We start from the raw sequence: 41351 nt of genomic DNA, 5'->3' as shown, positions 1-41351 counted from the left end.
CACGGCCATGGCCAGACCGTCAGAGACAGGGATCAGCGCGACCGAGGACGAACACAGGAACGCGATCGCGAACTAGATTGCGCCGACCAGCGCCAAGCCAACACCCGCCATTGCCCGCGCGGAACTCACTGCCGGAGAGGCCGAAGCCTAGTTCCACCACCGCTGGCGACGGCGAGCGGACGGCGAGGGTATAGCTGTGGCGGGACATGATCGCTCCCCATCCTCCCGAGCTGTCGATCCTGCGGCAATGCGCCTTGCTCGGGCTCAGCCGCTTGGCGTTTTACAGCCCGAGCAGATCCGAGCCGCCGTTGAACCTAGCCTTGATGAAGCTTGTCGACGCGCGGTTCATGGAGACGCCGTTCTACGGCAGCCGTCATATGGCGCGGCATCTGCGCAACCAAGGATATTGCCTCTGGCGCAAGCGGGTCAGAAGGCTCATGGCCAGGATGGATCTGCGGGCTGTTTATCAAAAGCCCAGGACCTCGCGGCCACATCCGTCTAAACGTAAATATCGGTATTTGTTTCTGGATTTACCAGGCGCGCGGCCCGATCACGTCTGGTGTGTCGAAATTACCTACATCTTGATGCAGCGCGGGTTCCGTTACCTGCTCGCCATTATGGATCGGGCGACGCGCCGGGTTCTGTCGTGGCGTCTGTCGAATGCCATGGATGTGGAGTTCTGTATCGAGGCCTTGGAGGAAACCGCCACGGCATGGAAAGCCCGGGATATTCACCACGGACTAAAGCCGTCCGTTCACAAGCCCACGCTTCACGGAGATCCTCGCAGACGCAACTTTGAAGATATCGGCGGACGGGCGAGGCAGATGGATGGATAACGTGATGATCGCGCGGCTTTTGCGGTCGCTGAACTACGAATGCCTCTATCTGAACGTGTATGAGGCCGGCACCCCAGCTCGCAGCGGCACTGGGAAGTGGATGATCTCCTAGAGCACCAAGAGCCCCCATTCGACGCTCGATGCCCCCCAAAAGCCCATCAAGGTCTCGATTTGAAGGCGGCAGCATGACCTATAGGCAACCTCAGCGCCGCCGAAAAACTGTCCGGGAAATGGGGACCATCTCAGCGCCACCACCGCTTTATCATGCCCATTACGCGCCCGATAATAGGGTTCGAAGCCTTTTGCTCAGCCGCCGCCACTTGCGCTGGCGTGGGACCGCGCACATCCTCCCTAAAGGGCAGATAGCGTGATGAGCCCTACGCATTCCAGATCATCGCGGCGCTCGCAGGATAAGCATATCCAAGCGAGGGGCGTTTCGAGCCAAGCCGTATTTCTTGCGACACAACCATAGGTTCTGACATATCCGCTCCCCTTATGGATCGTTTCAGCCGCACGATGGCCCAGAGATACCGACGGGGGCGGTTACAGCATCAAGGCCCCAGCACAGCTTCTTTCAACGTTTCCGAATATAGACAACGTATATCCATGGCGCGATGGCGATCGCGACAGTCACGAGCATAACAGTGGCGGCTGCGGACGCGAATGCGATATTCGAACGCAGGAACAGGAAGTCCATGATAAATTTCGCAGGAACATCGGTCGCCATTCCCGGGCCACCATTCGTGAGTGCCACGACCAGATCGTAGGACTTCACTACACCCAAGCCGAGAAGGACAACTGCCGTAACGACAATGGGACGGAGTGTGGGCAGAACGATGGAAACGTAACCACGCCAGATCGGAATCCCGTCGACTTTGATCGCTTTCCACAAATCAGGATCCACGCCACGCAATCCCGCAAGCATAAGCGCCATAACAAGCCCTGCCGATTGCCAAACTGCTGCGAGCACGACCGCATAAATCGCCTTGTCCGGATCAACCACCCAATCAAAGCGGAAAGACGTCCAGCCAAGGTCGTTCAGAGTCTTCTGGATACCAAGGGTAGGATCCATCATCCAACGCCAGACGACACCTGTAACGATAAAAGATAAAGAATAGGGATAGAGATAGATGGTCCGGATCGTGCCTTCCAATGCAATCTTGCGGTCCAGTGCGATCGCCATCAAGGTGCCCAAAACAAGACTGGCGACTACGAAAAGCACGCCAAAAACCAGCATATTATCAACCGAGTTCATCCAGCGCGAGGTATGGAAGAGACGCTCGTATTGCTTGCCTCCCGCGAAGACCATTTCTGGCACAAGTTTTGACGGTGTGAAGGAAATGCCGACGGTCCAGATCATCGTGCCGACATAGGCGGCCAGCACGATGATCCAGGTGGGCCAAAGAGCCATGGCGGCCCTGCTTGGGCGAAAAATGGGGGTTATCATTCGAGCCGCCATGGAACTCTCCTTATTCTGCCGTCATTTCGATCGCATCGGTGAGCGATGCCGCAAAGTCCTCGGCGCTCATCGAAGGCGTATTCCAATATTCCGAAACGGCATCCTGAATGGCCCCGACGCGGTCAGCGCTCGCGCTGATCTCGGGTCCTGCAACCTGCATGGACGGATCCTGCATGGCTTTATATCCTTTCGAGGCACAAGCATCGAGCGAGCTTCCATCCGCGTCGAGCCGTGCCGGGATACCACCCTTCACTTTGTTAAATGCGACCTGAACCTCGGGGGACATCATGGTTTTGACCAGCAAATCATCAACGGCTTTCTTGTCCTGTCTCTTGGCAGCAGGAAGCACGAAGACATCGCTGCTGATGACAAAGTGGTCTTTTCCACCAAGGCCGAGAAGACATTCGTAATCCTTCCCTGCCTCGAGGCCAGCTGCGGTAAACTCGCCCTTGGCCCAATCGCCCATGAACTGCATCGCAGCCTTGCCCTGAATGACCATGGCCGTCGCATCATTCCATTTGCGGCCGGGCGATCCTGCGTCGATATAATTGGTGAGGCGTTTGAAGTCCTGGGCAAAAGCCTTGAATTCAGGTGAGTTGATCTTGTCGGTATCGCCATCGACAAAGATCGCATTGTAAAGGTCGAGATCGCCACGGAACATCATGACCTGATAGAACAGCTCGAGCGTTTGCCACGCTTCACCGCCATGCGCGATGGGTGTAACACCTGCGGCTTTGAGGGTGTCGAGCATCGGGAAGAAGCCGGACCAATCCTCGGGCATCGTCACCCCCGCATCAGCCATGACCTTTTTATTGACCCAGAGCCAGTTCTCGCCATGGTTATCGACCGGCATTGCATAGACCTTGCCATCATAGGACACGGCTTTCAGTAGCGCAGGCGGCAGAGCTTTGTCCCAATGACCGGTTTCGGCATAGCTGCTCAGGTCAGTCAGATAGCCTTTCTGGGCAAGATCGGCAAATTGGGTGCCTGCGTTGAACTGCAGAGCATCCGGAGGATTACCGCCGATGATCGAACTGGTCGCCGCTGCGAGCGCACTCTCGAAATCGGGCACGGCGTTATCGACCCATTCACCGCCATTGGCGTTGAAATCTTTGACCATCACCTGCAATGCTGACGCCTCGGAGCCGCTAGTCCACCAATGCATGACCTGTGCCTTGACCGGATCGGCATGAGCGGGGGTAACAAGGCAGAACGCGCTCAACGCGATACCGGAGGTAAGCCCCGAAAGTGACCGTGACATGTTCTTCTTTTTCATCATGTTGTTCCCTGTTGATGTATTTTGGTATTTTGGCAATCCGGCCATATGGCCGGACCGGTTTTTATGCGTCGGCCGAGTGGAGGGGCACTCTGCTGCCATCGTTCTGGGCAGATTGGACCGCCGCGAGAATAAAGCGCATGCCTTCAAGACCTTCGACGATGCCTGGAAGGTCCGGAGAAGGCGTTCCTGTCTCGAAGGCAAGGATCTTGTCTGCCGCCTCGCGATAGAGCGTGGCGAACGCCTCGAGATATCCTTCAGGATGGCCGCCCGGTATGCGGGTCGCCGCCGTAGCGGCCTCGCCGATCCCGTGCCCACCGCGGATAAATGTCTGGGCAGGCCCATCCAGCGGTCTGAAGGACAGACGGTCTGGCTCTTCCTGTAGCCATTCGATGCCGGCCTTTTCACCATAGACCCTCAGCCGGAGCCCGTTCGCATGTCCACTGGCGACCTGACTTGCCCAAAGCATCCCGCGCGCTCCACCTTCGAAACGCAACATGATCTGCGCGTCATCATCGAGGCTTCGTCCGGACACAAATGAACTGAGCTCCGCACGAAGGCTCTCGGGACGCAGCCCCGTCACGAACCGCATCAGATGGTATGCATGCGTGCCGATATCCCCGATCGCCCCGCCGAGACCGGCGCGCGCCACGTCAGTCCGCCATTCCGCACCTTTCACGCCCTGCCGCTCGACATTGCGAGCAAGCCAGTCCTGCGCATATTCAACCTGAACCACGCGCAGCGGACCTAAGGCATTCTGGGTCACCAGCTCCTGTGCATGCCGCACCATAGGATAGCCCGAATAGTTATGGGTCAGGACAAACAGACGCCCCGCCCGTTCCAGAACCTCGTATAGGGCTTGCGCATCTTCGTAGGTGCTGGCCAAGGGCTTATCGCAGATCACATGGATACCTGCTTCGAGAAACGCGCAAGCTACCGGTACATGCAGGTGGTTCGGCGTAACAATCGACACGACCTCCACACCATCGGGACGGGCAGCTTCCTTTCGGGCCATATCACGATAATCGCTGTAGCTGCGTTCGGGAGCGATGCCACATTCCACGGCGGAGGCCGCCGCGCGGGCGGGGTCCGATGAGAGCGCACCTGCGACGAGATCGAAGCGGTGGTCAAGGCGCGCGGCCATGCGATGGACACCACCGATAAATCCACCCGCGCCGCCCCCTACCATACCCAGTCGGATCCGGCGGCTCATGAAGAAAGCCCCAATAGTCGCCGGTTGGCTGCGGCATCGATTCCTGCGGCCGCAAAGTCATCAAAGGCGCGGTCTGTAACGCGGATGATATGATCCGCGATAAAGCGCGCGCCTTCCGCGGCGCCATCCATGGGATGTTTCAGGGCGCATTCCCATTCAAGCACGGCCCAACCGTCGAAGCCATATTGTGCAAGGCGCGAGAAGACGGCTTTGAAGTCGACCTGACCATCTCCGGTCGAGCGGAAGCGGCCCGCTCTCTCGACCCAAGGCGCGTAGCCCGAATAGACACCCTGACTGGCGGACGATACAAACTCGGCATCCTTGACGTGGAACATTCCGATACGCTCGTGATAGCGGTCTATGAACCCTAGATAATCAAGCTGCTGCAAGACGAAATGGGAGGGGTCGTAAAGGATCTTGGCACGTTGATGCCCACCCACACGGTCGAGGAACATCTCGAACGTATAACCATCAAAAAGATCCTCTCCGGGATGGATCTCGTAACACAGATCCACTCCCGCAGCATCGAACGCATCGAGGATCGGGCGCCAGCGCGAGGCGAGTTCGTCAAAGGCTTCCTCGATCAGTCCCGCAGGACGCTGCGGCCATGGATAGAGATAGGGCCAAGCCAACGAACCAGAAAATGTCGCATGAGCGTCTAGTCCCAACCGACGGCTGGCCTGTGCTGCCAGCATCAGGCTCTCGACAGCCCATGCCTGCCGTGCGGCGGGGTTGCCACGCTTTGCCGCAGGAGCAAAACCATCATAAAGCGTGTCATAGGCAGGATGCACTGCCACAAGCTGGCCCTGAATATGGGTCGAGAGCTCGGTGATTTCCAAGCCATGATCCGACAACAGCCCTTTCACATCATCACAATAGCTGTCCGAGCTGGCCGCAAGGGCCAGATCGAAGATTGCCGGATCTCCGGTCGGGACCTGCAGACCCTTGAATCCAAGGCCAGACGCCCATTGCGCCAGACCGGTAAGGCTGTCGAACGGCGGCTCGGCGCCGATAAACTGCGCCAAAAACAGGCCCGGTCCTTTCATCGTGCGTGGGGTCACGGGAGCACCTCCACGGATTGCGCTGCACGGAAGGTTATGGCCTCCTCGGGTGTAAAGGCTGCGGGCCGCTTGGGACGGCTATTGATATAGAGGGAGCGTCCTTCAATGGCTGCCGTCTCGATGGCGAGCATAACCTCAAGCACATGCCGTCCGAATTCGGTATCACAGCGATGTGCGCGTCCTTCAGAAATCGCGCGGGCCATTTCCGCAAGCCCTAGTCCGCGATAGCAGGAGAATGGAAACTCGCCCAGCCACAGACGGTTATTGGCCCCGAAAGCGCGGGTCGATGTATCTATCTCGGTGAAGCCCCCTACAAGATCGCCCTGCGCGATGATTCCGCCAAAATCATTGGGATCGCAAATCCGGAGCGTGCCTTTGGTGCCGTGCAACTCGATCGGGCGTAGATCGGTATTTGCGACATCCCAGCTTGCGAGGAAGGTAATCTCGGCGCCGCTCTCGAAGCTCAGGAGGGCATTGAGCGTGGTGAAGGTCTCGACAGGAATGCTCTGCCCCTTGAGAGGGCCGTCGGCCGTGACCAGACGTGTGCGCCGGCCGATCCGTCCACTGGCCTGAACCCGCGTGACCGGCCCGAGCATATTGACGAGTGACGCAATGTAATAGGGGCCCATGTCGAGAACAGGACCACCGCCTTTGCGGTAGAAGAAGTCTGGCGAAGGGTGCCAGTCTTCCATCCCATGCGACAGGACGGTGGCAAGACCGGTGACCACCTCACCGATTGTACCCGCATCAACGAGAGCCCGCGCTTGTTGCTGCGCGGGGCCGAGGAACGTGTCCGGCGCAGTACCAATCCGCAGGCCACGCGCAGCGGCTGCGGCCTCCATCGCATCGACCTCGGCTAGGCTAAGCGCCAGAGGCTTTTCGGTATAGACATGTTTGCCCGCATCGAGGATGCGCAAGGAGGTCTCGGCATGCACAGCAGGAATGGTCAGATTGAGAATGACATCGAGGTCATCACGCGCCAGAAGTGCGTCGACCTCCATCGCCTTGATACCGTATGCCGCAGCTTTGGACCGCGCCGCCTCGGGGCGCAGGTCTGCGCAAGCGATGTAGTCGATGTCTTGCAAGAGCGGTCCATTTGTAAAATAGGTATCAGAGATATTTCCACATCCGATTACCCCGACGCGCAGAGGCTTAGTATTCTCTCTCACACTGCAACTCCGTCGAGTTGGCGAACGGCTGCAGAGCTTTGGGTCGCGAAATCGAGCCAGTCTTTCGGTTCGTCATGTTCGAGAATTGCAAGACTTGCGCCAGTTTTGGGAAGCATGGCCCACACAGCAGGCCAGTCGACGATGCCTTGGCCGACATTGGTCCAGCCATCCTGATCGAGGTTCTGGCCTTCGGGCGCGATATCCTTGACGTGGACGGCAATGATGCGCTCGGCATAACGCTCGATCCACATGAGCGGGTCCCCCCCCGCGCGCACGACCCATGCAACATCGAGTTCCAGCGCGCAGCCTGCCTCGTTCATGATGACTTCGATCGGCATCGTGCCACAGGGCAAAGGCTCGAATTCGAACTCGTGGTTATGCCATGCAAAGATAAAGCCTCCCGCGCGCATCTGGTCGCCAACCGCAAGAAGGCGCGCTGCAAGGGCTTGCCACCCTGCCAGGTCGACCGGGCGGTCTTCGGGCTCGAGCCAAGGCGCGATAATGGTTTTCATCCCCAATCGACGGGCGATCTCGATGGCACGGGCAGGTTCTGCTTCGAGCATCTCGAGGTCGAAATGCCCGCTAAGTGCTGTCATGTTGTGCTGAGCTAGAATGGAATGCAGCCCGTCCAGATCTGCATAAAGCTCGCCAAAAGGCTCGACATTGGTGATCCCCATAGCTGCCAGTTCGGCAAGCTGGGTGTCGAGTGAGTCAGACGCGCGGGCGGTATAGAGCTGGAACGAAAGAAGCGGAGAAGTCATGATTTTTCCTGACGGATGGAAGTAGGTTACAGGCGCTGGCCTGATTGGGTATCGAAGAGGGAGGCACGTACCAGATCGGGCTGGAGGAAGACCTGTGTGCCGAGAGCAGGCAAGTGTTGGCCTTGTGCGCTGCCCAAACGAAGCGAGAGCTGGGTGCCGTTGGCGGTCGTGGCCCAGATGATGGTCTCCGAGCCAAGTGGCTCGATCAATGTGACCTCTGCCTCTAATGATCCGGCGGTGCCTTCTGGACAGAGCACGAAATCTTCGGGGCGTAGGCCTAATGTTGCGGGGCCGGTAAAGGCGAGAGGCGCGCTCGAGATCCGATCAAGATCAAAACTCATGCCAGCCGTCGTGAAATGAGGTCCCTGCGGTCCGGAGGAGATCTCGCCTTCAATAAAGTTCATCTTGGGAGTTCCGAGGAACCCGGCAACAAAGAGATTTGCAGGGCGGGTATAGACCTCGGCTGGAGGTGCCAGTTGCTGGATCTTGCCGTCCTTCATCACCGCGATGCGGTCTGCAAGCGTCATGGCCTCGACCTGGTCATGAGTGACATAGATCATCGTATTGCCAAGCGACTGGTGAAGGCGCTTGATCTCGATGCGCAGATCTGCACGCAGTTGCGCGTCGAGATTAGATAGCGGCTCATCAAAAAGGAAAACATCCGCCTTACGGACTAGAGCACGCCCGATGGCTACCCTCTGACGCTGTCCGCCGGACAGATCGGCGGGACGACGTTTCAGGAGGTGTTCGATTTGTAGGAATTTGGCAGTGTGGTTCACGCGTTCGGCGATCTCTGCCTTGGCCATGCCACGGATCTTTAAGCCGAAGCCCATATTCTGCGCGACGGTCATCCGCGGATAGAGCGCATAGGACTGGAAGACCATGCCGATACCGCGATCTTTCGGCTCGGCGCGCGTGACATCCTGACCGGAGATCATGATCTTGCCTGCGGTTACCGTGTTCAGCCCCGCTATCGCATTCAACAGCGTAGATTTCCCGCAGCCAGAAGAGCCAAGGAGCACGAGAAACTCACCCTCGGCGATGTCGAGATTAAGCCCGTCGAGTACGTGCATCGTACCATAGGTCACGCGCAAGTCGCGGATCGAAACAGAAGTAGTCTGAGCGTCGAGCATGATTATCCTTTCACGGCGCCGGCTGCGATGCCGCGGACGAACCAGCGGCCGGACAAGAGATAGATTGCAAGGGGAACGAGGGCCGTCAGGATCGTCGCGGCCATGTGGACGTTATAGGGATGCTCACCCATGCGTGTATTGACGAGACCAATCAGCTGGACCGTCATCGGCTGGTTGTCCTGACCGGCAAAGATGAGACCGAAAAGATAATCGTTCCAGATGCCCGTCGCTTGCAGAATGACCGTCACGACGAGGATCGGCACTGACATGGGGAGAATGATGCGCCCGAAAATCTGCCAGAATCCAGCGCCGTCGATCTTGGCGGCATCGAGCAGCACATCCGGCACTCCCGAATAGAAGTTCCGGAAAATCAAGGTCGTCACCGGCATGCCGAAGATCACATGCACCAAGACAACACCGAAGAGCGATTTCCCGAGGCCCAATGAGGCAAAAGACATGGCGAGAGGATAGATGAACAGCTGGTAGGGAATGAAGGCGCCGATCAGCATGATAGCGAAGAGTACTTCTGCTCCGCGGATACGCCAGAATGCCAGCGCATAGCCATTAATTGCCCCTAGCAACACGGAAAAGAAGACACTCGGGACCGTAATAATGACCGAGTTCCAGAATCCAGTACGCAACCCCTCGCAACGAAGCCCCGAACAGGCGTGATTCCATGCCTGATCCCATGCAGCGAAGCTCGGGTGCTGGGGGAGCGCAAAGATAGAGCTATTGCGGACCTCAGCCATATCTTTCAGCGAGGTCACACCCATCACATAAAGAGGAAGAAGAAAAAAGAGCGCGCTGAGGAGAACAAAGATCCACAGCCCCCATCTGCCGGTGTTCGATGCCTGCTCCATTAGACTCGACCATGGTTCATGAAAACGTTTTCATTGTATGTTGGGTGATATGATCTGCTCAGAGGCATTTTACTCGTCTTTACCTGTCGGGATAAGTGGTCTTTTATAATATTATTAAAACGTTTGCATCGCACGTTTTTAAAGTCAATATAGTTTTCAAGCTAGATTTCAGGAGGAAAGAATTATGGTATCGGCGGTCCGACCAAGGGGCATTGTGACTATCGCCGATGTGGCAAAACTTGCTGGAGTTTCAAATGGAACCGTGTCGCGTTTCAATCATGAACCCGAGCGTGTGAGCCCCGCCACACGCGACAAAATACAGGCGGCCATAGAAACATTAGGATATTCCCCCAATATTCTCGCCCGCAATTTCCGGACCGGTAGCACAGGCGTGATTCTAGTCCTGACATCCGGGATTGGCGATCCGTTTTATGGCGACGTTATCAGCGGCATCGGACGTGTCGCCCGGTCCAAGGGCTACACGGTACGAATTGAGGAACTCTACGATGGAACACCGTTGAGCAGCAACGATCTAAGCAGTTTCATCTCGTCGCGCCAAGCGGATGGGATCGTCGTACTCGGGAGCCCCTGGCCCTTCCGTCATTCTGAGCGTGACGCCGGAGACGCAAGCTATGCGATCGTGGTTTGCGGCGAAACATCCGACCCCGAACTTGCCCGCTATCCGCGTTTTCAGATCGACGGCCGTTCGGCTGCGCATGAAATGACCCGCTACTTGATCGGGCAAGGACATTACCAAATCGGATTTCTGGGGGTTGCGGGAGCGACAGTGCCTCTTGTGGAACGCGAGAACGGCTATAAGCTGGCCATGAAAGAGGCGAATATAGAATTGTCGCCTGATTGGATCGCCGACGCTGGCGTAACAATCGAAGAGGCACGTCGCGCTACGACTGCACTTTTGCACACGCAGAAGAAACCGACGGCAATCATCTGCGCAACCGATGACATCGCGCTAGCTGCGATGGCGGAAATCCACGCCCAAGGGCTGGTCGTCCCGCGCGACATCTGCGTAACAGGTTTTGATGACACCCGATATGCCGCGATTGCCAATCCGCCTCTGACCACAGTCGCGCAACCACGCGAGCAGATCGGGGAAAACGCGGTTTATAAACTCATCGATATGATGAACAACAAACCTGCACCTCTTCGAGAGGAACAACGACAGTATATCCTACCGCATCGTATTATATTACGAGGGTCTTCTCAGGTTTTGGCCGGCAAGACCTAAAGGACTGCGCCTTTCAACGCTCGGCCCACGCTACACTGACTTTCAAACCGGACCACTCGAGCAGGGCAGATCAGCTCCGCAGGTCCTATCAGCCACCGCTATAGGCGCGTGTCTGACAGGATGTATGTGCACATGCTCACAAATAAAGGGGTTACAGCAAAGCTTTCATTGCGATAGGCCGCGCAAGTTGGCAATTTTGCGAACAATAAACACTGGAATAAGAAATAAAATGTCGGACATATCATCAGCCAATGGCTTCGCCGACGCGAATACCTCTGCCACCAACTCGGCGGGCAAGGTGTTGCTGGCCAGCCTGATCGGGACCACGATCGAATTCTTTGACTTCTACGTCTATGCGACCGCCGCCGTGCTGGTCTTCCCCACGCTGTTCTTCCCCAACAGCGATGGTATGACCGCCCTTCTGGCCTCTTTCGCGACCTTCTCCATCGCCTTCTTCGCGCGTCCCCTGGGCGCCATCGTCTTCGGCCATTTCGGTGACCGTATCGGGCGCAAGGCCACACTGGTCGCGGCGCTGCTGACGATGGGCATCTCGACCGTCATTATCGGTCTCCTGCCCACCTATGCGCAGATCGGCGTCGTCGCGCCACTCCTGCTGGCACTCTGCCGGTTCGGTCAGGGCTTCGGTCTGGGCGGCGAATGGGGCGGTGCCGTGCTGATGGCCACCGAGAACGCACCGGAAGGCAAGAAGAACTGGTATGGTATGTTCCCGCAACTGGGCGCACCCGTCGGGCTCTTCCTGTCCTCGGGCCTCTTCTGGGTGCTTTTGCAGTTCATGCCCAAGGAGCAGCTGCTGAGCTGGGGCTGGCGTATCCCCTTCATCGCCTCCATCGCGCTGGTGGTCATCGGCCTGTGGGTGCGTCTGTCGATCACCGAAACGCCTGCCTTCCAGAAGGCTATCGAGAAGAACGAGCGCGTGGCCGTGCCGGTATTCGAGCTGTTTGCCAAACACAAACTCTCGATCTTCCTGGGCACCTTCGTGGCTATGGTGACCTTCGTGCTGTTCTATATCGGAACCGCTTACCTTCTGTCCTACAATGTCAAGGTGCTCGAGATCCCGTTCACCGACGCGCTGGTGATCCAGCTCTGGGGCGCGGTGATCTTCGGTCTGACCATTCCCTGCGCGGGCCTGCTGGCCGAGCGGTTCGGCCGCCGCGAGGTGCTGATCGTGACGACCCTGCTGATCGCCGCCTTCTCCTTCCTCGTGCCCGTGCTGATGGTGGCCAATGAGGGAGCGATCCTGCTGTTCGTGACGCTGTCGATGATCCTGATGGGCCTGACCTACGGGCTGATCGGCACGGCTCTGGCCGCGCCCTTCCCGACCCGTGTGCGCTATACCGGCTCCTCGGTGACCTTCAACTTCGCCGGTATCGTGGGTGCCTCGCTGGCCCCCTATGCCGCGACCTGGCTGCAGTCGAATTACGGGCTGGCCTATGTGGGCTACTACATGGCCGCCGCTGCCGTGATCACGCTGGCCTGTATCTTCGCCATCGGCCGCGAGAAGATCTGAGGCAGGCCGCATCGCTGTCCGAACTGCCCCGGCCACTGGCCGGGGTTTTTCGTGGCGCCCTGCCGCCGAATTAGGCAGGACAGCTCTGGCCCCAACAAATCCGCCCCTTCCTCCTAGACATCGCAAAACGGGCCTGCGCATGTGGCAGGAAAGCAATCACAAGGCCCTCTCCCATGTCCATGACCTCCCTATGGTATGCCACAGCCCCCGCAGGCCCCGCCCTGCCGCAGCTGGAGGAGAGCCTGAAAACGGATGTGCTGGTGATCGGTGCAGGCTTCCAGGGTCTCTCGACCGCGCTGCATCTGGCCGAGGCCGGCACCTCCGTCGTGCTGCTCGAGGCGCATGAGCCGGGCGAGGGCGGCTCGGGGCGCAACGGGGGGCAGGTGATCCCCGGGCTCAAGGACGACCCCGACACGCTCGACCGCCTCTTTGGCGAGGACACCACCGAATTTGCCGGCTCGACGGCCACGGTTCTCTTCGATCTGGTGGAGCGCCTCGGGCTCGACTGCGATGCCGAGCGCACGGGCTGGATCCAGACCGGTGACAAACATGTGCTGATACCCGCGCTCAGACAGCGCATGTCCGAATGGAAGGCGCGCGGCGCCGATGTGGACTGGCTCGATGCGGGCGAGATGGCCGCCTATACCGGTAGCACGCGGTTCAAGGGCGGCTGGCTCGACCGCCGCGCAGGCCAGATCCATCCGCTGAAACTGGTGCGCGCGCTGACCGCTGCCGCATTGGCTGCGGGGGTGAAGATCTATGCCCGCTCGCCGGTCACCGGCCTCACGCGCAAGGGCCACTGGGTGGCCAGCCTGCCCAATGGCAGCACCGTCACCGCAGACCGCGTGCTGACGGCCACCAACCGCTATACCACGCCCGAGCTGGACCCCGATCTGATGCGCGCCACCCTGCCCGCCAATAGTTTCCAGATCGCGACCCGTCCGCTCAGTGCCGAGGAACTGACCCGCATTCTGCCCCATCGCACCCCCGTCTCGGAAAACCGCCGCGTGGGCACCTATTTCCGGATCGGGCCGCAGAACCGGCTGATGCTGGGCGGGCGCGGGGATTTTGCCGATCCACAGGGCCCCGCGCGATTTGCCATGATCCAGCGCGAGGTCGAATGGCTCTATGGCAAGGGATTGGAGATGGAGCATTACTGGTTCGGCGCCGTCGCCATGACACGCGACCACCGGATGCGGATCTTTTCGCCCGAGACCGGCCTTCTGGCCGCCACTGGATTCAACGGGCGCGGGGTCGCGCTCTCGACGGCCTTGGGCAAACGGATTGCCGAGCATTTCCTGACCGGTCGCACCCTGCCGATGCCGGTGCAGAAGACGGTCACGAGAATGCCTCTCTACGGGCTGCACCGCGTCTATGGCACGCTGGCAATCGACTATTACCGCCTGCGCGACAGGCTCGACCGCTAAGCGCGAACGAATCGCGCCCTTACGAAAAGACTGCCAGAAACCACCCTATAATCCCCAAAACAGAAACAATGCCAAAGTCTTGCCGCATATTTTCTGGTTAACCCGACATAATCTTGCCCGATTGTGATCATAGGAGCTTTGTTAACGACGTTAGGCTAGTTGTATGACAGGGCCTGACGTCCCAGAGCGTCACAACCAGGGGTGGGAGGGAAATGCTCGAATTCGAAAATGTCAGCAAGTCCTTCTGGACGGGCAAGCAGCGCAAGGTCATCCTTGATCGCGCGAGCTTCCGTGTGGAGCTGGGCAACTCGCTCGGCATCCTCGCCCCCAACGGCACCGGCAAGACCACCATCATCAACATGATGGCAGGGCTCGAGAAACCCGATGAGGGCGCGATCCGGCGCAGCTGCCGTGTATCCTTTCCGCTGGGCTTCATGGGCGGGGTCGTCGGCAAACATACCGCCCGCGAGAATGCGCGCTTCATCGCCCAACTCTACGGGCTGGACCCCGATTACGTCGAAGCCTTCTGCCGTTGGCTCTGCGGGATCGCCGAATATTTCGATATGCCCGTCGGCACCTTCAGCGCAGGGATGAAATCCCGTTTCACCTTCTCGCTGCTCCTCGCGCTCGAATTCGACATCTATCTGATCGACGAGGGCATGCCCTCCACAACCGATGTGGTCTTCAACCGCAAGGCAGGCACCATCCTGCGCGACAGGTTGCAGAACTCCACCGTCATTGTCGTCTCGCATCAGGCCGAGACATTGGAAAAATTCTGCCGGACTGCGGCCGTTCTGCGCGATGGCCAGCTCTATATGTTCGACACTCTGGAAGAAGCGAAGCGGATGTATGACTACACAACCTAGGACCACCAAATACCGCATCCGCCGCCACGAGATCCAGAGCGGCGCCAAGGCCCGTTCCGCGCCACTGCGGGAGGAGCCTGAACGGAACATGCCCGCCCAGAGCCCCGCACAGGCGCCCGCAGCGGACACGGTATCCGGGACGGTGACTGCCACACAGCGCCCCCCCACCGCGACCCAAGCCCCGCCTGCGGAGCCGCCCGCCACAAAGACCGATCCCGCCAGAGCCGACACCGCACGGAACAGCGCTCCCCGGCGCAATGCGGCCCTTGGCATGATGGGCCAGCCGCCAAAGACAGGCCCCGCACCGGATCCGGACGATCCGGCGGCGATCTTCGAGCAGCATGATGATGGTTTCGGAGATATGAAATTCGCCGATGCCGCCCGCATGCAGGCCGAAGCCAATGCCGATCAGGTTCTCGACAAGGGCGAGAAGACGCTCGACGAGGAAATAGAGGCCATCCGTCGCGAAAGTCTGACCGGCCGCCAGCTGCGCCTTGCCCGCCGCATGGCCCAGAAACACGGGATCGAGGCCACCTCCGATTTCGAGGCGGTGCTATTGCTGCGCCGCAAGGGCATCGACCCGCTCGACCGTTCCAACATCCTGTCGCTGGTCAAACCCGACAAACAGGAGAACCTTCCGGCGGTTGCGGGCAAACGCAGCCTCGCCAGAACCAGCACGATGGCCGTGGCAACCGCCCCGCATTTGCCCGCCGAAGCAATGACCGAAGAACATCGCGCCAGCGAGATCCTCGCCATCCAGCGCGATATTGCCCGCCGCAGGCGGCGCAAGCTGATGCTGCTGGCGACCCGTCTGGCGTTTTTCGTTTTCCTGCCGACGCTCATTGCGGCCTATTACTATTTCGCCATGGCGACGCCCACCTATTCGACCAAGAGCGAATTCGTCATCCAGAAGGCCGACAGTTCGGCCGCAGGCTCCATGAGCAGCCTCTTCTCGGGCACGCAACTCGCCACCAATCAGGATAGTGTGACGGTGCAGAGCTTCCTGCAATCGATGGAAGCGATGAAGCGGCTCGATGACGAAGAAGGTTTCAAGAAACACTTCCAGCAATCCTTCATCGATCCGCTGCAACGGCTGCCCACGCCCGCCACCGACAAAGAAGCCTACGCGCTTTACAAGAAGGTCGTGAAAATCGGCTATGATCCATCGGAAGGCGTGATCAAGATGGAGGTGATCGCCGCCGATCCCGAAACCTCGACCCGCTTTGCCAAGGCCCTGATCTCCTATGCCGAGGAACAGGTGGACCAGCTGACCTCGCGCCTGCGCGGCGACCAGATGCAGGGAGCCCGCGACAGCTATGACGACGCAGAGGCCAAGGTCCGCGACGCCCAGCAGAAAGTGCTGGAGCTCCAGCAGAAACAAGGGGTTCTGGACCCCGCCTCCGAAGGTAGCCTCGTGATGAGCCAGGTCTCCGCCTTCGAGACTCAGCTCCAGCAGAAACGGCTCGAACTGGGCCAGCTTCAGGACAACCCGAGCCCCAACGCGGCTCGTGTCGCAGGTGTGCAGGGCGATATCAGACGTCTCGAGACGCTGATTGCCAGCCTGCGCAAGCAGCTGACCCAGAATACTGCGACCACCAATTCCATCGCGGCCGTCTCGGGGGATCTGCGCATCGCCGAGGCCGATCTGGCCACCCGTCAGGGCCTTCTGGCACAGGCCGCCCAGCAGATGGAGACCGCCCGCCTCGAAGCCAACAAACAGGTCCGCTATCTGGAAATGGGGGTGCGCCCGATCACCCCGGATGCGCCCACCTATCCGCGCGCTTTCGAGGATACGCTGGTGGCCTTCCTGATCTTTGCCGGCATCTACCTGATGCTGTCGCTCACCGCCTCGGTGCTGCGCGAACAGGTCTCGAGCTAGAGACGGCCCAGCACGATGGCAGATCCCGAGCCCCGAAGCCTCGCCACAGGCTTCGGGGCTTGCCATATCCGGCCCTGCGCAATAGGGATTCCGTCAAAACCGTCTGCTGCATCTGCATGAAGGACCTGCCATGACCCCCTATGACCGCGCCCATGCCGCAATGAGCGCCCAGCCCGAAAATGATGCGCTGCGCTTGGCCGTCTATGACCGGCTCGCCGATGCGGAACTGTTCCTGCTGCTGGAAGAAGAGGCCGACGGTCAGGACATCCGCCCTCAGGTCTTCGAGACCGAGGATGGGGCTTTCGTACTGGCCTTCGATACCGAGGAGCGCATGGCCGAATTCTCCGCAAACCCCGTGCCCTATGCCGCCCTTCCGGGCCGGATCATCGCACAAAATCTGGTGGGCGAGGAGATCGGCCTCGGCATCAATCTGGGCGTCGCCGACTCGGCCATGCTCTTGCCGCCCGAAGCCCTCGACTGGCTGAGCGAGACCCTCACCCATAGCCCCGCGCAGGCCACCGGCCGTCCGGTCAGCTTCGACGCCCCCGCCCTGCCCCCCGCGATCCTGGGGCTCCTGCTTCCGGCATTCGAGGCTAAATTCGACCAGCTGATGGGCGTGGCCACCCGCGCGCTTCTGGGCGGCGTCACCTATGAGGACGGCCATAAGGGCCATGTCCTGGCCCTGCTCGGCACCCCCGAATCCGCCCGTCCCGCTATTGCAAAGGCCATGGGCGAGGCGCTGACCTTCTCGGGCCTCGACGCGGGCGAGCTGGATGTCACCTTCCTTGATGAAGAAAGCGAGGCCGCCCAGCGGCTCCTGGCCAAGGCGCTGGTCCTGCATCTGCCCGAGCACGAAGAGGCCCCCGCCGCAGAGCCCGAGCCCCGGAAAGGCCCCGGCATGGATCCGGCAAAGCCCCCGATCCTGCGCTAGATCCCGCTTCCAGCGTCGCTAAATATCCCGGGGTGAATTGGGGCCGCAGGCCCCAAGAGGGGCAGCGCCCCTCACACAACCCCGCGGGCCAGCGCATCCTCGACCGCCAGCCGCGCCATCTCCATCACCGCCTCGCGCGAGCTGGCCGCCGCGATGAACCGCCCGTTATGGCAGAATTTCGCGCCCTTTACACCCGAGGCCTCCTCCAGCGCCGCACCATTCAGCCCCGCCCAGTCGGCCGGCAGATCGGCGCGGTTCTCGAACCCCTCATCGAACTTGCGGATAGTGCCCAGGGTCCAGTCCTCGGGCCCGCGCGGCGTCACCACGAACCACAGCTGGTCGGCGCCCGCCTTCACCACTGCCGGACGGAACGGCATGCCCATCGGCAGTTCGAGGATCCGGCCCTCGCCGGCCGCTGCTATCGCCTCCGCCACCATGCCAGCGGCGCGCAGTTTCGCCGCCGAGCGGTTGACCCGCGCCTCGAGGAAGGTCCGCGCAATACCGACAGCCTGCCAGAAGGCATTGATCTCGCCCTCGGGGTCGCGGTCGTCAAACACCGGACGCAGCGTCTCGATCAGCCCCGGCAGGGTCATCGCTTGCAGCGCCCCCGCCTCGGAGACGGACAGCTTGCCGTTATCCACCAGATCTACCGGCGTCACGAAGCTGCGGTCCACGCTGGCATGCACCTCGTCCAGATGCTCTTCGGCAATTCCGAACCCACGCAGATAGTCACGCCCGAACTGCGCCCAGATGAGCCCGAAGGAACTCAACGGCGCGCCATCCTCGCGCAGGGGCGCCTCGCGCTGATGGTGATCATAGATATTGCGGGCCGCATCGAAATCACCGCCCACATCATAGATCACCCGACCCTCGGCAGGGGTGATCCAGCCCGCATCGCGGGTGCGCACCAGCTCGGCCTGCGGGAAAAGCCGCGTCAGGATAACGGTGGAAAATACCTCATCGGCATGGAAACCGCCGGAATGGGTGACAAGATGGGTGATCATGGGCGGCCTCCAGAAATAACTCTTGGCCGCAAATAGTCAGGGCCTGCGCCAAAACGCAAGCCCAACAAAGTCACCAACCCAGACGGTCGCGGATCTCGTAATACCACGAGCCCAGCACCGAATAGGGCACGCGGAACGTCCGCCCGCCGGGGAACGGAATCCAGGGCAGTTTGGCAAACACGTCAAAGCGGCTTGCATCGCCATTGATCGCCTCGGCCAGAATGCGCCCGAATGTATGTGATCCGGTCACGCCATGCCCCGAATAACCATGCGCGTAATAGGTCGCATTCCCCAGACGCCCCATCTGCGGCACGCGCGAGAAGGAGAGCGCGAAATTGCCCGACCACGCATAATCGATCTTCACATCCGACAGCTGCGGGAAGACCTTCATCATATTGCCCCAGAGCTTGGCCTTGATATCCTTGGGGTCGGTTCCGCCATAGACGGTGCCCCCGCCGAAGAGCAGCCGGTTATCGGCCGACATCCGATAGTAATCAAGAATGTAGCGCACATCCTCGATACAGGTATCGGCCGGCATCAAGGCCCGCGCACGGTCCTCGCCCAAGGGCTCTGTCGCCATCACCTGCGTGGACACCGGCATCACGCGGTTTTCCAGATCGGGCACCACATGGCCCAAGTAGGCATTGCCGCAGAGCACCAGAATCCGGCAGGTGATCTGCCCCTTTTCGGTCCTGATCACCGGACGCGCCGCGTTGGTATCTACCGAGACCACCGGCGACATCTCGTAAATCGTGCCGCCATTGGCCTCGATGGCAGCAGCCTCGCCCAGACACAGGTTCAGCGGATGCATATGCCCGCCCGTCGGGTCGATCATGCCACCGACATAAAGATCGGTCGCGGCATGCTCGCGGATCTCGGATTTGGTCAGCATCCGCTGATCATTGAGCCCGTAGCTTTCCCAGAGCTGTTTCTTTTCCTCCAGCTCGCGCATATGCATGTCGTTGAAAGCGGCAAACACGTTGCCATCCTTCAGATCGCATTGGATGCCATAGGTCGAGACGCGCTCGCGGATGATCTTGCCGCCCTCGGTCACCAGCCCCGCCACAAACCGCGCAGTGTCCTGACCATAGGATTTGCCGATCTTCTGCAGGCTCGCGTTCAGCCCGTTGACGATCTGCCCGCCATTGCGCCCCGACGCGCCCCAGCCGATACGGGCGCCCTCGACCACGGTGACCTGATAGCCCTTCTCGGCCAGATGCAGCGCGGTCGAAAGCCCCGAAAACCCCGCGCCAACCACGCAGATATCGGCTTCCTGCGCGCCTTCGAGCGCGGGGCGCAAGGGCGCAGGATTGGCCGAGGCCGCATAATAACTGCCGGTATGGGCACCATTGCCCGCATAAGAAACAGACATCAGACTGCCTCCAGATAGCTGTGGAATTCGAAATCGGTCACATGGCGGGTGAAGCGGCGCAGCTCCTGCTGCTTGCATTGCACGAACATCCGCTTGAGACGTTTGGAGTAGATCTGCTCGATATGCGGCCCACGGGCAAAGGCGTCGATAGCCGAGGCCCAGTCGAGCGAGAGGTGGTCGAGATCGAGTGAATAGGCATCGCCCTCGATGGGATCCGGCGGCTGCCATTCGCCCTCGATCCCCAGAAGCGCGCCGCCAAGGATGGAGGCCAGCACCAGATAGGGGTTGGCATCCGCCCCCGCCACACGGTGCTCGATCCGCCGCGCCTTGTGGTGCCCGCCCGGAATACGGATCGCGGCGGTGCGGTTCTCGTAGCCCCATGCCACCGACGAGGGCGCATGGCTGCCCGGCAGCAGGCGGCGGAACGAGTTCTCATGCGGCGCGAAGACCAACGCATTCTCCTGCATGGTGCGCAACAGCCCCGCCACGGCATGGCGCAGAAGCGGTGTGCCCTCCTCGCCGCCATTGTCGAAGACGTTATTGCCATCCTTGTCGACCAGCGAGAAATGCACATGCATCCCCGAACCGGCACGGTCGCCATAGGGCTTGGCCATGAAGGTCGCCGCAAACCCGTGCTTGCGGGTGATCCCGCGCACCAGCCGCTTGAACAGCACTGCATCATCGGCGGCGCGCAGCGGGTCATCGACATGCATCATGTTGATTTCAAACTGCCCTGCCCCGTTTTCCGAGATCGCGGTATCGGCGGGAATATTCTGCGCACGGCAGGCGTCGTAGATCTCGTTCAGAAGCTCGTCGAAATGCTGCAACTCATCAAGCGACAGCGCGCCATCGCTGTCGAGCCGCTTGCCCGTGACCGGCGAACAGGGCGGCTGCGGCGTGGCCTCGCTGGGGTCCACGATATAGAATTCCAGCTCGGTCGCCACCACCGGCGTCAGCCCCAACGCCCTGAACCGCTCGCAGACCCCAGCCAGCGCGCGCCGCGGATCACCCAGGAAAGGCGTGCCATCCTCGTTGGCCATCCACAACTGCGCGAAGGCCGCCGGACGCGAGGTCCAGCTGATCAGGCTCAGAGGCCGGCCGGTATAATCCCCGATCCCGTCGGCATCGCCCGTGTCGAACACCAGCTCGGACCCTTCGATATCCTCGCCCCAGATATCCATCCCCAGAAGCGATAGGGGCATCCGCAAGGATCCGTTCTTGACCTTATCGACGTGATCGATGGGCAGGCGCTTGCCCCGCATCACCCCGTTCAGGTCGCAGATACAGGCAAAGACGGTTTCGACATCCGTTTCGCTTTGAAGCTCGTGTTTGACGCGGCTATTCATGATCGCTCCGGCAAAATGTGATAGCATTTTCTGAATTGTGATAGCATTATGTGAGTCTGTCAACTCATGGCACTTCTTATGACCAAAGAAACATCGATCCCCGACCTGCCAATGGAAACCGGCGACACGGTGCAGGACAACTGTTACCGCCGCTTGCGCCATGCGGTGATGCTGGGCCTGATCGCGCCCGGCACACAGCTGACCCTGCGCGGGCTGGCGCTTCAAATGGGCCTCAGCCCGACCCCGATCCGCGAGGCGGTCCGGCGGCTCAGCTCCGAGCGCGGCATCGATGTGCTGGGCAATCGCCGCCTTCAGATCCCGCCGATGACCGCGGGCCGGTTCGAGGAGCTGGTGGCGCTGCGCATCATGCTCGAAACCCATGCCGCCCTGCGCGCCCTGCCCCATATCGCCGACCGCCAGATCGACGCGATGGAGGCCGTTGACCGCGAGATGGACACCGCCCTTCAGGCACAGGATCTGGACGGGCTCACCCGTCTCAACCAGGAGTTCCACCGCCTGCTCTATTGCGCCAATCCCGATCAGGCGGCGCAACCGATGATCGAGAGCCTCTGGCTCCAGCTCGGTCCATTCCAGCGGCAGGTCCTGCGCGGCATCACCGACCATTACAAGATCGACCGTCACAAGGAGATGCTCGCCGCCCTGCGCGCCCGCGACGCACAGGCGCTGGTGGCGAGCCTGCGCGCCGATATCACCGATGGCTCCATCCGGCTCGGCCGCCGCGCGCTGGACCTGCCCGAAGACAGCGCCTGACGACATAAGCAAACGGGCCGCAATAATGCGACCCGTTTTCGTAGCGATTGGAGAGGACGGAAAGACGCTCAGGCGACGTGGCGCACCGGCGCCTCGTCGTCGCCCTCCAGGCGGAACACCGACACTTCCTGCTTCAGCGCGACCGTCTCGCTCGACATGGCCTGCACCGCGGCCGAATTCTGCTCGAACATCGCGGCATTCTGCTGGGTCACCTGATCGAGCTGGTTGATCGCATTGGTGATCTCGGCCACACCTGCCGCCTGTTCCGACGCGCCCGCCTCGATCGAACGGACCATCCCGTCCACCTCGCGGATCAGCGCCTCGATCTGGCTCAGCGCCTGCGACGAGCGGTTGGTCTGCTCCACACCCGAGCGCACCTGCACCTCGGAGGTCGACAGAAGCTGCGAGATATCGCGTGCCGCCTCCGACGAGCGCTGCGCCAGCGCCCGCACCTCGGAGGCAACCACGGCAAAGCCGCGCCCCGCCTCGCCCGCACGCGCCGCCTCGACCCCCGCATTCAGCGCCAGAAGATTGGTCTGGAAGGCGATATCGTCGATGACGCTGGTGATCCGGTTGATCTGCTCGGAGCTTTTCTCGATCTCGGCCATCGCCGAGACCGTATCCTGCACCACATGCTGACCGTCACTGGCCGTCTGCAATGTGCGGCCCACTGCCGCCGAGGCATTCCGGGCATTCTCCAGCGCGTTCGACACCGAGGACGACATCTGGTTCATCGCCGCCGCCGTCTCCTCAAGCGAGGCGGCCTGCGTCTCGGTGCGCCGTCCCAGCTCGGAGGAGGCCTGATCGATCTGCATCGTCTCGGCCTCGAGACGGAAGGCGCTCGCGCGGATCGCCCCCGCCATCTGCGCCATATTCTCGATCGCCGCGTTGAAATCGCGCCGCAGCCCTTCATAGGAGTCGGGGAAGGTCTCGCGCAAAACAACCGTCAGATCGCCGCGCGACATGCCCGAAAGCGCCTGTCCCAGCTCGCGCACCACACGCGCCTGCTCGTCCATCTGGCGCTTGCGCTCGTCTTCCGCCGCCTGACGGGTCGCCTCGGCCTCCTCGCGCAAACGGTCCTCCTTCTCACGCGCCTCGCGCTCGGCCACCACCTGCATCTCGCGCAGCTCGGCCTGCTTGTGCATCGCCTCTTCCTCGGCCCGGAACCGCTCGACCTCGGCATCGGCCTGCAGCCGGTCCAGTTCGGCCTTCTCGATCAGCGCCACGCGGAACCCCTCGATGGCGCGCGCCATTGCCCCGATCTCGGATTTTCCATTGGTATAGGGGACCGGCGTTTCGGTATCACCCGCGCCCATGCTCTCCATCCGGCCTTTGATATTGGTAATCTGGCGGACAATGTCCCGCGCGATCAGCCCCGCAACCAGTGCCAGCGCCGCAAGCATAACGCCCATCGTCACAAGGCTCAGCAACCGCAGATGCGACAGTGAGGCGGTGATATCGGAGACATAGGAGCCGGTGCCGACAATCCAGTTCCAGTCGGGGAACAGCGTCACATAGCCGAATTTCGCCTCCGTCTCGCCGGTCTCGGGATTATTGAAATAATAGATCAGCTTGCCTCCGCCCTCGGCCTGCGCGATCCGTCCCATCTCGGCAAACACCTTGGTGCCCTTCACATCCGTGTAGCCCGCCTGGCTCTTGCCGATCCATTCGGGCTTATAGGGGTGGAACTGGTAGACCATATCGGTGCCGAATCCGAAGAAATACCCGTTATCGGCAAAATGCAGCCTCGACAGCTCCTCGCGCCCCAGCGCCTGCGCCTCGGACAGGTCCATCCTGCCCGCCGTCACATCTCCCTGCAACCGCTCGAGGATACTGACCGCCGTCTGCGTCACATCGCGCAGATGCTGCTCGCGCATGTCATACGCGTTATCTACCGAGAATTTCAAAAGAAGCTCGGACGTGCCGAACAATGCCAATGCTGCCAAAAGCACGATCCCGTAAAGGCGCGCTTTCAATGTTTTCACCCAAGCCACTTGATACATCCCGTCTGCAAACCAATCGGCCACAAACCTGACGGTATAACCTTAAGAGAAGAAAAACGGGCGTAACCATAACCCCGATATGAGGATCAAGCCTCTGATCACGCTATACTCTTTCTCTCGGTCCGACAAAGGCTGGCACGGGGTATCTCAGCGCAAGGTTGCAGAATCGCAGTCTGTCCCTGTCTCGATAGAGACATGCACGCGTGAACGGGAAACTCCCGGTGTCGGAGCGGTAAATTCCGTAGGAAAGGGGGGGTAAGGAGGCGGCGGCTTCCAGGGAGGAGGAGGGAAGCCGCCGCATAGTCCCGAGGCTCAGGGAGGAGGAGGAGCCTCAAGAATTCCTTGAAACCTTTGTAACCTGTCCGGAAGGAAAGAAATACTTCATAATACTCATGGCAGAACTTCGCCACGCGCATGGCGGAGCCATCCACGTTTCATTTTGAAGTATTTCCGAAGGGTTTCGCACAGCGACGCTGGGTCAACCCTCAGTCTGAAACGGATATAAGCGCTTACTGGTTCTCGACCTGCGCGGCATTACAACGTCAATCATCAAAGCGACTCGTATAGCTGCACCCGAAAAGCCGGGCCGTAAAACCGGTCAGTGCTGCACAGGCGTCATTTTCACTTGCTGCATAATTTATAGCCGACAAATAAAAAGCAAGCACTATTTGTCAGACATGTAGAAATATTAACACATGGCCGTTGCCACAGAAGGCGGGCGGGCGCTCCTGTCCGGCAGGGAGATAGGACAGCTCGCCCAGACAGTCGCAGGCGTGGCGGCAGCGACGGCAGACCGCCAGCATCTCCTCGAACCGTGCATGGCCCAGCCTCCCGCTGCGCAACAGCCCCGCCAGATCGACCCCCGCACGGCGTGCCATGCCCCATAGCATCCAGAAATGCAGGTTGTCTTTCAGATCGTCCACATCAGGCTCTCTCACAAGTCCACCCGTCGCCCGACCTTGCATCAGCCGGCGGTGCGACGGTCGCGGCCTTTCACTCGGCCGCAATCGGGGCATCCTCGGTCATCAGACGCTGCAGCCGCCCCATCAGCCTGCGGTTATTGCAATAATCGGGGGCCTGTGCCGCAACGGTTTCCCGATCCTCGGGCGCCTCCCGCGCGGCCAGAAACTCCCGACATTTTCCGGGCTGGGAACATTGCGTGCAGCGGGTCACGGTCTGGCTCCACTCGGCATCAGACATATGCCCTTGCGCTTTGGCCTGTGTGAAATCAACACCCACCACATCGCCCATCCGGTCGACAAGTGCGGCATGCATATTGAGGGTTCGGGGATCGGTCATCTGCGTCTCCATTTCGGGAAGGCGACCCGCATGACCGCCCAATCCGGACCAACCCTGCCCCGCAAAGGCGCAGCCCTCCTTGATCTGGATCAAATCCACCGCGCAGACCTAGAGTTTCGCCCGCAGCTCCTGGGCCCGTGCCGCTACCGCTTGCGCATCCTCGGACAGAACCATCGCCTGCTGCGACAGAGCGGCGGCCCGCTCGGCCATCGCGCAGGCTGGCTGTGCAAAGCGCGGCTCGGTCCGTGCCAGCCCCGCCAGCACGTCCTGCAACCGGATCGCCACCTCGATCTGCCCTGCCCCGTCCCGCCCGATCGCATCGAAGGCATTGCGGATCAGCGCCTCGGGGTCCAGCTCGCGCGCCATCACCCGCAGGCAGCGCGGCGCCTCGCCCTTGGGCCGAGACTGCCCCCACTCGCCCAACACCGCCATCAGCCGCCCCAGAATATCGATCGCCGTCCCCGGATCGTTCACCGCAGGCGACAGCGCCCGCGAGGCAATCTCCGACATCGCCCGCAGCCCGAATTCGGGATCCTGCTCGTAAGACCGCGCCTGTTCGATGGTGAAAGCCTCGTGCAACGCCTCCTCGGCCTGCCGCCGTGCCTGCGCATCCTCCAGCAGCGCATCACAGCGCAAGATCCCCACTCCCGGATGCACGAATGCCCCGGGCTGCGCCAGGATCCAGATCCGGCAGCCCAGATCCTCGGCCACCTCCTGCAAAACCGCCGGGTCCACATGCAGCACATGCCCCGTGCGCATGGCCATCAGCTCCCAGCTGCCCACCGGCGGCTCTTCCCATGCACAACAGCCCAGCACAGGGTCTTCGGCGCGCATCACCAGCGCCTCGCGCGTGGCCTCCTCCACCCGTAAGGCCGTATCCTCCAGCCGCCCGAACTCGCTCAGATGCTGCACCCAGCGCAAGAGCATGATGACAATCATCGCCACCACCGCGATCGTCACCGCAAACAGCACCAGCCGGCCGGAATTGCCGTAGATCCCCGTCTCGAGCGCGATGATCCCCACCAGCGCATAGACAAAGGCCCCGATGAAGGAGGCCAGCACATGCTGCGTCAGCCGGTCCGATTGCAGCAGCGTGATCGCCCGCGGCGTGGCCGAACCCTGCGCCGCCGAGAAGGCCGAAACCATGATCGATAGCGAGAAGGTCGAAACCGTCAGCATCGAGGAGGCAATGATCTCCAGAATGCTTTCGATGGCATCGGCCGAGACATCGACCCCCAGATCCTCGGGCACCCATCGTCCCATCCATGCCGCACTCAACGCTGTCACCACCCCCAGCACGCCGAAGGCCGTCACGCGCACCCAGATACGCTCGAAAATCTGTTTGATATGCCAGCGCCAACGCGACATGCCCGAACTCCTTGTCTTTTATGCCAAGGATCTAGCGCATATCCGCCCCGAACCAAGGTCCATGCGGCCCCCCGATCAGACGCCCGAGCTGCGCTTTTTCAACCGCGACATCGTCGCCCGCACATTGGCCATGCGCGCGGCATTGGAGGGATGGCTGCTCATGATGTCATCTTCCGGATTATCGATCCGCTTGAAGATCTGGATGCCTTTCAGCGGATGATAGCCCGCCCGCAGGCTCAACACCGCGCCCAGACTGTCGGCCTGCAGCTCGTAATCCTTGGCCCGCGTCAGCGCGCCCAGCTCGGCTCCGATGGTCTGCGCCTTGCGCACCTGACGGTTCGACGCTCCCTGCGAGGCGATGATCGTTCCCATCAGGACGGCCCCCGTCTGCGAATCGTCGGCCTTCATGTCGAGATGGCCCAGAATATGATGCGCCGCCTCATGTCCCATCACGAAAGCCAGCTCGTCCTGATTGAGCGCCTGCGAGATCAGCGTCAGATTGAAGGCCAGCACCGGCTGCCCTTTCTCGTCCAGCGTCTGGAACGCATTCGGCTCGGGATCGGGGCGATCATCGACCATGATGCGGAAATCGCAATTATGGACCTGCGCCAGCTGGTGATGGCGGCAATAGCTCTCGATCACCGGCTCCATCCGGTGCGCCGCCGTCATGAAATTCTTCGCGGCCACCTCGGGGGGCAGCAGATCCGTGCTCGGGGCAAATTGCATCGACGCGTCGCTGGCATCGGAGCCCTGCCCCGTCACCGGTGCGCATCCGGTCACGGCGCCACCTGTCATCGCCAGAAGGACACAGGCCGCAACAGCCGGTAGCGGCAAAACCGGAAAACGCATGAGGACGGGTCCTTTCGTGAACTGGGCAAAATTCAGCCTAGCCAGCTTCTTCCGAAGTGGAAAGCCCTGCCCTGACTATTTTGCCCATTTTGCAAACAAGGCCTGTATGCGCCCGAATTTTCTGCTGGCGGGTCGCGATTTTATCGGCCAGACTTTCTCCATGTTTACCATCGAGCACGAATTTGACGCTACCGTGATCACCCTTGTCGACGAGGGGGATGATCCACGGGACTACCTGCAAGAAGACATCAAGATCGAATCCTTCGAGGATTGTGTTGTTGTCGAGCAGCTGGATGAACAGACGAATTCGGTCCAACGGGTCGTGTTCTCACATGCGCAACTGCGCGAGCTTGCCGCCTCGCTCAGCCTGCCCGAAGGGGTCTACCGGATGAAGCAGGTAGAGGCCCGCGACGACGGCAGTCTCGAATAAGGTCCAGCCCGCCAGCAGCCCCCCGCCAACACGCGCCGCAGGCCCGCCGCCTGCGGCGCGTTCTCTTTCTGCGCCCGCATATTCCGATAGGCACCCGTTTACAGGAGCCATATTGCAGGCACCGTAAACGGGTGCCTCAAGCCCTCGGACACACCTCTTTCTGCCCCGACCTGCCCGGAAACAAGAAGGGCAGCCCGATGGGCAGCCCTCAAAGGTATCCGTTTACGGGAAGCGATGTTCAGGGGGTTTCCAGCAGATAGGCCAGCTTTTGCATGACCGCATCGATCATCTCGCCATCCACATTCCCGCCCTCGATCTTCACCGACCAGCCATTCGCCTCCGATATCGTCTTCAGCGTGATGCCGCTTGTCAGCTTGCGCACCTCGCGCGCCCGTTCCGCGCGTGCGGTGGGCTTTTTCGGGCGCCCGCCCCGCGCAGGATCGGCCTCCACCGGCTCCAGCTGCGCCAGAGCCTCGAGCACCATCTCCGCCTCGTCTGCCGCATTGGCGGGGTCGCGACGCGCAAGCAGATCGCGCAGCCGCGCTTCCGCCCCGCCCCGCAGGGCCGCTGCCAGCTTCAGCCCGTCCCGCTCCTTCATCAGCTCGGGGAAGCGGAGCATGTCGCCCAGCTCCTCGAAGATCAGCGCGAAAGAACGGATTTTCGAGCGCTTGCCCTTGGAGGCCATCGGGAACAGCGCATCGACCGCCGCCTCCACATTGACAAACGCCCCCTGCTGGCTGGCGATCACCGCGATCCGTCCACGCTCGAAATGGCTCAGATTGGCGCGGATCTCGTTTTCCTCGATCATCGCCGCAAAGGTGCCGCCCATCGCCTCGGGGTCGCGCAACACGGCGCGGATCTTTGTATAGGCGGGCTTTTCGGTCAGCTCGAGCAGCGCCTGCACCGCCCGGAAGCGCCGGTAGCCCGACAACAGCCCGTAGCGGAAGCCCCGCCCATCCTCGGCCAGGGGATAGACCTCGATCGGTAGCCGCAAACCATTGGCGGCAATCGACATCTGCAGCTCCTGCATATCCTCGGCATCCAGCACTACACGGTCGCGCACCAGCGCATCCGCATCGATCTCCTCGAGCGGGATCTCGAGCATAACAAGCCCCGCTTCCGTCTTCTGCCGGAAGCTTTCGGCATCGTTACGGTCGCGCGCGGCCCGTTCACGATCCTCTGCGGGACGCGGATCATAGGAGCTTGCCGTCTCGGCCGCGACCTGCGCAATCGGTGCGGCGGTAAAGCTGCGCGAGGAGGTTTCGCGGCGAAACTCGTCTTCAAGACGGCTCAGATCATCCGCGCTCGGTGCTATCAGTTTTCTCCGTTTCGCCATGATCAGCCCTCCTCGCTCTGGCTATTCTGCTCGGCCTCGTTCAGCTTCATATCCCGCCACCATGTGCCGAGAATGACCTCTTTTACCTCCGCCCATGTCCGGTCGAAAGTTTCCCGGCCGCGGATATAGGTGTCACGGTTGAAATCTCGGTAATCGGTCTCGTAGATCCCGGAGACCTGTTCGCCCGCCTGCCCCACCATCGCGGTGACCTCCTGCCGGTAGGTCGTCATGAAATCCCCGAAATAGGCCTGCACGACATTGGCCAGATCGGTCTGCTGGGCTGCGTCGAAACGGGTCACGATCGCACGCACCGCATCCCATTCGAACCCGATCTCCGGCAGGCCATCAGCACGACGCATCCGGTTCTCGCCATCCTCGATGGAGGCAAAGGTCGAGTAGATCATGTCGAAAAACCGCCCCGTGCTGTCGAACTCGAGGAAAGATGCCCCGAGCGGCACCAGAAGAATATCGGCCGCCGCGAGCGCGTTGATCGTCAGGTACCCGAGTGCGGGAGGCGTATCGAGGAAGACGAGATCGTAGTCGTCCAGAATACCGCCATCTTCCAGTGCGTTGGAGAGCGCATCCCAAAGCGGCCAGCTCCGGAGCTGCATCCGCCAGACCGGGACCTGGAACTCGGCCCAATAGAGGTTGAGCTGCGCCCCGATCAGATCGATATTGGGCCAATGCGTTTTCTGGATCAGGTTTCGCGGCGAAACCTCCAGTGCTTCTTTCAGCGTCTCGTCAAGGGGATAGGTCGGCTGCCCCCCCGCCTCGCGAATGCGGTTTTCCTCCTGCAGCGCCTTGGCATAGTCATGTGCCAGCATCGGGAACGCTGTTTGCCATTCATCGGCCACCTGCCCCCCCATCACCGATGTCATCGAACCCTGACTGTCGAGATCGATGACCAGAACCTTATAGCCATCAAGCGCGGCCGACATAGCCAGATGCGCCGCGGTCGTGGTTTTTCCGACGCCGCCTTTAAAGTTGGCTACCGCAACGACTTTTGCCGGTAAACCTTCAGGGCGCCAAGGTTTATACTGCCGGTTCTGCGCACCTTCTTCGGCGAAATGCTCACGCAGCACGAGAATATCCTCGAGCGTGAACCATTTGGACCCGCTATCCCCGTCACCCTGGGGCAGATCGGGATTGGCCTTGAGCACACGCCGGAGATGGGCCGGAGCAACGGGGATCAGATATTTGCAGATCTCCCAGATCGAGAATTTCCGCAGGCGCTTCTTGCCATCGGGCGCGTAGCCGCGGCGGGCCAGATCGTCGCGGCCGCGGGAGGCGAAGGCCGCCGCGCGCGCGAAGCGGGCCGTGTCGATGCTTTCGGAGAGCTTCTTTGCGGCTTCTTTGGGGTCTATATTGAAATACGGGGGCAGATCCGTGCGGCTGCCGTTACCAGATTTGCTTGCCATGGAACCTCAGCATGTTCGCTGTTTATCGCGATATCCAGGCAACTATCGCACATGATGGGCGCAATGGGAATCGTGCAGGGCGCTATATCCCTGAAAATATTGATTTTGGGGACATACAGACGGGTGTTTTGAATCTTTTAGATATTTTTAAGAATCTTTATGGGCATAAAGAGCGTTTAATAACAACGGTATAGGCATAGTAAGGCACCGCTATACAGGAGGAAGGGAGACCGGATACAGGGGGGATGGTACCTGATTCCGGTGCTAGGGGTTCCGATTCTCAGGGATGTACGCTGTTTTGCCAGATTCAGGTTGCAAATCATGACTCAGGCTGTGGATAAGTGCCTCATTTTCAAAGGTACCGATTCACGGGATCTCGGGTTTTCCACAGATCCCTCCTGTAGCCGGGTACCTGAAACCCCGTCGCGGACCCTCGGGTATCCGTTTACGGGATGGCCCAGAGGTGCCAAGAAAAGAGTTGTCATGGGGTACCTCATGGCCGAATAATCGGCTACATCGCAGACCAGCGCGGGCGAATCTCTGCCCGTCGACACAAGGCATGAAAAAGGCCGGGCAGGATGAACGAGCTAGATATTCCGAAGGACCACCTGAGCGGGTCCCTGCGCCGTGGCGCAGTCAAGAAACATGTGGCGGCGATCCACGTCTCGGGCAAGCTGACACTGTTGCAGCGCAAGCTGTCGAACGTGCTGTTGCTGAATGCCTATGACACGCTGATCAGCCAGCAGGTGCACCGGATCGATGCCCGCACGCTGTGCCTGATGATCGGCTATAACTCGAACGATATGGATACGCTGAAACAGTCCCTGCGCGGATTGGCCGAGACGGTGGCCGAATGGGACATGCTCGATAGCGAGGGCAAACAGGAATGGGGGATCAGCTCGCTTCTGTCCTATGCCAAGCTGAAAGGCGGCGTGTGCGAATATGCCTATTCGCCCGCTCTTGCCGAGAAGCTGAATGACCCGAAAGTGTTCGCGCTGATCAACCTCAATATCCAGCGGCGGTTCACCTCGGGCCATGCGCTGGCGCTTTACGAGAATTGCTACCGCTTCGTGCGGACGGGGTCTTCGGGCTGGTGGAGCCTCGATCTGTTCCGGCGACTGATGGGCGTGGCCGATAGCGATTATTACGAGGTGTTCAAGCATCTCAACGCCAAGATCATCAAACCCGCCGTGGCCGAGGTGAACAAATCCTCCAACATCATGGTGACGCCGGAATTCAAGAAGATGGGACGCTCGGTGACGGAGATCCGTTTCCGGATCAGCGAGAACCCGCAGCTGGCGATCCTCGATCTTGATGACGGGGAGGGGCTTCGCAAGAGCCCGATCTATGCGCGGCTTCTGGCGCTCGGCGTGTCGGACCGGCTGGCGCGGCAATGGCTCACCGAACATGGTGAGGAGTATGTGCGCCAGAAAGTGGATTATGTGGCGGGGCAGGGCGCAGTCAAAAACGCCATCGGCTATCTGAGCGCGGCGTTAAAGGATGATTACCGCCCCGATGCGCCGGAGGTTTCGCCGCGAAACCCCGAGCCCGATCCAACATTGTCGGCGCGGGTGCGGCAGCTGACGGTGATCCGCGATCTGGCGGCTAGCCGCACGCCCACCCAGCGTGATGCCGATAAACGGCTGTTCCTGTCGCGGCTCGAAGGGGCCGAGCGGGATGATTTCGAGCGTCATGGCTGGATGTCGGCGCTGAATGCCGGCGCTATTGCCGCCTTCTGGAAGGAGCTGTCCCCCGATGCCTTCGATGTGTGATCCTGTTGCACCGCGCGAGATGATGGAGAGCGATGGCGCGTGGCTGGCCGACCCGCATCATCAGGCATGGCTGGCCGAGGATGCCGAGCGGCAGTTGCGGTTCTTTCTGGGCAGTCTGAAAGGCCGCGGGCGGTTTGCGGTGCTCGATCACGAGGGGCGGGCGATCCCCGGTCCGCAGGAGCTTCATACGACCACGCGGCTGATCCATTCCTATTCTCTGGGCCTGTCTTTCGGCTTTGCCGAGGGTGCCGATATGATTGATGCGGGGATGGGGTTCTTGTGGCGCGAGCATCGCGATGCCAAGCGCGGGGGCTTCTTCGCGGCGGTGCGCTCGGGCGTGACGAATGGGACAAAAATGGCCTATGGCCATATGTTCGTGCTGCTGGCGGCGGCATCCGCCAAGCGGGCAGGGCATCCCGATGCGGACCGGTTGCTGGGGGATGTGGCCGAGGTGCTGGAGCGCCGGTTCTGGGACGAGGGCGCGGGGCTCTTTGTCGAGGACTGGTCGGAGGATTGGCTGCATCTGTCGAAATATCGCGGGATGAACGCCAATATGCATGCGACCGAGGCGCATCTGGCAGCCTATGAGGCGACGGGCGAGCGCGCCTATCTGGAGCGGGCGGGGCGGATCATCGATGTGTTCATCCGGCGGCTGGCACCGGAGTATAACTGGCGGATCCCCGAGCATTATACCGAGGAATGGACGGTGGACCGCGCCTATGAGGGGGATCCGATGTTCCGGCCCCGCGGCACGACGCCCGGCCATTCGGTGGAATGGGCGCGGCTGGTGCTGCACTATTGGGATCTGCGGGGACGGGTGGACGAGGACCTGCCGGAGGCTGCGCGGATCCTTGTGGAGGAAGCGTTGCGGCTGGCCTGGCGGCGCGAGGGCGGGTTTGCCTATACGCTGGATTTCGACGGGCAGGTGGACCGCAAGGCACGCTATTGGTGGCCGGTTTGCGAGGGGATCGGCGCGATATCGGCCATCCTGAAAACGGGCACCTTTGCACGGGGCGAGGAATGGTATCGCAGGCTCTGGGCCTTTGCCGAGGCGCATCTGGTGGATCGCAAGCGCGGCGGTTGGTATCCTGAACTCGACGAGACCGGCCGCCCTGCGGACGGCCAGTTCAAGGGTAAGCCGGATCTCTATCACGCGCTGCAGGCCGATCTGATCCCGCTCACCCAAGGAGTGTCGCGGCTGCAGGACGGGCTGGAGGCCTGGGCGACGGCCTAGGGCAGATCGCGGGTGAAGCCTGCCTCCTCGGCCAGCGGCCAGTAGAAATCGGGTGGCAGGCCCGCATCGGCACGCTTTTCCTCGTTGAAGGGCGGCTTGAGGGCGCCATGGAAGTAATGGCGCACAAGACGGTGAAATTCGTCTTTTGGATCAATGGCATGGCGGCCACAGAGGAAGTTGAACCATTTCGATCCATAGGCGACATGGCCGACTTCCTCGGCATAGATCGTCTCTAGGGCTGCGATGGCATCGGGCTGTTCTGCCTTGCGGAAGACCTCGATCATACCGGGCGTCACATCAAGGCCGCGGGCCTCGAGCACCATCGGCACGACGGTCAGGCGGCCCATCAGATCGGTCGCGGTATCCTCGGCGGCGCGCCACATCCCCGCATGGGCGGGCAATTCGCCATAAAAGCTTCCCATGGTCTCGAGGCAGGCGCTCATCAAACGGAAATGTTTGGATTCCTCATCCGCCGATTGCACCCAGTCATCATAGAAGCCGATCGGCATGGTGACATCGGTGAAGCGGGCGATGATGTCCCAATGCAGGTCCACCGCGTTCAGCTCGATATGGGCCACCGCATGCAGGAGCGCCTTGCGGCCAGCGGTCGTGCCCGGACGCCGGCGCGGCACCTCGCGCGGCGAGAGCAGGGCAGGGGCCTCGGGGCGGGCGGGTTGCAGGGGCGGCGGGCAGGATCCGATGGGCATCGGGTCGCCCGCTTTGCGGCGGCGGAACCATTCGGCGGCATAGGCCCGCGAGCGCCCCGTCTTTTCCATCGCATCGGCGGTGGTCAGAACGGAGGTCGCGCAGGCGGCCAGTGTCTCGGGAATGTCGAAAGAAGCATCTGTCTGGGTCATGTTGCGGTGATAGCCGATGACAGAAGGCGAGAAAAGCGGCACGAGGGGGTGCACCTGCGCGGATGGCGTCTTATTCTTTTCGTAAGCATGGATATGACCGGCGCGTTGCCGCGCCGCGAGGAGCCGTTATGGAGACAGAGATGAGCAAATCGAAAGTTATGGTATTGCAGCCGTTGCGCCCGGTGGCGATGGCGCGGCTGGAGGAGGGCTACGAGGTGTTGCGCGCCGATCTGGCGCAGGACCGCGCCGCGTTTCTCGCCGCCCATGGCGCGGGCGTGCGGGCAGTGGTGACGGATGGCCATTGCAATGTGACAGCCGAAATCCTGTCCGCGATGCCGGATCTGGAGATCGTCGCCTGTTCCTCGGCGGGGTTTGACGGGTTCGATCTGGAGGGCATGGCTGCGCGCGGTGTCGCGCTGACCAATTCCTCGCCCGCGCTTTGCGATGATGTGGCCGATTGCGCGATCATGCTGATGCTGGGCGCCTCGCGCCAGCTGGTGGCAGGCGAGGCCTGGGTCCGCAGCGGCACATGGGGCTCGCGCGGGCCGATGGGGCTGACCCGCTCGCTGAAGGGCAAGGTGATGGGCATTGTCGGGCTCGGGACCATTGGCGAGGCGATCGCGCGGCGCGCGCAGGCGATGGCGATGGAGGTGCGCTACTGGAACCGCCGCCCGAAAGACGTGCCCTATGACTATGTGCCCGATCTGATGGGGCTGGCACAGCAGGCCGATGTGCTGGTGGTGATCGTGGCAGGCGGCGAGGGCACGCGCCATCTGATCGACGGGCAGGTGATCGACGCGCTCGGCCCCGAGGGCCTGTTGATCAATGTGGCGCGCGGCTCGGTGGTGGACGAGGCGGCGCTGATTGCCGCGCTGAAGGACGGCCGTCTGGGGATGGCGGGGCTTGATGTCTACGACAACGAGCCTACACCCGCCCCCGATCTGGTGGCTTTGCCCAATGTGACGCTCTATCCGCATCATGCATCCGGCACGCAGGAGACAAGAGATGCGATGGCGGGGCTTGTGGTCGACAATCTGAATGCGCATTTCTCTGATGCGGAATTGGTCAGCCCGGTGGATCTGGGCCGATATGTGGAGGCCTGATGTGCTGAAATACTTTTACTGGCCCTTTGCGGTGACGGTGCTGGCCTTGGCCGGTGCCTTTGCGCTGGGGCTGCAATATAGCGCGACGCTGTCGGGCGCTTTCGGCTTCCTGCTGATCGGGGGGATTCTGGCGGTGCTGGAGATCTCGCTGTCCTTCGACAATGCGATCGTGAACGCCAACAAACTCGAGACAATGGACGAGAAATGGCGAAAGCGGTTCCTGACATGGGGGATCCTGATCGCCGTGTTCGGGATGCGGATCATTTTCCCGCTTCTGATCGTGGTGGTGGCGGCAGGGATCGGGCCGATCGAGGCGGTGCGTCTGGCAGCGACGAAACCTGCGGAATATGCGGAGATCATTCATGGCGCGCATCTCGAGATCGCGGCCTTTGGCGGCGCGTTCCTGATGATGGTGGCGCTGAGCTATTTCGTCGATGCCGAGAAGGAGGTCGACTGGATCGCGGGTGTCGAACGGGGGTTACGCCGGTTCGGGGCGGTGAAGGGCACCGAGATCGTGCTGGTGCTTCTGGTGATGATGGGCTTCTCGACCGCGCTGCCCGAGGCGGTGCAGGACGAGTTCCTGTTTGCCGCCATTTTCGGGCTGGCGACCTTTCTCGGGGTCGAGCTATTGGGCGCCTATCTCGACAAGCGCGAGGCCGTAGGGGCTGTGGCCAAGGGGGGATTGGGCGCGTTTCTCTATCTGGAAGTGCTGGATGCGAGCTTCAGCTTTGACGGCGTGATCGGGGCCTTCGCGCTGACGCAGAACCTGTTTCTGATCGCCATCGGGCTCGGGATCGGGGCGATGTATGTGCGGGCGATGACCCTGATGCTGGTGGAGCGCGGCACGCTGACCGAGTTCCGCTATCTCGAGCACGGGGCGTTCTGGTCGATTCTCGTGCTGTCGGTGATCATGTTCGTGCAGACATTGACGCCGATCCCCGAGCTGGTGACGGGGCTCTTGGGAGCGGGGTTCATCGCTTTGGCCTTCCTGTCCTCGGTCCGGTATAACCGGCGGGTGAAGGCGTGACATATCTCTCCCGGGGGTGGCTGGTGTGCCCCTCCGGGAGGTGGGTGCTCCGTCAGTCCTTGTAGGATGGCAGTGACAGCCCCCGCGCGATGGCCAGCGCCCTGAGAATGAACCCGAGCAGCGCCGCAAGAGGCCCTGCAATCGCGAAGGGGCAACCGGCCCATGTCAGCATGACAAATCCCGCCGAGGCGGCGGCGGCGGCCGTCACATAGATTTCGGGGCGGATGATGATGGAGGGCTGGCCCGCCAGCACATCGCGGAATACACCGCCTGCACAGGCCGTGATAACGCCCATGGCGGCAGCGGGAAGGGGCGAGACCCCCAGAGCCAGCGCCTTGGCGGCCCCATAAACCGCATAGGCCGCCAGTCCGACCGCATCGAACCAGTCGATCGCCCGCTCGTTCCAGAACCGCTTGGGTGTTTTCCAGACCGCGAGACTGACGGCGAAACAGGTGGCAAGAACCCAGGGGTTATGCACCCAGAAGACCGGCGCGTCGATCAGCAGATCACGTAATGTGCCGCCGCCAATGCCGGTGATCGCTGCAAAAAAGGCAAATGTCACAAGTGTCTGCCTTGCCTTTGCGGCCGCCAGCGCGCCGGAGGCCGCAAACACGGCAATGCCGGCGATATCAAGCCAGAACAGGGCGGTATAGGCGAGCGGTGTCATCAGGGGCTCCGGTAGGTGCAGAAGTTTCGGGCTGGCAGGTCATCCGGACTATAGGGTTTTTAAACAGCTTATGTACCGGTCTTTTGCGGTTATTTTATGGGCATATATCTTGGTGGCGTGAGGCGGACTGATCCGTCAGATCGTGCTTGCGCTGGCGCACGCGCTCATCGAAACTGCGCTATCTTTTCTGCTTTCAGGACACTCTCGATGATCGATTTCCAACGTTTTCCCGATGCGCTGACCACTGATCTCGGCGCGTTTACCCCGCTCGATGGGGCTCTGACCGAAGGGCTGAGCGAAGCCTCCAAGTCTCTCTGGACGAGTGCGGATGGTCGTGTCGAGCTGGGGCTCTGGGCGTGCACGGCAGGCCTGTTCGATCTGGAAATGGAGGGCGGATCGGAGTTTTGCCATTTCCTGCAGGGGCGGTTGAAGGTGATACAGCCTGATGGCAGCACCACCGAATACGGACCGGGCGATGCGCTGATGATGCCGCTCGGCTGGCGCGGACGTTGGGAGGTGCTGGAACCTCTGCGCAAAATCTACATGTATGATTACAAACAGGCCTGATCTGCCGGCACCGTATGCAGGATACAATGCCCGCAGGTCTGTCCGGGGACGGATCCGGAAAGCCGCCGTCGCGGGCGGCCTTCCTACGCATGGAACGGGTCAGGCGCGGCCTGCGGCAAAGCCCGAGGCCCAGGCCCATTGGAAGTTATAGCCGCCGAGCCAGCCCGTTACATCGACGACCTCGCCGATGAAGAAGAGGCCGGGCTGGGATTTTGCCTCGAGGGTCTTGGCATCGAGCTCCTTGGTGGAGACGCCGCCCAGCGTGACCTCGGCGGTGCGGTAGCCCTCGGAGCCCACCGGCTTGATCTGCCATTTATGGACATAGGTGGCGAGGTGGTCGAGCTTGGCGTTGTTCTGGTCGGCCAGACGGCCCGTGAGGCCCGACTCGGCCACCGCCAGCGCGGCGATCTTGTCGGGGAGCCATCGGGCCAGCGCGTTATGCAGCGCCATGCGCCCTTTTTCCTGCCGTTGCTCCGCCAGAAGGATGGCGATGTCCTGACCGGGCAGTAGGTCGAGGGTAAGCGGGTCGCCGTCGCGCCAGTAGCTTGAGATCTGCAGGATGGCGGGGCCCGAGAGGCCGCGATGGGTGAAGAGAAGATCTTCCTCGAAACGGGTTTTGTTGTGCTGGATGGAGACGGGGGTTGCGGTCCCTGCGAGCGGTTTGGTTTTCACCAGTTCCTGTTCTGCAAAGGTGAGGGGCACCAGGGCAGGGCGGGTGTCGGTGAGCGACAGACCGAACTGTTCGGCGATCTTGTAGCCGAAACCGGTGGCGCCCATTTTGGGGATCGATTTGCCGCCGGTCGCGATGACGAGTTTGGGGGTGGTGAGGGGGCCTTGCGAGGTGGCGAGGTGGAAGTCTGTGCCCTCGCGGGTGACGGCATCGACGGTCGTCTCGAGCATGAGGGTCCCACCGGCCTCGCGCAGGTCGCGACATAGCATATCGACGATCTGCGAGGCTTTTCCGTCGCAGAAGAGCTGTCCCTTGTGTTTCTCGTGCCATGCGATGCCCGCGCGGTCGAGGCGATTGATAAAGTCCTGCGGGCTGTAGCGCGAAAGTGCAGAGAGCGCAAAGCGCGGGTTTTGCGAGAGGAATCGGTCGCGGGCTGTCAGATGATCGAGCTCTCGATTCGTGAAGTTGCACCGGCCTCCGCCGGAGATCCGTATTTTTTCGCCAGGTCGTGCAGTGTGATCGATCAGACAGACCGACCTTCCGCTGCGTCCGGTTTCGATTGCGGCCATCAGGCCTGCGGCGCCAGCGCCAATGATTATTGCGTCAAATCTCATCATGGGATGTTCCCTGCACGAAAGTTCGGGCGGCGACAAATCTTTTTTGATTTTTCCTCTTGCGCCTGCCCGACGCCTTAGCTAAATACCCGCCCACAGACAGAGTTGGGGCGTAGCCAAGTGGTAAGGCACCGGTTTTTGGTACCGCGCACCGTAGGTTCGAATCCTACCGCCCCAGCCAACTCATTCCTATGTGACGTTCTCCCCAAATTGGAACTTATTCGCCCTAAGTTGGCAACTTGTTCGGGGAAAACTGATATTTGGTCATCGGGAATAGCTTTAGGCGACGTTTGCTTGCCCTACGGCTCATCATCACCGTTGGTGGTGGGCAGTCCGAATTCGTGAAGCTGACGTTTTGCCAAATTATCTTTTGACCAAGGGCATGCACTCACGAAGGTTGCCAGAGGTCGCAAGATAATCAACGCAGTGCAGCATGCGGCCAGAAGGGCGGAGAGCATGCGTAATTGGGCTGACCCTACTCAAAGGTCGAGCTCCCGATATGATCGCAGTATTGCTGTGAGGATAGGGAGACCGAAAATGGAATACTTCGTTGGCTTGGATGTGTCGCTTCGGTCTTGCGCGCTTTGCACTGTGGACGGTCGTGGCAAGGTTTGCATGGAGCGAGAGCTCCCGTGTGAGGTCGATGAAATCGCCAATTGCCTGAACGCGTTCGGACATCCGATCGTGCGGATCGGCTTTGAGGCTGGTGCGCTGAGCCAGTACCTTTTCTTCGGCCTGCAAGACAAGGGTTTCGAGATCGTGTGCATGGAGGCTCGCCAGGTCAGTGCTGCACTTTCAGCGATGCGGAATAAGACTGACAAGACGGACGCGAAAGGCATTGCTCAGATTTTGCGGACGGGTTGGTTTATCCCGGTGCATATGAAGAGCCGGGAGGCGCATGGGCTACGGGCTTTGCTGAGCACCAGAAAGGCCTTGTTGAAGAAAACAATGGACTTGGCAAACGAGGTGCGTGGTTTGCTGAAGATATTTGGTGTCCGCCTTCCTCGGACCGTTAAGCACGGTAGTTTCGACGGCCTCGTGAGGCCCATGATCGAGATGGATGAAGTTCTCGCGCACGCAGTCATTCCGTTGCTCGATGCACGAGCCGTCCTATTCCAGCATTATCTTGAACTGGATCGACGGGTGAAGCATGCGGCGTCGCAAGACGAGGTCTGTATGCGGATGATGACGGCGCCTGGTGTAGGCCCGATCGCTGCTCTCACATTCAAAGCCGCGGTCGATAGCCCCAATCGGTTCAAACGTTCTCGCAGTAGCAGCGCACTTTGGCCTCACGCCGAGGCGATACCAGTCCGGCGAACATAACAATCCAGGTCGCATTTCCAAAGCCGGTGATCAGAATGTCCGAGCGACGCTTTACGCTGCTGCAAATGCGTTGCTCATGCGAACGATGGCCGGATCGCAGATCAAGTCATGGGGCATGCGCCTAATGCGCACCAAAGGTCGGCGTCGAGCCGTTGTGGCCGTCGCCCGTAAACTCGCCGTTCTTCTCCATCGGATGTGGCTTGACGGCACAGAATTCCGTCAGGAAAAAGTGGGAGGCCAGGCATGACCCACAGGCATGACCCAATAGCCCACCACCTGACCTGAACGGGATCGTCCATCCGGACGAGGTGTGTGGATGAAGCCGAAAATGTCTGCTGCGCAACTTGAAGCGCGCCGGAAAGCGGGGCTCTCCACTACCAATCCGACACATGCAGATCGTGTCCCAACTGATGGTGTAGCTCATAGCGGGCCTCGTGCTGACTGGCGGGCCGAGCTGATCAGTCGCGCTGCGCTGCAGGCAAGCTGACCACGACATCATCGCAGATTGGCGCCAGCGTTTCCAGTGTCATGTATCGACCGCGCTGGACGGTCCATGCTTCGGTCTGCTCCATCAGGATCGCGACCTATGAGGCGGCGGATCGCAGCTTCATTCGGAAAGATCCCGACCACGTCCGTGCGGCGCTTGATCTCGCCGTTTAGGCGCTCAATCGGATTT

The 41351-nt window shown here is 60.9% G+C and carries 38 protein-coding genes, 1 tRNA gene and 1 pseudogene; 17 read left to right on the top strand and 23 right to left on the bottom strand.

Going from position 1 to position 41351, the window contains the following annotated elements; translation table 11 throughout:
* Window positions 1-206: 206 nt before the first annotated feature.
* Entirely contained in the window at window positions 207-836 is a 630-nt protein-coding gene (locus VSX56_RS17690; protein WP_350938976.1) for an IS3 family transposase, read from the top strand.
* Between the two features lie 574 nt (window positions 837-1410).
* Here VSX56_RS17690 and VSX56_RS17685 read toward each other — a convergent pair.
* The 8 genes from VSX56_RS17685 to VSX56_RS17650 form a co-directional block, all read right to left on the bottom strand.
* Entirely contained in the window at window positions 1411-2247 is an 837-nt protein-coding gene (locus VSX56_RS17685; RefSeq protein ID WP_350938975.1) for a carbohydrate ABC transporter permease, read from the bottom strand.
* Between the two features lie 58 nt (window positions 2248-2305).
* Complete coding sequence (locus tag VSX56_RS17680) at window positions 2306-3571, bottom strand: ABC transporter substrate-binding protein (protein ID WP_350938974.1); 1266 nt, start codon at window positions 3569-3571, stop codon at window positions 2306-2308.
* 64 nt (window positions 3572-3635) lie between these two features.
* Window positions 3636-4784 carry a Gfo/Idh/MocA family protein gene (locus tag VSX56_RS17675; RefSeq protein ID WP_350938973.1) on the bottom strand — a complete coding sequence of 383 codons (1149 nt, stop codon included), beginning with the start codon at window positions 4782-4784 and terminating at the stop codon, window positions 3636-3638.
* Window positions 4781-5830, bottom strand: a complete 1050-nt coding sequence (locus VSX56_RS17670; RefSeq protein ID WP_350938977.1) for a sugar phosphate isomerase/epimerase family protein — start codon at window positions 5828-5830, stop codon at window positions 4781-4783. Before VSX56_RS17670 ends, VSX56_RS17675 begins: the two co-directional genes overlap by 4 nt.
* 11 nt (window positions 5831-5841) lie before the next feature.
* Window positions 5842-7014, bottom strand: a complete 1173-nt coding sequence (locus VSX56_RS17665) for a Gfo/Idh/MocA family protein (protein ID WP_350938972.1) — start codon at window positions 7012-7014, stop codon at window positions 5842-5844.
* Window positions 7011-7775, bottom strand: a complete 765-nt coding sequence (locus VSX56_RS17660) for a sugar phosphate isomerase/epimerase family protein (protein WP_339114799.1) — start codon at window positions 7773-7775, stop codon at window positions 7011-7013. Before VSX56_RS17660 ends, VSX56_RS17665 begins: the two co-directional genes overlap by 4 nt.
* A gap of 26 nt (window positions 7776-7801) precedes the next feature.
* The gene (locus tag VSX56_RS17655; RefSeq protein WP_349295438.1) at window positions 7802-8908 is read right to left on the bottom strand and encodes an ABC transporter ATP-binding protein; all 1107 of its coding nucleotides are present in this window, start codon (window positions 8906-8908) and stop codon (window positions 7802-7804) included.
* Between the two features lie 2 nt (window positions 8909-8910).
* Window positions 8911-9768, bottom strand: coding sequence for a carbohydrate ABC transporter permease (locus tag VSX56_RS17650; protein ID WP_350938971.1), 858 nt, complete (start codon window positions 9766-9768; stop codon window positions 8911-8913).
* Window positions 9769-9982: 214 nt separating this feature from the next.
* Between VSX56_RS17650 and VSX56_RS17645 the strand changes: the two genes are divergently transcribed.
* The 6 genes from VSX56_RS17645 to VSX56_RS17620 all read left to right on the top strand — a co-directional run bounded on the left by VSX56_RS17645 (window position 9983) and on the right by VSX56_RS17620 (window position 17645).
* Entirely contained in the window at window positions 9983-11014 is a 1032-nt protein-coding gene (locus VSX56_RS17645; protein ID WP_350938970.1) for a LacI family DNA-binding transcriptional regulator, read from the top strand.
* A gap of 229 nt (window positions 11015-11243) precedes the next feature.
* Window positions 11244-12542, top strand: a complete 1299-nt coding sequence (locus VSX56_RS17640; RefSeq protein ID WP_350938969.1) for an MFS transporter — start codon at window positions 11244-11246, stop codon at window positions 12540-12542.
* Between the two features lie 173 nt (window positions 12543-12715).
* Window positions 12716-13969: an NAD(P)/FAD-dependent oxidoreductase gene (locus VSX56_RS17635; protein WP_350938968.1), complete on the top strand. Its 1254-nt coding sequence runs from the start codon at window positions 12716-12718 to the stop codon at window positions 13967-13969.
* A gap of 212 nt (window positions 13970-14181) precedes the next feature.
* On the top strand, window positions 14182-14835 hold the full coding sequence (locus tag VSX56_RS17630) for an ABC transporter ATP-binding protein (protein ID WP_339114794.1): 654 nt from the start codon (window positions 14182-14184) through the stop codon (window positions 14833-14835).
* Window positions 14819-16714: a KpsE/RkpR family capsule polysaccharide export protein gene (locus tag VSX56_RS17625; protein ID WP_350938967.1), complete on the top strand. Its 1896-nt coding sequence runs from the start codon at window positions 14819-14821 to the stop codon at window positions 16712-16714. Before VSX56_RS17630 ends, VSX56_RS17625 begins: the two co-directional genes overlap by 17 nt.
* 130 nt (window positions 16715-16844) lie before the next feature.
* Entirely contained in the window at window positions 16845-17645 is an 801-nt protein-coding gene (locus VSX56_RS17620) for an SseB family protein (protein ID WP_350938966.1), read from the top strand.
* A gap of 71 nt (window positions 17646-17716) precedes the next feature.
* Here the strand turns inward: VSX56_RS17620 and VSX56_RS17615 are convergent, their stop codons facing one another.
* The 3 genes from VSX56_RS17615 to VSX56_RS17605 all read right to left on the bottom strand — a co-directional run bounded on the left by VSX56_RS17615 (window position 17717) and on the right by VSX56_RS17605 (window position 21367).
* Window positions 17717-18649: an MYG1 family protein gene (locus VSX56_RS17615; protein WP_350938965.1), complete on the bottom strand. Its 933-nt coding sequence runs from the start codon at window positions 18647-18649 to the stop codon at window positions 17717-17719.
* Window positions 18650-18719: 70 nt separating this feature from the next.
* Window positions 18720-20021 carry an NAD(P)/FAD-dependent oxidoreductase gene (locus tag VSX56_RS17610; RefSeq protein ID WP_339114790.1) on the bottom strand — a complete coding sequence of 434 codons (1302 nt, stop codon included), beginning with the start codon at window positions 20019-20021 and terminating at the stop codon, window positions 18720-18722.
* Complete coding sequence (locus VSX56_RS17605; RefSeq protein WP_350938964.1) at window positions 20021-21367, bottom strand: glutamine synthetase family protein; 1347 nt, start codon at window positions 21365-21367, stop codon at window positions 20021-20023. The genes VSX56_RS17610 and VSX56_RS17605 overlap by 1 nt, the downstream gene beginning before the upstream one ends.
* Window positions 21368-21445: 78 nt before the next feature.
* Between VSX56_RS17605 and VSX56_RS17600 the strand changes: the two genes are divergently transcribed.
* On the top strand, window positions 21446-22138 hold the full coding sequence (locus VSX56_RS17600) for a GntR family transcriptional regulator (protein ID WP_339114788.1): 693 nt from the start codon (window positions 21446-21448) through the stop codon (window positions 22136-22138).
* A 68-nt stretch (window positions 22139-22206) separates the two neighbouring features.
* Here VSX56_RS17600 and VSX56_RS17595 read toward each other — a convergent pair whose 3' ends face one another.
* The 5 genes from VSX56_RS17595 to VSX56_RS17575 all read right to left on the bottom strand — a co-directional run bounded on the left by VSX56_RS17595 (window position 22207) and on the right by VSX56_RS17575 (window position 27657).
* A complete protein-coding gene (locus VSX56_RS17595) occupies window positions 22207-24123 on the bottom strand; it encodes a methyl-accepting chemotaxis protein (protein WP_350938963.1) in 1917 nt (638 codons plus the stop codon).
* A gap of 689 nt (window positions 24124-24812) precedes the next feature.
* Window positions 24813-25064 carry a DUF6455 family protein gene (locus VSX56_RS17590; RefSeq protein ID WP_339114786.1) on the bottom strand — a complete coding sequence of 84 codons (252 nt, stop codon included), beginning with the start codon at window positions 25062-25064 and terminating at the stop codon, window positions 24813-24815.
* Window positions 25065-25134: 70 nt separating this feature from the next.
* Window positions 25135-25440: a DUF6455 family protein gene (locus VSX56_RS17585; RefSeq protein ID WP_339114785.1), complete on the bottom strand. Its 306-nt coding sequence runs from the start codon at window positions 25438-25440 to the stop codon at window positions 25135-25137.
* A 108-nt stretch (window positions 25441-25548) separates the two neighbouring features.
* Window positions 25549-26808 carry a DUF2254 domain-containing protein gene (locus VSX56_RS17580; RefSeq protein ID WP_350938962.1) on the bottom strand — a complete coding sequence of 420 codons (1260 nt, stop codon included), beginning with the start codon at window positions 26806-26808 and terminating at the stop codon, window positions 25549-25551.
* A gap of 75 nt (window positions 26809-26883) precedes the next feature.
* Window positions 26884-27657 (bottom strand): M48 family metalloprotease, encoded by a 774-nt coding sequence (locus VSX56_RS17575; protein ID WP_339114783.1) that lies wholly within the window; start codon window positions 27655-27657, stop codon window positions 26884-26886.
* Between the two features lie 160 nt (window positions 27658-27817).
* Here VSX56_RS17575 and VSX56_RS17570 point away from each other — a divergent pair, with 160 nt between their 5' ends.
* Window positions 27818-28087 (top strand): DUF8831 family protein, encoded by a 270-nt coding sequence (locus VSX56_RS17570; RefSeq protein WP_349295829.1) that lies wholly within the window; start codon window positions 27818-27820, stop codon window positions 28085-28087.
* Between the two features lie 238 nt (window positions 28088-28325).
* Here VSX56_RS17570 and VSX56_RS17565 read toward each other — a convergent pair whose 3' ends face one another.
* A complete protein-coding gene (locus VSX56_RS17565) occupies window positions 28326-29423 on the bottom strand; it encodes a ParB/RepB/Spo0J family partition protein (protein ID WP_350938961.1) in 1098 nt (365 codons plus the stop codon).
* Window positions 29424-29425: 2 nt separating this feature from the next.
* Entirely contained in the window at window positions 29426-30841 is a 1416-nt protein-coding gene (locus tag VSX56_RS17560; RefSeq protein ID WP_350938960.1) for an AAA family ATPase, read from the bottom strand.
* Window positions 30842-30852: 11 nt separating this feature from the next.
* Between VSX56_RS17560 and VSX56_RS17555 the strand changes: the two genes are divergently transcribed.
* From VSX56_RS17555 to VSX56_RS17545, 3 genes are all read left to right on the top strand, one after another.
* Complete coding sequence (locus VSX56_RS17555; protein ID WP_339114780.1) at window positions 30853-31035, top strand: hypothetical protein; 183 nt, start codon at window positions 30853-30855, stop codon at window positions 31033-31035.
* 384 nt (window positions 31036-31419) lie between these two features.
* Window positions 31420-32613 carry a replication initiation protein gene (locus tag VSX56_RS17550; RefSeq protein ID WP_339114779.1) on the top strand — a complete coding sequence of 398 codons (1194 nt, stop codon included), beginning with the start codon at window positions 31420-31422 and terminating at the stop codon, window positions 32611-32613.
* On the top strand, window positions 32597-33847 hold the full coding sequence (locus tag VSX56_RS17545; RefSeq protein WP_350938959.1) for an AGE family epimerase/isomerase: 1251 nt from the start codon (window positions 32597-32599) through the stop codon (window positions 33845-33847). The genes VSX56_RS17550 and VSX56_RS17545 overlap by 17 nt, the downstream gene beginning before the upstream one ends.
* Here VSX56_RS17545 and VSX56_RS17540 read toward each other — a convergent pair.
* Window positions 33844-34704, bottom strand: a complete 861-nt coding sequence (locus VSX56_RS17540) for a ferritin-like domain-containing protein (RefSeq protein ID WP_339114777.1) — start codon at window positions 34702-34704, stop codon at window positions 33844-33846. The genes VSX56_RS17545 and VSX56_RS17540 overlap by 4 nt on opposite strands.
* Window positions 34705-34844: 140 nt before the next feature.
* Between VSX56_RS17540 and VSX56_RS17535 the strand changes: the two genes are divergently transcribed.
* Window positions 34845-35807, top strand: a complete 963-nt coding sequence (locus VSX56_RS17535) for a 2-hydroxyacid dehydrogenase (protein WP_350938958.1) — start codon at window positions 34845-34847, stop codon at window positions 35805-35807.
* Window positions 35794-36834 carry a DUF475 domain-containing protein gene (locus VSX56_RS17530; RefSeq protein ID WP_350938957.1) on the top strand — a complete coding sequence of 347 codons (1041 nt, stop codon included), beginning with the start codon at window positions 35794-35796 and terminating at the stop codon, window positions 36832-36834. Before VSX56_RS17535 ends, VSX56_RS17530 begins: the two co-directional genes overlap by 14 nt.
* Before the next feature lie 52 nt (window positions 36835-36886).
* Here the strand turns inward: VSX56_RS17530 and VSX56_RS17525 are convergent, their stop codons facing one another.
* Window positions 36887-37501, bottom strand: a complete 615-nt coding sequence (locus VSX56_RS17525; protein WP_350938956.1) for a trimeric intracellular cation channel family protein — start codon at window positions 37499-37501, stop codon at window positions 36887-36889.
* Between the two features lie 207 nt (window positions 37502-37708).
* On the opposite strand from VSX56_RS17525, the gene VSX56_RS17520 reads away from it, so the two are divergent.
* Window positions 37709-38068, top strand: coding sequence for a cupin domain-containing protein (locus tag VSX56_RS17520; protein WP_339114773.1), 360 nt, complete (start codon window positions 37709-37711; stop codon window positions 38066-38068).
* Window positions 38069-38167: 99 nt separating this feature from the next.
* Here VSX56_RS17520 and VSX56_RS17515 read toward each other — a convergent pair whose 3' ends face one another.
* Window positions 38168-39355: a BaiN/RdsA family NAD(P)/FAD-dependent oxidoreductase gene (locus VSX56_RS17515; protein WP_339114772.1), complete on the bottom strand. Its 1188-nt coding sequence runs from the start codon at window positions 39353-39355 to the stop codon at window positions 38168-38170.
* 103 nt (window positions 39356-39458) lie between these two features.
* Between VSX56_RS17515 and VSX56_RS17510 the strand changes: the two genes are divergently transcribed.
* Window positions 39459-39533 (top strand) — tRNA-Gln (locus tag VSX56_RS17510).
* A 356-nt stretch (window positions 39534-39889) separates the two neighbouring features.
* Window positions 39890-40675 (top strand): IS110 family transposase, encoded by a 786-nt coding sequence (locus VSX56_RS17505; RefSeq protein WP_350938955.1) that lies wholly within the window; start codon window positions 39890-39892, stop codon window positions 40673-40675.
* A 121-nt stretch (window positions 40676-40796) separates the two neighbouring features.
* Here VSX56_RS17505 and VSX56_RS17500 read toward each other — a convergent pair whose 3' ends face one another.
* Both VSX56_RS17500 and VSX56_RS17495 read right to left on the bottom strand, forming a co-directional pair.
* Window positions 40797-41099 carry a hypothetical protein gene (locus tag VSX56_RS17500; protein ID WP_350938954.1) on the bottom strand — a complete coding sequence of 101 codons (303 nt, stop codon included), beginning with the start codon at window positions 41097-41099 and terminating at the stop codon, window positions 40797-40799.
* 34 nt (window positions 41100-41133) lie between these two features.
* Window positions 41134-41351: pseudogene (locus VSX56_RS17495) on the bottom strand (transposase); the annotation flags it as partial.

This window comes from Thioclava kandeliae (assembly GCF_040297545.1).
Taxonomy (GTDB): Bacteria; Pseudomonadota; Alphaproteobacteria; order Rhodobacterales; family Rhodobacteraceae; genus Thioclava; species Thioclava kandeliae.
The sequence above is the reverse complement of the archived record's forward strand: the minus strand, read 5'-3'. Positions and strand labels throughout refer to the sequence as shown.

Excerpts from the sequence above, each read along its gene's own strand:
- VSX56_RS17610 (WP_339114790.1), bottom strand. The coding sequence starts at position 20,021 with ATGTCTGTTTCTTATGCGGGCAATGGTGCCCATACCGGCAGTTATTAT.
- VSX56_RS17635 (WP_350938968.1), top strand. The coding sequence starts at position 12,716 with ATGTCCATGACCTCCCTATGGTATGCCACAGCCCCCGCAGGCCCCGCC.
- VSX56_RS17545 (WP_350938959.1), top strand. The coding sequence starts at position 32,597 with ATGCCTTCGATGTGTGATCCTGTTGCACCGCGCGAGATGATGGAGAGC.
- VSX56_RS17565 (WP_350938961.1), bottom strand. The coding sequence starts at position 29,423 with ATGGCGAAACGGAGAAAACTGATAGCACCGAGCGCGGATGATCTGAGC.
- VSX56_RS17530 (WP_350938957.1), top strand. The coding sequence starts at position 35,794 with ATGTGGAGGCCTGATGTGCTGAAATACTTTTACTGGCCCTTTGCGGTG.
- VSX56_RS17630 (WP_339114794.1), top strand. The coding sequence starts at position 14,182 with ATGCTCGAATTCGAAAATGTCAGCAAGTCCTTCTGGACGGGCAAGCAG.
- VSX56_RS17640 (WP_350938969.1), top strand. The coding sequence starts at position 11,244 with ATGTCGGACATATCATCAGCCAATGGCTTCGCCGACGCGAATACCTCT.
- VSX56_RS17505 (WP_350938955.1), top strand. The coding sequence starts at position 39,890 with ATGGAATACTTCGTTGGCTTGGATGTGTCGCTTCGGTCTTGCGCGCTT.
- VSX56_RS17520 (WP_339114773.1), top strand. The coding sequence starts at position 37,709 with ATGATCGATTTCCAACGTTTTCCCGATGCGCTGACCACTGATCTCGGC.
- VSX56_RS17660 (WP_339114799.1), bottom strand. The coding sequence starts at position 7,775 with ATGACTTCTCCGCTTCTTTCGTTCCAGCTCTATACCGCCCGCGCGTCT.
- VSX56_RS17555 (WP_339114780.1), top strand. The coding sequence starts at position 30,853 with ATGTTCGCTGTTTATCGCGATATCCAGGCAACTATCGCACATGATGGG.
- VSX56_RS17620 (WP_350938966.1), top strand. The coding sequence starts at position 16,845 with ATGACCCCCTATGACCGCGCCCATGCCGCAATGAGCGCCCAGCCCGAA.
- VSX56_RS17585 (WP_339114785.1), bottom strand. The coding sequence starts at position 25,440 with ATGACCGATCCCCGAACCCTCAATATGCATGCCGCACTTGTCGACCGG.
- VSX56_RS17540 (WP_339114777.1), bottom strand. The coding sequence starts at position 34,704 with ATGACCCAGACAGATGCTTCTTTCGACATTCCCGAGACACTGGCCGCC.
- VSX56_RS17515 (WP_339114772.1), bottom strand. The coding sequence starts at position 39,355 with ATGATGAGATTTGACGCAATAATCATTGGCGCTGGCGCCGCAGGCCTG.
- VSX56_RS17500 (WP_350938954.1), bottom strand. The coding sequence starts at position 41,099 with ATGAGCTACACCATCAGTTGGGACACGATCTGCATGTGTCGGATTGGT.
- VSX56_RS17605 (WP_350938964.1), bottom strand. The coding sequence starts at position 21,367 with ATGAATAGCCGCGTCAAACACGAGCTTCAAAGCGAAACGGATGTCGAA.
- VSX56_RS17550 (WP_339114779.1), top strand. The coding sequence starts at position 31,420 with ATGAACGAGCTAGATATTCCGAAGGACCACCTGAGCGGGTCCCTGCGC.
- VSX56_RS17690 (WP_350938976.1), top strand. The coding sequence starts at position 207 with ATGATCGCTCCCCATCCTCCCGAGCTGTCGATCCTGCGGCAATGCGCC.
- VSX56_RS17670 (WP_350938977.1), bottom strand. The coding sequence starts at position 5,830 with ATGAAAGGACCGGGCCTGTTTTTGGCGCAGTTTATCGGCGCCGAGCCG.
- VSX56_RS17580 (WP_350938962.1), bottom strand. The coding sequence starts at position 26,808 with ATGTCGCGTTGGCGCTGGCATATCAAACAGATTTTCGAGCGTATCTGG.
- VSX56_RS17575 (WP_339114783.1), bottom strand. The coding sequence starts at position 27,657 with ATGCGTTTTCCGGTTTTGCCGCTACCGGCTGTTGCGGCCTGTGTCCTT.
- VSX56_RS17650 (WP_350938971.1), bottom strand. The coding sequence starts at position 9,768 with ATGGAGCAGGCATCGAACACCGGCAGATGGGGGCTGTGGATCTTTGTT.
- VSX56_RS17600 (WP_339114788.1), top strand. The coding sequence starts at position 21,446 with ATGACCAAAGAAACATCGATCCCCGACCTGCCAATGGAAACCGGCGAC.
- VSX56_RS17570 (WP_349295829.1), top strand. The coding sequence starts at position 27,818 with ATGTTTACCATCGAGCACGAATTTGACGCTACCGTGATCACCCTTGTC.
- VSX56_RS17680 (WP_350938974.1), bottom strand. The coding sequence starts at position 3,571 with ATGAAAAAGAAGAACATGTCACGGTCACTTTCGGGGCTTACCTCCGGT.
- VSX56_RS17685 (WP_350938975.1), bottom strand. The coding sequence starts at position 2,247 with ATGGCTCTTTGGCCCACCTGGATCATCGTGCTGGCCGCCTATGTCGGC.
- VSX56_RS17615 (WP_350938965.1), bottom strand. The coding sequence starts at position 18,649 with ATGATCACCCATCTTGTCACCCATTCCGGCGGTTTCCATGCCGATGAG.
- VSX56_RS17535 (WP_350938958.1), top strand. The coding sequence starts at position 34,845 with ATGAGCAAATCGAAAGTTATGGTATTGCAGCCGTTGCGCCCGGTGGCG.
- VSX56_RS17675 (WP_350938973.1), bottom strand. The coding sequence starts at position 4,784 with ATGAGCCGCCGGATCCGACTGGGTATGGTAGGGGGCGGCGCGGGTGGA.
- VSX56_RS17655 (WP_349295438.1), bottom strand. The coding sequence starts at position 8,908 with ATGCTCGACGCTCAGACTACTTCTGTTTCGATCCGCGACTTGCGCGTG.
- VSX56_RS17625 (WP_350938967.1), top strand. The coding sequence starts at position 14,819 with ATGACTACACAACCTAGGACCACCAAATACCGCATCCGCCGCCACGAG.
- VSX56_RS17525 (WP_350938956.1), bottom strand. The coding sequence starts at position 37,501 with ATGACACCGCTCGCCTATACCGCCCTGTTCTGGCTTGATATCGCCGGC.
- VSX56_RS17560 (WP_350938960.1), bottom strand. The coding sequence starts at position 30,841 with ATGGCAAGCAAATCTGGTAACGGCAGCCGCACGGATCTGCCCCCGTAT.